General features: G+C 56.1%; 53 protein-coding genes, 3 pseudogenes and 1 riboswitch (1 of these 57 running past the window's edge). Of the genes and pseudogenes, 26 read left to right on the top strand and 30 right to left on the bottom strand.

Going from position 1 to position 56,717, the window contains the following annotated elements:
- The 4 genes in view from ubiT to A7Q00_RS08025 are tightly spaced (at most 42 nt apart) and all read right to left on the bottom strand, a layout consistent with a single transcriptional unit that may run on beyond the window.
- Positions 1–233, bottom strand: the 5' portion of a protein-coding gene (gene ubiT / locus A7Q00_RS08040; protein WP_064087074.1) for a ubiquinone anaerobic biosynthesis accessory factor UbiT. 211 nt of this gene lie to the left of the window's left edge; only the first 233 of its 444 coding nucleotides appear in the window; its start codon is at positions 231–233; the stop codon falls past the left edge of the window.
- A gap of 11 nt (positions 234–244) precedes the next feature.
- Positions 245–1,165, bottom strand: a complete 921-nt coding sequence (locus A7Q00_RS08035) for a U32 family peptidase (RefSeq protein ID WP_064090050.1) — start codon at positions 1,163–1,165, stop codon at positions 245–247.
- 42 nt (positions 1,166–1,207) lie between these two features.
- Entirely contained in the window at positions 1,208–1,459 is a 252-nt protein-coding gene (locus A7Q00_RS08030) for a hypothetical protein (protein WP_064084940.1), read from the bottom strand.
- 11 nt (positions 1,460–1,470) lie between these two features.
- A complete protein-coding gene (locus tag A7Q00_RS08025; protein WP_049251854.1) occupies positions 1,471–1,803 on the bottom strand; it encodes a hypothetical protein in 333 nt (110 codons plus the stop codon).
- Positions 1,804–1,896: 93 nt separating this feature from the next.
- On the opposite strand from A7Q00_RS08025, the gene A7Q00_RS08020 reads away from it, so the two are divergent.
- Positions 1,897–2,766 carry an acyl-CoA thioester hydrolase/BAAT C-terminal domain-containing protein gene (locus tag A7Q00_RS08020; RefSeq protein WP_064090049.1) on the top strand — a complete coding sequence of 290 codons (870 nt, stop codon included), beginning with the start codon at positions 1,897–1,899 and terminating at the stop codon, positions 2,764–2,766.
- Between the two features lie 251 nt (positions 2,767–3,017).
- Here A7Q00_RS08020 and ubiU read toward each other — a convergent pair whose 3' ends face one another.
- Positions 3,018–4,127: a ubiquinone anaerobic biosynthesis protein UbiU gene (gene ubiU / locus A7Q00_RS08015; RefSeq protein ID WP_245637548.1), complete on the bottom strand. Its 1,110-nt coding sequence runs from the start codon at positions 4,125–4,127 to the stop codon at positions 3,018–3,020.
- A 270-nt stretch (positions 4,128–4,397) separates the two neighbouring features.
- Here ubiU and alaS point away from each other — a divergent pair, with 270 nt between their 5' ends.
- Entirely contained in the window at positions 4,398–7,127 is a 2,730-nt protein-coding gene (gene alaS / locus A7Q00_RS08010; RefSeq protein ID WP_064090048.1) for an alanine--tRNA ligase, read from the top strand.
- Positions 7,128–7,166: 39 nt separating this feature from the next.
- Here alaS and A7Q00_RS08005 read toward each other — a convergent pair whose 3' ends face one another.
- Positions 7,167–8,657: an anti-phage dCTP deaminase gene (locus A7Q00_RS08005; RefSeq protein ID WP_064090047.1), complete on the bottom strand. Its 1,491-nt coding sequence runs from the start codon at positions 8,655–8,657 to the stop codon at positions 7,167–7,169.
- Between the two features lie 404 nt (positions 8,658–9,061).
- Here A7Q00_RS08005 and A7Q00_RS08000 point away from each other — a divergent pair, with 404 nt between their 5' ends.
- From A7Q00_RS08000 to A7Q00_RS07990, 3 genes and pseudogenes are all read left to right on the top strand, one after another.
- Complete coding sequence (locus tag A7Q00_RS08000; RefSeq protein WP_003742120.1) at positions 9,062–9,298, top strand: DUF6429 family protein; 237 nt, start codon at positions 9,062–9,064, stop codon at positions 9,296–9,298.
- Positions 9,299–9,568: 270 nt separating this feature from the next.
- A complete protein-coding gene (locus tag A7Q00_RS07995) occupies positions 9,569–9,889 on the top strand; it encodes an ArsR/SmtB family transcription factor (RefSeq protein ID WP_064090046.1) in 321 nt (106 codons plus the stop codon).
- 58 nt (positions 9,890–9,947) lie between these two features.
- Positions 9,948–10,512, top strand: a pseudogene (locus tag A7Q00_RS07990) (NAD(P)H-dependent oxidoreductase).
- A 186-nt stretch (positions 10,513–10,698) separates the two neighbouring features.
- On the opposite strand, the gene A7Q00_RS07985 reads toward A7Q00_RS07990, so the two are convergent.
- From A7Q00_RS07985 to A7Q00_RS07975, 3 genes are all read right to left on the bottom strand, one after another.
- The gene (locus A7Q00_RS07985; RefSeq protein WP_064090045.1) at positions 10,699–11,490 is read right to left on the bottom strand and encodes a competence/damage-inducible protein A; all 792 of its coding nucleotides are present in this window, start codon (positions 11,488–11,490) and stop codon (positions 10,699–10,701) included.
- Positions 11,491–11,631: 141 nt separating this feature from the next.
- Positions 11,632–12,228, bottom strand: a complete 597-nt coding sequence (locus tag A7Q00_RS07980) for a hypothetical protein (protein ID WP_064090044.1) — start codon at positions 12,226–12,228, stop codon at positions 11,632–11,634.
- Between the two features lie 37 nt (positions 12,229–12,265).
- Positions 12,266–12,913, bottom strand: a complete 648-nt coding sequence (locus A7Q00_RS07975; protein WP_064090043.1) for an HAD family hydrolase — start codon at positions 12,911–12,913, stop codon at positions 12,266–12,268.
- Between the two features lie 257 nt (positions 12,914–13,170).
- On the opposite strand from A7Q00_RS07975, the gene lolA reads away from it, so the two are divergent.
- Entirely contained in the window at positions 13,171–13,788 is a 618-nt protein-coding gene (gene lolA, locus A7Q00_RS07970) for an outer membrane lipoprotein periplasmic chaperone LolA (protein WP_064090042.1), read from the top strand.
- Between the two features lie 93 nt (positions 13,789–13,881).
- Here the strand turns inward: lolA and polA are convergent, their stop codons facing one another.
- The 7 genes and pseudogenes from polA to clpX all read right to left on the bottom strand — a co-directional run bounded on the left by polA (position 13,882) and on the right by clpX (position 21,504).
- The gene (polA, locus tag A7Q00_RS07965; RefSeq protein ID WP_064090041.1) at positions 13,882–16,668 is read right to left on the bottom strand and encodes a DNA polymerase I; all 2,787 of its coding nucleotides are present in this window, start codon (positions 16,666–16,668) and stop codon (positions 13,882–13,884) included.
- 341 nt (positions 16,669–17,009) lie between these two features.
- Positions 17,010–17,753, bottom strand: a complete 744-nt coding sequence (locus A7Q00_RS07960; RefSeq protein ID WP_064090040.1) for a hypothetical protein — start codon at positions 17,751–17,753, stop codon at positions 17,010–17,012.
- A 73-nt stretch (positions 17,754–17,826) separates the two neighbouring features.
- Positions 17,827–17,936, bottom strand: a pseudogene (locus A7Q00_RS13550) (IS5/IS1182 family transposase); the annotation flags it as partial.
- Positions 17,937–18,094: 158 nt separating this feature from the next.
- On the bottom strand, positions 18,095–18,949 hold the full coding sequence (gene tsf / locus A7Q00_RS07955; protein WP_064090039.1) for a translation elongation factor Ts: 855 nt from the start codon (positions 18,947–18,949) through the stop codon (positions 18,095–18,097).
- A gap of 130 nt (positions 18,950–19,079) precedes the next feature.
- Positions 19,080–19,823, bottom strand: a complete 744-nt coding sequence (gene rpsB, locus A7Q00_RS07950) for a 30S ribosomal protein S2 (protein WP_003822732.1) — start codon at positions 19,821–19,823, stop codon at positions 19,080–19,082.
- 145 nt (positions 19,824–19,968) lie between these two features.
- On the bottom strand, positions 19,969–20,172 hold the full coding sequence (locus A7Q00_RS07945) for a hypothetical protein (RefSeq protein ID WP_064090038.1): 204 nt from the start codon (positions 20,170–20,172) through the stop codon (positions 19,969–19,971).
- An 81-nt stretch (positions 20,173–20,253) separates the two neighbouring features.
- Positions 20,254–21,504: an ATP-dependent Clp protease ATP-binding subunit ClpX gene (gene clpX, locus A7Q00_RS07940; protein ID WP_064090037.1), complete on the bottom strand. Its 1,251-nt coding sequence runs from the start codon at positions 21,502–21,504 to the stop codon at positions 20,254–20,256.
- 304 nt (positions 21,505–21,808) lie between these two features.
- Here clpX and A7Q00_RS07935 point away from each other — a divergent pair, with 304 nt between their 5' ends.
- Positions 21,809–22,753: a serine hydrolase gene (locus tag A7Q00_RS07935; RefSeq protein WP_064090036.1), complete on the top strand. Its 945-nt coding sequence runs from the start codon at positions 21,809–21,811 to the stop codon at positions 22,751–22,753.
- A 254-nt stretch (positions 22,754–23,007) separates the two neighbouring features.
- Here A7Q00_RS07935 and A7Q00_RS07930 read toward each other — a convergent pair whose 3' ends face one another.
- Both A7Q00_RS07930 and bioH read right to left on the bottom strand, forming a co-directional pair.
- Positions 23,008–23,799, bottom strand: a complete 792-nt coding sequence (locus A7Q00_RS07930) for a hypothetical protein (protein ID WP_064090035.1) — start codon at positions 23,797–23,799, stop codon at positions 23,008–23,010.
- A gap of 109 nt (positions 23,800–23,908) precedes the next feature.
- On the bottom strand, positions 23,909–24,655 hold the full coding sequence (gene bioH / locus A7Q00_RS07925; RefSeq protein ID WP_064090034.1) for a pimeloyl-ACP methyl ester esterase BioH: 747 nt from the start codon (positions 24,653–24,655) through the stop codon (positions 23,909–23,911).
- On the opposite strand from bioH, the gene A7Q00_RS07920 reads away from it, so the two are divergent.
- The 10 genes from A7Q00_RS07920 to A7Q00_RS07875 all read left to right on the top strand — a co-directional run bounded on the left by A7Q00_RS07920 (position 24,656) and on the right by A7Q00_RS07875 (position 32,163).
- Positions 24,656–25,381, top strand: a complete 726-nt coding sequence (locus A7Q00_RS07920; protein WP_035580080.1) for a ComF family protein — start codon at positions 24,656–24,658, stop codon at positions 25,379–25,381.
- A 110-nt stretch (positions 25,382–25,491) separates the two neighbouring features.
- The gene (gene trmL / locus A7Q00_RS07915; protein WP_064090163.1) at positions 25,492–25,956 is read left to right on the top strand and encodes a tRNA (uridine(34)/cytosine(34)/5-carboxymethylaminomethyluridine(34)-2'-O)-methyltransferase TrmL; all 465 of its coding nucleotides are present in this window, start codon (positions 25,492–25,494) and stop codon (positions 25,954–25,956) included.
- Positions 25,957–26,061: 105 nt separating this feature from the next.
- Complete coding sequence (locus A7Q00_RS07910; RefSeq protein WP_425387506.1) at positions 26,062–26,799, top strand: septal ring lytic transglycosylase RlpA family protein; 738 nt, start codon at positions 26,062–26,064, stop codon at positions 26,797–26,799.
- A gap of 288 nt (positions 26,800–27,087) precedes the next feature.
- Positions 27,088–27,360: a type B 50S ribosomal protein L31 gene (locus A7Q00_RS07905; protein WP_064090032.1), complete on the top strand. Its 273-nt coding sequence runs from the start codon at positions 27,088–27,090 to the stop codon at positions 27,358–27,360.
- A gap of 1 nt (position 27,361) precedes the next feature.
- Positions 27,362–27,487 carry a type B 50S ribosomal protein L36 gene (gene ykgO / locus A7Q00_RS07900; protein ID WP_003822751.1) on the top strand — a complete coding sequence of 42 codons (126 nt, stop codon included), beginning with the start codon at positions 27,362–27,364 and terminating at the stop codon, positions 27,485–27,487.
- A 322-nt stretch (positions 27,488–27,809) separates the two neighbouring features.
- Complete coding sequence (locus A7Q00_RS07895; protein ID WP_064090031.1) at positions 27,810–28,478, top strand: DUF502 domain-containing protein; 669 nt, start codon at positions 27,810–27,812, stop codon at positions 28,476–28,478.
- Positions 28,479–28,496: 18 nt separating this feature from the next.
- Positions 28,497–28,703: a tautomerase family protein gene (locus tag A7Q00_RS07890; protein WP_064090030.1), complete on the top strand. Its 207-nt coding sequence runs from the start codon at positions 28,497–28,499 to the stop codon at positions 28,701–28,703.
- A gap of 281 nt (positions 28,704–28,984) precedes the next feature.
- Positions 28,985–30,793 (top strand): aspartate--tRNA ligase, encoded by a 1,809-nt coding sequence (gene aspS / locus A7Q00_RS07885; protein ID WP_064090029.1) that lies wholly within the window; start codon positions 28,985–28,987, stop codon positions 30,791–30,793.
- A 221-nt stretch (positions 30,794–31,014) separates the two neighbouring features.
- Entirely contained in the window at positions 31,015–31,476 is a 462-nt protein-coding gene (gene nrdR / locus A7Q00_RS07880) for a transcriptional regulator NrdR (RefSeq protein ID WP_064090028.1), read from the top strand.
- 90 nt (positions 31,477–31,566) lie between these two features.
- Positions 31,567–32,163, top strand: coding sequence for a hypothetical protein (locus A7Q00_RS07875; RefSeq protein WP_064090027.1), 597 nt, complete (start codon positions 31,567–31,569; stop codon positions 32,161–32,163).
- 297 nt (positions 32,164–32,460) lie between these two features.
- Here A7Q00_RS07875 and A7Q00_RS07870 read toward each other — a convergent pair whose 3' ends face one another.
- From A7Q00_RS07870 to A7Q00_RS07860, 3 genes are all read right to left on the bottom strand, one after another.
- Entirely contained in the window at positions 32,461–32,661 is a 201-nt protein-coding gene (locus A7Q00_RS07870; RefSeq protein ID WP_064090026.1) for a DUF2788 domain-containing protein, read from the bottom strand.
- A 251-nt stretch (positions 32,662–32,912) separates the two neighbouring features.
- On the bottom strand, positions 32,913–34,304 hold the full coding sequence (gene argH / locus A7Q00_RS07865) for an argininosuccinate lyase (RefSeq protein WP_070542554.1): 1,392 nt from the start codon (positions 34,302–34,304) through the stop codon (positions 32,913–32,915).
- Positions 34,305–34,389: 85 nt separating this feature from the next.
- Entirely contained in the window at positions 34,390–35,040 is a 651-nt protein-coding gene (locus tag A7Q00_RS07860; RefSeq protein WP_064090024.1) for a hypothetical protein, read from the bottom strand.
- Between the two features lie 166 nt (positions 35,041–35,206).
- Between A7Q00_RS07860 and A7Q00_RS07855 the strand changes: the two genes are divergently transcribed.
- Entirely contained in the window at positions 35,207–36,337 is a 1,131-nt protein-coding gene (locus A7Q00_RS07855; protein ID WP_064090023.1) for an anhydro-N-acetylmuramic acid kinase, read from the top strand.
- Between the two features lie 253 nt (positions 36,338–36,590).
- A complete protein-coding gene (locus tag A7Q00_RS07850; RefSeq protein ID WP_179946220.1) occupies positions 36,591–38,387 on the top strand; it encodes a bifunctional chorismate-binding protein/class IV aminotransferase in 1,797 nt (598 codons plus the stop codon).
- Positions 38,388–38,900: 513 nt separating this feature from the next.
- Here the strand turns inward: A7Q00_RS07850 and thiD are convergent.
- The 3 genes from thiD to gap form a co-directional block, all read right to left on the bottom strand.
- Positions 38,901–39,716, bottom strand: a complete 816-nt coding sequence (thiD, locus tag A7Q00_RS07845; RefSeq protein WP_064090021.1) for a bifunctional hydroxymethylpyrimidine kinase/phosphomethylpyrimidine kinase — start codon at positions 39,714–39,716, stop codon at positions 38,901–38,903.
- A 22-nt stretch (positions 39,717–39,738) separates the two neighbouring features.
- On the bottom strand, positions 39,739–40,539 hold the full coding sequence (gene thiM / locus A7Q00_RS07840; protein ID WP_064090020.1) for a hydroxyethylthiazole kinase: 801 nt from the start codon (positions 40,537–40,539) through the stop codon (positions 39,739–39,741).
- Positions 40,540–40,671: 132 nt separating this feature from the next.
- A riboswitch (TPP riboswitch) is annotated at positions 40,672–40,765 on the bottom strand.
- A 188-nt stretch (positions 40,766–40,953) separates the two neighbouring features.
- On the bottom strand, positions 40,954–41,982 hold the full coding sequence (gene gap, locus A7Q00_RS07835; protein WP_064090019.1) for a type I glyceraldehyde-3-phosphate dehydrogenase: 1,029 nt from the start codon (positions 41,980–41,982) through the stop codon (positions 40,954–40,956).
- Between the two features lie 222 nt (positions 41,983–42,204).
- On the opposite strand from gap, the gene asd reads away from it, so the two are divergent.
- The 6 genes and pseudogenes from asd to A7Q00_RS07810 all read left to right on the top strand — a co-directional run bounded on the left by asd (position 42,205) and on the right by A7Q00_RS07810 (position 50,125).
- Positions 42,205–43,323 (top strand): aspartate-semialdehyde dehydrogenase, encoded by a 1,119-nt coding sequence (gene asd, locus A7Q00_RS07830; RefSeq protein ID WP_064090018.1) that lies wholly within the window; start codon positions 42,205–42,207, stop codon positions 43,321–43,323.
- Between the two features lie 247 nt (positions 43,324–43,570).
- The gene (locus tag A7Q00_RS07825; RefSeq protein ID WP_064090017.1) at positions 43,571–43,936 is read left to right on the top strand and encodes a CZB domain-containing protein; all 366 of its coding nucleotides are present in this window, start codon (positions 43,571–43,573) and stop codon (positions 43,934–43,936) included.
- A gap of 243 nt (positions 43,937–44,179) precedes the next feature.
- Positions 44,180–46,876 carry an aminopeptidase N gene (gene pepN, locus A7Q00_RS07820; RefSeq protein ID WP_064090016.1) on the top strand — a complete coding sequence of 899 codons (2,697 nt, stop codon included), beginning with the start codon at positions 44,180–44,182 and terminating at the stop codon, positions 46,874–46,876.
- 287 nt (positions 46,877–47,163) lie between these two features.
- Positions 47,164–48,426, top strand: a complete 1,263-nt coding sequence (locus A7Q00_RS07815; RefSeq protein ID WP_064090015.1) for a hypothetical protein — start codon at positions 47,164–47,166, stop codon at positions 48,424–48,426.
- Between the two features lie 325 nt (positions 48,427–48,751).
- A pseudogene (locus A7Q00_RS14305) lies at positions 48,752–48,870 on the top strand (IS5/IS1182 family transposase); the annotation flags it as partial.
- A gap of 268 nt (positions 48,871–49,138) precedes the next feature.
- A complete protein-coding gene (locus tag A7Q00_RS07810) occupies positions 49,139–50,125 on the top strand; it encodes a putative transporter (protein WP_064090014.1) in 987 nt (328 codons plus the stop codon).
- 42 nt (positions 50,126–50,167) lie between these two features.
- Here the strand turns inward: A7Q00_RS07810 and A7Q00_RS14185 are convergent, their stop codons facing one another.
- The 3 genes from A7Q00_RS14185 to A7Q00_RS07800 form a co-directional block, all read right to left on the bottom strand.
- A complete protein-coding gene (locus A7Q00_RS14185; protein ID WP_281179009.1) occupies positions 50,168–50,290 on the bottom strand; it encodes a hypothetical protein in 123 nt (40 codons plus the stop codon).
- 14 nt (positions 50,291–50,304) lie between these two features.
- Positions 50,305–50,946: an NAD(P)H-hydrate epimerase gene (locus A7Q00_RS07805; protein WP_064090013.1), complete on the bottom strand. Its 642-nt coding sequence runs from the start codon at positions 50,944–50,946 to the stop codon at positions 50,305–50,307.
- A gap of 94 nt (positions 50,947–51,040) precedes the next feature.
- Complete coding sequence (locus tag A7Q00_RS07800; protein ID WP_064090012.1) at positions 51,041–51,781, bottom strand: hypothetical protein; 741 nt, start codon at positions 51,779–51,781, stop codon at positions 51,041–51,043.
- 122 nt (positions 51,782–51,903) lie between these two features.
- Here A7Q00_RS07800 and A7Q00_RS07795 point away from each other — a divergent pair, with 122 nt between their 5' ends.
- A complete protein-coding gene (locus tag A7Q00_RS07795) occupies positions 51,904–52,503 on the top strand; it encodes a hypothetical protein (RefSeq protein ID WP_156503779.1) in 600 nt (199 codons plus the stop codon).
- 123 nt (positions 52,504–52,626) lie between these two features.
- Here A7Q00_RS07795 and A7Q00_RS12925 read toward each other — a convergent pair whose 3' ends face one another.
- The 3 genes from A7Q00_RS12925 to A7Q00_RS13880 all read right to left on the bottom strand — a co-directional run.
- The gene (locus A7Q00_RS12925; RefSeq protein WP_082887795.1) at positions 52,627–52,911 is read right to left on the bottom strand and encodes a toxin-antitoxin system YwqK family antitoxin; all 285 of its coding nucleotides are present in this window, start codon (positions 52,909–52,911) and stop codon (positions 52,627–52,629) included.
- A gap of 351 nt (positions 52,912–53,262) precedes the next feature.
- Entirely contained in the window at positions 53,263–55,743 is a 2,481-nt protein-coding gene (locus A7Q00_RS07790; RefSeq protein ID WP_082887794.1) for a heavy metal translocating P-type ATPase, read from the bottom strand.
- 549 nt (positions 55,744–56,292) lie between these two features.
- A partial coding sequence (locus tag A7Q00_RS13880; protein WP_179946219.1) for a hypothetical protein occupies positions 56,293–56,717 on the bottom strand: 425 nt, incomplete at its 5' end.

The following is a 56,717-nucleotide window of genomic DNA, read 5'->3' as shown; positions in this document are numbered from 1 at the left end:
AAGCGGCGGTCGAGGAAGCGTTCGCTATCGGCAGTAAATCGCACGGTGATGCCCGCGTCGAGTACGTCGATTTCGAAGGTGCGGCCGTCGAACAGGCTCATGTCGGCAGGCAAGAGGCCGCGCTTGAGCATGAGGTTGAGGGTTTTAACCAGCGCGAAACGCGGCGGCAGGGCAGGCAGGCGGCGGCCGATTTGGGCGCACCATTGCGGCAGGGTGATGTCGGGCAGGGGCATTTTGTTTCCTTTCAGGCGGCGTTGGTGCCGTAGGCTTTGCGGTGGGCTTCCACGGCTTCGATGCCGGGTTTGCCCAGCCAGTAGCCGTCCACGGGCGTGCCGGTGGCGAGGCGGGCGAGTTCGGGCAGGGCTTCGTCTAGGGTGGTTTGGCCGTCGAGCACGGCGCGGTGCAGTTCGATGATGCGCGGCATGTCGGTGAGCTGGGGCGAGAGGCGCAGGATGTTTACGCCGATGGCGACCATGTCGGCGTGGTGCGGCAGCAGGCATTGGCTGCCGTAGGACATGGTTTGGATGCCGTTGATGGTGAGGAACGGCTGGCCTTCGCGGGTGTTCATGGTGAGGCCGTGTTCGTGGTCGAGGCAGCGGAATTCGCAGCTGTCTTTGTTCAGGTTGTAGTGCCGCGCGGTGAAGCAGCGGGACGAATAGGCTAAGGGGATTTTGCCCCAGGCGAAGATTTCCGTTTCGAGGCCGTCTGAAAGGCGGGCGATGTCGGCCACTTTGTCGCGGGCGAGTTCGGCGGGGGCGACCCAGCGGTATGCACCGAGGTTTTGGAAGAGTTGCAGGGTGGCTTCGTTGTAGATGTTGAGGCTGGCGCCGGCCACGAAGGGGATGCCGTGTTCGCGGGCGAGTTTGACCGCGCCCATGTCGTTGGCTTCGATTTTGAATTGGGTTTGGCCGGTGATTTTGCGCAGGCGTTTGAGGTCGGATTCGCTTTCGAGCAGCACTTGGGAGGAAAGGATGATTTCCTTGCCGCTGTCGGCGAGGTCTTGGGCAAGGCCGAACCAGTCATCGAAACGCATTTTCTGGCGGCGGGAGCAGACGGTTTCGCCCAGATAGATGGTGTCGAGCGGGCTGTCGAGCATTTGGACGTAGAATTCGAGCAGGGTTTCTTTCTGCCAGAAGAATTGGATGGGGGCGAGGGAGAGTTTCATGGGTGTTCCTTTGTTTTTCTGTCTTTTCAGACGGCCTGGAGGCTACCTGAAAATCGTTTGGGCAAAGCGGGCAATGTTTTTCCGGTTTACGGCCTGCAATACAACGACGGCTTCGTTCTCTAAAAAATCGGCGGCGGAATCATCGGCATAGGTTTGATTGAGGCGGCACAAATCGTAGAAGGTAAAAACAAACTCTTGTCCGTTGATATGCAATGGAAAATCCAACAGGCAACCTTTGCTCTCGGCTTCAAATTCAGCCAGGTCATCAAACCATTCCGGGAAGGTGATGTGCATAGGATTCCTTTTCAGACGGCCTTATTGTGTTCGGTTTCGGCGGCGTAGATATATTGCATCAGCGTTTCGATAAAAGCGGCCAAATCGCGCTGCCACGAGTGGCGGTTGGTTTTGGTGAAATACAGCGATATTTCAGGCTTTTCCATTAAGTAGCAGCCGAAGCTGGCATACAGCGGTACGAGGCCGGTGTCGTGGGCGTTGTGGAAGGCGATGGTCAGCGGCAGCGTGAAATAAGGGTGCGCAAGCGTCCACACGGCGGGGAAGGCAGGGGTATCTTCTTCGACGGCCACGGTCAGGTCGCGTTTGTATAGGGCGTTGCGCAGGCCTTCGATGTGTTTTTTCATGCTCTTATTTTTCGCACTGTTTTTCAGGTAGCCCCTACCGCAAAACGGTGGGACAATGCTTTAACTTTAACGCTTTGTTTTTAGGAGCAAGCCATGCAGCCCGACCGGATATTGTCTTACGCTTCAGACGGCCTGACCGCCGCGCTGTACCGCGGCCGGTACGCGCCGCCTTCCAACCGCATCGTCATCATGCTCGGCGGCAGCGACGGCAGTTACGCGCTCACGCAAACCTATGCCGCCGTGTTCGCCGAAAACGGTCTGACTGCGCTGGCCGTGCCTTACTGGGGGCAGCCACACCTGGCGCAGGGGCTGGCGCAAATTGCCGTGGAGACAGTGGAAACCGCCGTGCGGCGGGCGCAGAAAATGGGTTTTTGCCAAACCGGCGTGTGGGGTATTTCCATGGGTGCGCAACTGGCCCTGCTGGCCGCCTCCCTGATTCCAGACATCGGCCGCGTGGCCGCCGTCAGCCCGCTGGACGTGTGCGTGCAGGGTTTGCAAACCGCGCCGCGCAGGAAGCTGCTTGACTGTTCCGCCTTCACCTGGCGGGGGTGCGACCTGCCATATTGCCCGCTCCACATGAACCGCCTGCGCGTATTGCGGGATTGCGTGAAAACCCGCAGCCTTTGCCTGCGCTCCTGCTACCGCGATGCGGTCGGTGCAGCGGAGGAAACACGCATCCGGGTGGAAAACATCCAAGGCGCGGTGCTGCTGCTTTCCGCCGAAGACGACACCATGTGGCCTTCATACGAAGCCGCGCGGCGCATCATCCGCCGTTTGGAAGACGGCGGCTTCCAGTATCCCGTCATCGAACGCACCTACCACCGCGCGGGGCATTACCTGTTTCCGGTGGAAAGCCGCTGGCACAAACTGTTTGCCAACGCCCGCCGTTACCCGCAGGACTACATGGCCGCCGCTCGCGACGCTCTGGCGCAGGCACTTGACTTTTTCCACGGCTGGCAATAGGGCAAAGGCCGTCTGAAAGCCTTCAAAGCAGCCTGCACTTTTCAGACGGCCTTCGGGCTGCTTGAAATTTATTCACGCCGCCAAACCCAATCAGCGTTCGATTTGGCCCGCATCCGCACCGAACCTTTGTCGGCGGAAGCGGTCGGATACTTGTATCCGACATTTATATTGATCGAAGTGCCGGATTCGAGAATCTGACCTAAGGCTGCTTTTTCAGGTAGCCTTTCAGACGGCCTTGAGGCCGTCTGAAACTACTTCCAAGGCCGGTTATATGCGCCCAGCGTGCTTTGGCTGCCTTCGGACACCTTGCCCAAAGCCGCATCCCATGCGGGGGTTACGCGGTAGTGCGCGGGATCGGAAGCAGCCGCGTCCAAAGCCTGCCGCAGCGTGCGCGTAACCTGTGCCGTGTACATCGGGCTGCGCTGGCGGCCTTCCACCTTCACCGCCGCTACGCCGATTTTGATAAGCTGCGGCAGCACTTCCAGCACGTTCAGGCTGGTCGGCTCTTCCAGCGCGTAATACGTTTCGTCGTTCACTTCGAAACGGCCTTTGCACAGCGTGGGGTAGCCTGCCGGTTCGTCTTTGTTGAACTGATCGATCATCACCTGGTTGAGCCGCACATTCATCTTGTCGGGCAACTGCTCCCAACGTACGGCTTTGGCGGGCGAGCACACGCCCTGCATATTCGGCGATTCGCCCGTAGCATAGCTCGACAAAATACAGCGGCCTTCCACCATCACGCACAGGCTGCCGAAGCCGAACACTTCGATTTCCACATCCGTGTTTTCAATCACATGCTGTACTTGGTCTATCGTCAGCACGCGCGGCAGCACGGCGCGGCGGATGCCGAACAAGTCCTTCATTAAATTGATGGCTTCGTAATTGGTGGCCGACCCCTGCACCGACATATGCAGCCGCAGGTTCGGATGTTTTTCGCAGGCGTAGGCCATCACGGCGGGGTCGGCCACAATCACCGCGTCCGCGCCCAAATCGGCAGCGGTGTCGATGGCGCGCCGCCAGCGTTCCACCTGCCCGGCCTGCGCGTAGGTGTTGATGGCCATCAGCACCTGCCGCCCGCGGTCGTGGGCGTAGCGTATGCCTTCGATGATGGATTTTTGGTCGAAATTCAGGCCGGGGAAATTGCGCGCGTTGGTCGCGTCTTTCAGCCCCATGTAAACCGTGTCCGCGCCGTTGTCCACGGCGGTTTTCAGGGCGGGCAGGTTGCCGGCGGGGCAGACGAGTTCGGGGATGCGGCCGCGCTCGGCCGGCTGCGGCTGGGCGGCGGGTTGGGTTTGGTGGGTGGGCTGGAAGTCGTCAAACAGCATGGCGTGTCCGTTTGTCTGTGGGGAAATATTGGGCATTCTACGGGCAAGGCGGCGGTTTGGTGCTGATTTAAATCAACATCGTTGGGCAGGTATTTTTCAGGTAGCCTGCGCCCCCGCAAATAAGGCTACCTGAAAAGTGTATTTCCAATTTTCAGGTAGCCTGCAAGCAAAAGGCTACCTGAAAATCCTGCCCTTTCATCCACCGCGCAAGTAGGCAGCCGCCTGCAATATGCAGTAAAATCACGCCCAATTTTTGTTAAGCGCGCCAGCCGCCCGAATCATTATTTTGAAAGACACCGAAACGCCATGAAAACCTCCGAACTACGCCAAAAATTCCTAAAATTCTTCGAATCCAAAGGCCACACCATCGTCCGCTCTTCCTCGCTCGTGCCGCACGACGACCCGACGCTGCTGTTTACCAACGCCGGTATGAACCAGTTTAAAGACGTGTTCCTCGGCTTCGACAAACGCGCCTACAACCGCGCCACCACCGCGCAAAAATGCGTACGCGCAGGCGGCAAGCACAACGACTTGGAAAACGTCGGCTACACCGCCCGCCACCACACCTTCTTTGAAATGATGGGCAACTTCTCCTTCGGCGACTACTTCAAACGCGACGCCATCCACTTCGCCTGGGAGTTCCTCACTTCCCCCGAATGGCTGAACATCCCCAAAGACAAACTCTTGGCGACTGTCTATGCCGAAGACGACGAAGCCTACAACATCTGGCTGAACGAAATCGGTATGCCTGCCGAGCGCATCGTCCGCATCGGCGACAACAAAGGCGCGAAATACGCGTCCGACAACTTCTGGCAGATGGGCGACACCGGCCCTTGCGGTCCGTGTTCCGAAATTTTCTACGACCACGGCGAAGAAATCTGGGGCGGCATTCCCGGCAGCCCTGAAGAAGACGGCGACCGCTGGATTGAAATTTGGAACTGCGTGTTCATGCAGTTCAACCGCGACGAACAAGGCAATATGAACCCGCTGCCCAAGCCGTCCGTCGATACCGGCATGGGCTTGGAGCGCATGGCGGCCGTAATGCAGCACGTCCACAGCAACTACGAAATCGACCTGTTCCAAGACCTGCTCAAAGCCGTTGCCCGCGAAACCGGCGCGCCGTTCAGCATGAACGAACCGAGCTTGAAAGTCGTTGCCGACCACATCCGCTCCTGCTCCTTCCTGATCGCCGACGGTGTGATGCCGTCCAACGAAGGCCGCGGCTATGTCCTGCGCCGCATCATCCGCCGCGCCGTGCGCCACGGTTACAAACTCGGCCAGAAACAAGCGTTTTTCTACAAGCTCGTGCGTGATTTGGTGAAAGCGATGGGCGACGCGTATCCCGAGTTGAAAGAGAAACAAACTCAGATTATGGAAGCCCTGCGCGCGGAAGAAAGCCGCTTCGGCGAAACGCTGGAAAAAGGTATGGGCTTGTTTAATAAAGTGTTGGAGCAAATGAACAAAGAATCTTCTGCACAAGCAACAGAAGCGATAATTAGAGCAGAGAAGGAAGGTATATCAGGGCACTTGTATGACAAGATGTTGGTCGGCGGATATGAGTATAAACGAATCATTCCAGGTGAAATCATCTTCAAACTCTACGACACCTACGGCTTCCCCTACGATTTAACCGCCGACATGGCGCGCGAACTCGGCATCGATTTGGACGAAGAAGGCTTCAACCGCGAAATGGAAGCCCAACGCGCCCGCGCCCGTGCCGCACAAAACTTCAAAGCCAACGCCCAGCTTGACTACACCGGCGCGGACACCGAGTTCACCGGCTACGAAAAACGCAGCCAAGAAACCAAAATCATCGCCTTATACAAAGGCAGCGAAGCCGTGGACGAACTCCAAGCCGGAGAAGCAGGCGTGGTCGTTTTGGAACAAACTCCGTTCTACGCCGAAAGCGGCGGCCAAGTCGGCGATGTGGGCTTTATCTTCGCAGGCGAAAACCGTTTCCGCGTGGAAGACACGCAGAAAATCAAAGCCGCCGTACACGGACAATTCGGCGCGGTCGTATCAGGCCGTCTGAAAGTGGGCGATGCCGTATCCGCCGAAATCGACAACGACATCCGCAACAGCATCATGCGCAACCACAGTGTTACCCACCTGATGCACAAAGCCCTGCGCGACGTTTTGGGCGCACACGTCGAACAAAAAGGCAGCCTGCAAAACGCCGAGCTGACCCGCTTCGACATCTCCCACCCGCAAGGCATCAGCGCGGAAGAAATCGCCGAAGTCGAACGCCGCGTCAACGCCGCGATTATCGCCAACGTGCCCGTCAAAGTGGAAACCATGTCTATTGAAGACGCGCAAAAATCCGGCGCAGTCATGCTCTTCGGCGAAAAATACGGCGACTTCGTCCGCGTCATCACCATGGGCGACTACTCCATCGAACTCTGCGGCGGCACTCACGTCGCCCGCACAGGCGACATCGGCTTCTTCAAAATTATCAGCGAAGGCGGCATCGCCGCAGGCATCCGCCGTGTAGAAGCCATCACAGGCCTTGCCGCGCTGGCATGGGCACAAAACCAAGAAAGTTTGGTGAAAAACATCATCGCCGAAGTCAAAGCCCAAACCGAAAAAGACGTACTCGCCAAAATCCAAGCCAACGCCGCAAACGCCAAAGCCTTGGAAAAAGAGTTGGCAAAAGCCAAAGCCGAACTCGCCGTCCACGCAGGCGCAAAACTCTTGGACAACGCCCACACCGTCGGCGAAGCCAAACTCGTCGCCGCCCAAATCGAAGCCGACGCAGGCGCATTGCGCGACATCGTTACCGACCTCACCGGCAAAGGCGACAACATCATCGTCCTGCTCGCCGCCGTGAACGACGGCAAAATTGCCTTGTGCGCAGGCGTATCTAAAGCCATGACTGCCAAAGTGAAGGCCGGCGATTTGGTCAAACACGCTGCCGAGCAGGTTGGCGGCAAAGGCGGCGGCCGCCCCGATTTGGCACAAGCCGGCGGCAGCGATGTCGAGAAACTGCCCGCCGTGTTGGATGGTGTGAAAGATTGGGTCGGCGCGAAGCTGGCTTGATGTAAGGAAGGCAGCCTGAAAGGTTTTCAGGCTGCCTTTTTATTTTTCTTCTAATTCTTTTAATTTTTTTTGTATATCTTTCTCTATTTCCGATAAAGAGTATATGTTTGATTTTAGTCTTAATACTGCATTTTTAGGCTTCCATTCAATAACTTTTCCCTTGTCTTTTCTAATGATTTCACTACCATAACCTTGTGATATAGAGAATAAATCAAGAAAACTACGAGGTCCAACTCCAACAAATGGATTAAAGTTTAATTTATTTGGTTCCGTTTTATGGTTTTTTAATGTCATTGAATCTTTCCATAATTCTAGAGCTTTACTCTTAGGATAAGGTTCTATAAAAAATACTTCCTTGATTCCTGCTGCTACAATATGTTTTGCACAATTATGACATGGAAAAGTAGTAACAAAAATTGATGTTCCTACAGTAGAGTTATTTGTTCTCCCACAAGATAAAATTGCATCCATTTCAGCATGAACCACTCTTCCATACTCAGTAATATCTTTCAATGAACTCTTAGATACGATATCCCTAAGTTTTATCTTATTTTCCTTGTGTTGTTTATTTTCCTCATTAAAAAATGAATTAAATTCATGAATTATTTTTTCTGATATTTCGTTTATAATTTTCTGTTTTTCAATTTGATTGGAATCAAATCCAATTTGATAGTCTCTACCATATTCTATATCATATATTTCACCATTTTTTTCATTGTATTCAGGCCAGTACTGGCCACCACCAAATTTAGGAATATCGTTTGCACCTGTAGCTATGATATTTCTATCCTTGCTAATTACAGCACCAACTTGTCGAGATAAGTCAGCAGATCTCAAACTTGAAATATATGCCATATACATTGAGAACTCATTAGCTGTTGGAGTAATATAAGGATGTCCAAATATCAAATTTAAAAACCTTTTGCATGAATTTTTTATATGTTCATTTGTTTTATTATCAAATTTTATAAAATAATCAGCTAAATGAAAGGCATCTCGCGTGTGTTGACCATAATCATTATTTTCCCCTTCATCTCTTTCCATTAGTTTTATTGCCTGTTCTGATGTCATACCTATTCCATTTATTAAAACATCTTCACGAATTTCTTTTGATTCATATAGTGATATTTGATAGAAATTTTTATTGTATATTTCTCTAAGGAATTTTATTTCTTCATCATGCTTTAGTGAGTTTATAATAAAAGCTATTCTTTTTATTCCTGAGCTTTCTTTTCTTTTTTGAGCAATTAAATTAACTACCTTAAGAGCTAAATAATTATTATTAAATTCTCTTCTTAATTCATTACCATGATCCATCAAAGTTTTATATCTATCAAATTGATTTTCATAGATCTCATTGTTTCTCTCTAAAAACTCTTTTGATATGTGAATTTCTTCTACTTTGTAATTAAATTCATCTATTAGTATTGAGTTTAATATATTTGATAATGGCTTTAACCTACTACCTACAGCTCCAACTAATCCAATAACTAAAAACTCATTTTTTTCGTTTAGGGAATCTGGTTTCATTATTTATCCTCGCAATAATTTTGGAAAAATTTAATTATAAAGTATATTTGTAAGTTCCCCAATAGTAAGGAGTTGTATTTTCCGCCAAAACGGCGAATGTACCGACCGTTACGGCAAGCGCGGCAGCCAGCAAGCGTAGGTTGGGTTGATAAACCCAACACTTTTCAGGTAACCCTCTTAAAGGCTACCTGAAAAAATACATCGACAAGGCAAGCCGTAGCCTGCATTCCCACAAACCGCGTGCGTTGCCATGTCGCACACCCTACCTGCGGGCGACGTAAACCTTAAGATTAAGGTGTAGGGTGTGTGCGGTACGCACGCACGCGATTGCTGCCGTTATCGAATCGATACTGCATCCTTCCACATCCCAACCCCATCAATCCAAATCAAGAAAGCTCCAATCTATGTCCTATAACCGCCAAAAAATGGAAAACGCCCTGCTTGCCCTAATCGGCGCATTGGAATTTGAAGACGGCCGTTTTTGGAAAGGCTACGATTTTGATCTGCTCAATAGCCTGCACGAACAAGGCCTAATCAGCCAGCCTTGGGGCAAAGCCAAATCCGCCTATCTCACCCCCGAAGGTTTGGAAAAAGCAAAAGCCTTGGCAGAGGAGATGTTTGGCGGGGAATCGGATTTGTAGTAAACCGTAGCCTGCTCCCGCTAACTGCGTGCCCAGCTATTCCGCCCTAACCATAAATCATAAAAAACCAAAACCAATGAATAGGGTATGTGCAATACACACACGCGGTTGTGATTACCGAATCAACAAACGTAGATTTGGACACGATCCTGCAAAGCCTCTAAGCCGAACAATATGTTGGATTTATCAATCTGCCTGCCGATTTAAACGATTGGCTACCTGAAAGCATACATATTCAAAAATCCAAATATATCTGTATAATCCGCTCCCATGAACGCAAACGTCATTTTCAAAGCACTCTCCAACGAGCACCGCCTGCAAATCCTGCTGTGGCTGAAAACGCCGGAGCAGCATTTCGCCGCCGAACGTCTCTCCACCGCCGAAGAAACAGGCGTGGCAGGCGGTGTGTGCGTGAATGCCATTGTGGAAAAAACGGGGCTGACGCAATCCGTTGTCTCCACCTATCTGACCGTTTTGAAAGACGCGGGGCTGATTCGCACCGAGCGTGCCGGAAAATGGACGTATTGCTTCTACCGGCCTGAAACCATGGCAGAATTTTCGGCTTATTTGCACGGTAGCTTTTTGCCGTGAGCTGTTTTTTAACCCATTATATCTATAAAATTAGATATATAAATTTAAAGGTATCCATATGAAAAAGACCCTCGTCATCGTCGCCCATCCCGATATCGCCCGCTCCACCGTGAACCGCACTTGGGCACGCGCCCTCGCCGCGCAGGAGAGCCGCTACACCGTACACGAACTTTATACTGCCTATCCCGACGGCAAAATCAACGTAGCGGCTGAACAGGCCTTGATTGAAGCGCACGGCAGCGTGATTTTGCAGTTTCCCGTGTATTGGTTTTCCTGCCCGCCGCTGCTGAAACAGTGGTTTGACAGCGTATTCACGCACGGCTGGGCGTTCGGTTCGTCCGGCCACCGCGTTCCAAGGCCGCAAACTTGGCTTGGCCGTATCGCACGGCACGCCGCCGCAAGATTATTTGCATACGGGCAAAACCCGCCACACGCTGGCCGAAACGCTGGTTCCGTTTGAAATCATTGCCCACTATATCGGCGCGGAATATCTGCCGCCGTTCACTTTCCACGCGCTGGAATTTTTCACGGAAGAAGAGATACAGGCCAATCACGATAAAATGGTGTCGCAAGCGGAGCAGGCCGCGAAGGATTTGCTGGCACATTTGGAGAAATTTGCCTAATCTGCAGCGTGCCAATTAACTTGCTACACAAGGCAGTGAGCCACTGGCAGTGCGGCAGTGCGGCGAATCAGGCCAACGCATTAGCGAAAGCTGAGTTGGTTTGCTGCAGTTTTGGTGCTAATTATTAGGCACGAATATTTTCAGGTAGCCTCCGCAAAGGCTACCTGAAAATATATCGCCTCCACTTCAAACCTCGTCTTCCGCCGCAGGCTCAATCTGCGTGGCGCCCAGTTCCCTCAACCGGGCTTCGGCTTCCTGCCAGGCCTGATTTAGCCGGGCGCAGGCTTCGCCTTCGGCTTTGAGGCCGAACAGCAGGCGGTAGCGCTGTTCGGCGGTGGGGGTGGCAGGCAGGCTGAAACTGCGGATGCCGGGGTAGCGCTGTTCGATGTCGGCCATCAGGGTGGTGATGCGGGATTCAGGCAAACCGATCCAGGCGCTGATGCTGCGGCGTTCGGTTTGGTGTTGGAGATGGGCGTAGTATTCATCAAGCACCCAGGCGGCCATGGGGTGCGCCATCACGGGAAAACCGGGCAGAAAGTAGTGTTCGCGGATGGAAAATCCGGCGATATTGTTGTAGGGATTGGGAATCAGGCTGCAGCCTTGGGGAAACTCGGCCATGCGCAGGCGGATTTGGTGGCCGTGGCTTTCAAGGCTGTCGCCGTGTTTGAGGGATACGGCTTCGATGTTGGCGGCGGCCTGCGGATGCAGCGCCAGCGGCAGGCCGAGGGCTTCGGCAGCGGCCTGGCGGGTGTGGTCATCGGGCGTACTGCCGATGCCGCCGGTAACAAAGGTGGGCAGGCCTTCGGCAAAGCTTTGGTGCAGGCGGCGGACGAGAATTTGGCGGTTGTCGGGCAGGTATTGCGCGGAATCGAGCAGCAGGCCGCGATCTTTTAGCAGCTGTTTGAAAAAGTCAAAGTGTTTGTCTTGGCGGCTGCCGTGCAGGATTTCGTCGCCGATGATGATGAGGGAAAATGACATGAGTTTTCCTTAGGCAGGAAGGCTACCTGAAACTGTGGTTGATGCTTTCAGGTAGCCTCTATGCAAATAACAGGTTACCTGAAAACTGGATTGATGCTTGAGCTTCTATAGAAGCCTATGCTTTCAGCCAGCCTTTGTTGCTTAATAGCTGGTGGCCGGCATCGGGCAATACTGGATGGATGCGGGACGCGTGGGATGTACTTCGCCATTGGTCTGCGGCAGGATTTCCACCACGGCCACATCGCAGCCTTCACCATCGCGAGAGTATTGCACTTCATAATCTTTGCCGGGCTGCGGGGTGAGGCTGGCGGCAAGTCGGCAGCGATCCACCCGTCCGAGGGTTTCACTGGAAAACGCACCATCGAGCACCAGCGGTTTGCCAGCAGGCACCACAAATTCTTTATACGACTCGCGGAACACCACGCCGGTATCGGCATTCACGGTGTTGCTGCGTTGAGTAGCGGGCATGCCCACGGAAAGGTTGCGGATGCGGCGCGGCAGGCCGCCGGTGAAACGGGTATGACGGCGGCGGCCTTGTTTTTCTGCCCATTGCTCGCAGGTGCTGTTTGGAATCATGCGTACCACATCGCGGCCGTATTGGCCGTAGATGCGTAGTCGTGCCTGGTTTTGCTCGTTATACGGCACGTCGCGGTGCACGATTTGCGATTTCTGCGACATAAAACAGCCGCTCAAAGCCAGTGCGGCACAAATCGGCAGCAATAAACTGATTTTCTTCATAAGACGTTCTCCGTTGGGTAAAAGTCAAGCGATTCGGCTAGAGCAAATCCAAAATCTGCCCGGGCGCATCCAGCCGCTCATCAGCCGGCCATTCGTGCACCGGGTCGCTCTCGGCAATGTAGCCCCAGTTGGCCAAGGCAGTGGCCATCCCGGCGTTTTTGCCCGCCACCATATCGCGCTCGGCATCGCCTACATATAGGCAGTGCTCCGGCGCAATACCGATTTGCCGGCAGGCATGATGCATCGGTAGTGTGCTGGGCTTGGATTCGGCACAAGTATCACCGCTCACCACCACCGCAGGCGGGGCAATGAAGCCCAATTCTGGCACGAGCAGGCTGGTGAAACGGTGCGGCTTGTTGGTGATGATGCCCCAGGCAATCCTGCGGCGGGCGAGCTGCTCGAGCATGGGGTTGATGCCTTCAAACAGCACGGTTTCATCGCAAAAACCGTGCTCGTATTCGGCCAAATATTCCTGCCGCCAGCGCGGGTGGTCGGGATGGTCTTTTTCAATGCCCGTGCCCAATTTAATCAGATAATTGGCGCCGTGGCTGGCCACCGGCCGGATTTGCGCCATCGGCACGGCAGGCAGCCCGTTTCTGGCCAAGAGACGGTTGAGTGCCCCGCCCAAATCCAGCGCCGTGTCGGCCAATGTGCCGTCTAAATCGAATAATACCGCTTGAATCATAAGGTTCTCCAAAGAAGGCGGTTGAGGCTACCTGAAAAGTATCTATCGCAACCTTTACCGCCGCTTACCACAGCCGCGAATTATAGCGCAGGAATAAAATCCGGTTAAAAATTTGCCGCCCTACTCCGCCTAATGCCTTGCTGTAGCGGAAAAATCCATTTGCTACACCGTCTTTACAATTCCAACCGCCCTGCCCCGCCGCACCCAAGCTGGTACAATGCGCCGCATTCCGTTTTGATTCGCACAAAGGAAAAACGATGAAAACCCAAACCTTCCGCCTGGCCGCCGCAGCCGTTTTAGCTATGGCCATCGGCAGCGCCCAAGCCGGCGGCATCGAAGCCCTGCAAAAATTCAACGCCGACACCGACGGTATCAGCGGCAGCTTCAGCCAAAGCGTGCAAAGCCGTAATAAAACCCGCAATGCCCAAGGCCGCTTCAGCATCCTGCGCCCTGGTCTCTTCAAATGGGAATATACCAGCCCCTACAAACAAACCATCGTAGGCGACGGCAGCCACATTTGGCTCTACGACATTGATTTGGCGCAAATCACCAAAACCGCGCAAAACCAAGCTATCGGCGACAGCCCAGCCGCCATCCTTTCTAATAAAGACGCCCTCTCCGCCAGCTACTCCCTGAAAGAAGACGGCTCCGCAGGCGGTATCGACTACGTCTTGGCCACGCCCAAACGCTCCAACGCGGGCTACCAATACATCCGCCTCGGCTTCAAAGGCGACGACCTGGCTGAAATGCGTCTGAAAGACAGTTTCGGCAACCAAACTACCATCAAATTCAATAACCTGAACACCCGCCCCAACCTCTCCCGCGGCCAATTCCGCTTCACCCCGCCGCAAGGCGTGGATGTACTAACGCAGTAAGAGCGGTTGAGTTTATCGGTATGAAAAGGAAAGGCTACCCGAAGGTTTCAGGTAGCCTTTATTGGGTTAGTCGACAATGTATAACTAACCTTTTTAATGCGCCTCTTCCCAATTCATTCCCACGCCCACCTCCGCCACCAGCGGTACGTTCAACATCCCTTCATCTACTTTCGCCATAATCTGCGGCAGTTTTTCTTTGACCAAATCCAGTTCGGCTTCGGGTACTTCCAACACCAGTTCGTCATGCACCTGCATAATCAGTTTGCTCTTCAGGTCGTCTGAAACCAGCCAGCGGGACACGTCTATCATGGCGCGTTTGATGAGGTCGGAGGCGGTGCCTTGCATGGGGGCGTTGATGGCGGCGCGTTCGGCTCCGGCGCGGGCGTTGGCGTTTTTGTTGCGGATGTCGGGCAGGTAGAGGCGGCGGCCGAACAGAGTTTCGACGAAGCCTTGGGCGGCGGCTTGTTCTTTGGTGCGCTGCATGTATTCGGCGACGCCGGGGTAGCGGGCGAAGTAGCGGTCGATGAAGGTTTTGGCGGACAGGTTGTCTATGCCCAGCGATTTGGCGAGGCCGTATTGGCCCATGCCGTAAATGAGACCGAAGTTGATGGTTTTGGCGTAGCGGCGTTGTTCGGGCGAGACGTTTTCAGGGGCGATGCCGAATACTTCGGCGGCGGTGCGGCGGTGTACGTCTTCGCCGTTTTGGAACGCGGCGATGAGGGTTTTGTCGCCGGAGAGGTGCGCCATGATGCGCAGCTCGATTTGGGAATAGTCGGCGGAAACGATGACGCTGCCTTGCGGTGCGGTGAAGGCACGGCGTACGCGGCGGCCTTCGGCGGTGCGGATGGGGATGTTTTGCAGGTTGGGGTTGTTGCTGGCAAGGCGGCCGGTAATGGCGACGGCTTGGGCGTAGGTGGTGTGCACGCGGCCGTCTTTGGGCGAAATCATTTCGGGCAGTTTGTCGGTGTAGGTGGATTTGAGTTTCGCTAGGCTGCGGTTTTGCAGGATGATTTTGGGCAGAGGGTAGTCGGGTGCGAGCTGTTCGAGCACGGCTTCGTTGGTGGAAATGCCGCCTTTGGCGGTTTTTTTCAGGCCTTTGGTGGGGATGCCCATTTTATCAAACAGGATTTCTTGCAGCTGTTTCGGCGAGTTGAGGTTGAACGGCTGGCCTGCGGCGGCGTAGGCTTCTTGTTCGAGCTTCATCAGCTCGGCGCCGAGCTCCGCGCTTTGGCGGGCGAGTTCGGCACGGTCGATTTGCACGCCGTTGCGTTCCATTTCAAACAATACCTGCGCGACGGGAAGCTCCATTTTTTCATACATTTCAAGCTGTTTGGCGTCCATTTGCGCGCGCAGGTGCGCTTCGAGGCGCAGGGCGAAATCGGCGTCTTGGGCGGCGTATTCGGTCGCCTGCTCAATGGCAACGTCGGCAAAACCGATTTGCTTCGCGCCTTTGCCGCACAGCGATTCGTAGGTAATGGTTTCCAAGCCCAGCCAGCGTTCGGACAATTCGTCCAAGCCGTGTCCGAGATGGCTCTCGATGATGTAGGAAGCGAGCATGGCGTCGCCGGCAATGCCGTTCAGGGCGATGCCGTAGTTGGCGAAAACGTGTTGGTCGTATTTGAGGTTTTGCCCGATTTTTTTCAGGGCGGGATTTTCCAAATGCGGTTTCAGACGACCTAATACGTCCTGCAAGTCAAGCTGTTCGGGCGCGGCGGTCAGGCTGTGTCCTACGGGGATGTAAACCGCTTCGCCTGCTTGGAATGCGATGCTGATGCCGACCAGCGAGGCGTTCATCGCGTCTAATGACGTGGTTTCCGTATCGATGCCGATTGTGTCCGCTTGCGACAGTTTGTCTAACAAAGCGGCAAACTGCGCTTCGGTGGTAACGGCTTGATAATCCAGCTTTTCAGGCGCGGGGGCATGTTCTCTGATTTTTTCAGACGACGTTTCCATGTCCAACGCAGCCTGTTCGCCTATCGTATCGCTGCCGAACAAATCGCCGTCTGCCGCTTCGTGCATACGGCTTTCCGCTTCTTTCAGCCAAGTGCGGAAACCCCAGCGTTTGAAATCGACCGCAAGCTGCGACCATTTCGGCGAAGTGCGGCGCAGGCTTTCGAGGCCGTCTGAAAGCTCCGAGTGCAAGTCCACATCGGTTTTAATCGTCACCAAATCATACGAAAGCGGCAGTTGGGGCAGCGCGGCTTGCAGGTTTTCGCCGACCTTGCCCTTGATTTCCGCAGCGTGCTCCATCACACCAGCCAGCGAACCGTAGGCTTCCAGCCACTTCACCGCCGTTTTCGGTCCACACTTCTCCACGCCCGGCACATTGTCCACCTTGTCGCCCATCAGCGCGAGATAATCGCGGATTTGGTCGGGGCGCACACCGAATTTTTCCTTCACGCCTTCAATGTCCAGCGTTTCGCCGCTCATCGTGTTCACCAGCGTAACGCGCTCGTTCACCAGCTGCGCCATGTCCTTATCGCCGGTGGACACCACCACATTCCAACCCGCTTCACCGGCCATCGCCGCCAGCGTGCCGATGACGTCGTCTGCTTCCACTTGCGGAATGACCAACACCGGCCAGCCCATCAGCCGCACCAAATCCGGCAAGGCTTCCGCCTGCGGACGCAAATCGTCCGGCATCGGCGGGCGCGTCGCCTTGTAGTCGGGGAACATCTCGTGGCGGAAATTCTTGCCCTTCGCATCAAACACCACCGCGCAATAATCGTGCACATAATCCGCCCGCAGCCGGCGCAGCATGTTCAACACGCCGTAAAGCGCACCCGTCGGCGCACCGTCAGGCGCAGACAATTGCGCCATCGCGTGATAAGCGCGGTAAAGATAAGAAGAGCCGTCAACGAGGAGGAGGGTTTTGCGCATTTGGGCAACCGTTTGTGTGAAATAAAAACAGCGGGATTATAGCGCACAATAAGCAGGCTACCTGAAAGCCAGCCAAAACCGAGCGACAAATTGCTGCTAGCCTTTGGCAGGTGGAAGAAAGGCTACCTGAAAACAGCGGCGACGGGGTTTCAGGTAGCCTTTTAGAGGATGGATAATGGATTTGCTTTTATTGAGAAAATGCTTTTTATTGGTAAGCAAAGTGGCCATGCCGCCCTGCTCTGGAGCAAGCTCAAGGTTGGTTGCAAGCGGTACAGTAGTGAAGCTCAAACGACATGAGTTGCTATATGGCTCAAATTGCTCGGCCGGTTTTCAGGTAGCCTTCAAGCCAGCCAGTCGTAGCATTGCTCCCAAAGCAGGGTTTCTTCCGGCTTTTCGCGGCCGACCAGCAAGGCTTGCTCGAAGGCTTGGCGAAAGGTGGCACGGGTATGCGGGGAATAAAACCAGGCAGAGAGTTTATTAGCAAACTGGTCGCGGTTGAAGCGCCCCCTGGGCAGATAACAGACTTTGCTCCAATCCATATCGGCACCATACGGCACATGCAAATAAACTGCGGCAAATTCGCGTAAGGCACTGGTTTCGGAGGCAGACTGCGCCCATAGGGCGAGCAGCTTGTCGGTTACATCGAGGCCTGCAAAGTGGAACATGGCCAGCCACACAAGCAAGCAGCCTTCGTAGCGCGGAGCGGCGATTTGGTATGCAAACCAGGCGGCTGCAAAGCGGTGCAGCCAGCGGATTTCATCTTCTGGCCAGCATTCGGGCAGGTCGCAGCGTAGTTTGTCGAGCAACCCTTCATCGGTGGGACGCACATCTTCATTGTTTACCAAGGCCTGCAAAATGCGCGGCAGGAAATGCTTCATATCGCGCGCGGTAGCGGCTTCGTCTGCCAGCGGCACGCTGCCCAGATAGCCGGCCAGGTTGTCGGCGGGAATATCGCGCAGCCGATAACTCAACAGCTCGTGCTGGCAATCTTCGGGCATGCAGCATTCGCAGGTGCAGATGTTGAGTGGAAAATGAACCGTATAGGGTGCAAACAGCCGGTAGGCTTCTTTGATGAGGTCTTGCATTCGGTGGTCCTTAGCCGGGTTTCAGGTAGCCTAGATCGGTTTGAGGCAGGGCTGCGGTGATTTGAAGTATCTAGTATAGTGAATTAAATTTAAACCAGTACAGCGTTGCCTCACCTTGCCGTACTATCTGTACTGTCTGCGGCTCGTCGCCTTGTCCTGATTTAAATTTAATCCACTATATCGCCACAATGCCGGTTCATCTCGCCGCACTGGCTACGTCTGCACTTCACTTCCTTGTATTGGCCGTCCAGTCCAGGCTACCTGAAAACCCGATATCTTTCTCACGCGATATAAAACAGCCCCTATCCCAACGGAACAGAGGCTGTTAAATATAAGCAAAATTACACTTTGGCAGCAGCAGCTACTTCAGCGGCGTAATCCACTTCTTTTTTCTCGATACCGTCGCCCACTTTGAAGCGAACGAAGTTCACGATATCTGTATCCTGTTGTTTCAGGAACTGCTCAACAGTCTGATCAGGGTTCATCACGAAGGGTTGGCCCAGCAGCGTTACTTCGGCCAAGAATTTCTTCACACGGCCTTCCACCATTTTGGCAGCGATTTCGGCGGGCTTGCCGGAAGCAATCGCCTGCTCGGTGTAGATGTGGCGCTCTTTAGCCACCACTTCGGGATCAACCTGCTCGGCAGAAATGCATTGCGGTTTGGAGGCCACGATGTGCATGCCAACTTGGCGGGCAGTGGTTTCATCACCTTTGTATTCCACCAACACGCCTTCAGTGGCGGCAGCGCCGTGGATGTAGGTGGTGAGGTTATTGGCAGCTTCGATGATTTCAAAGCGGCGTACAGAAATGTTTTCACCCAATTTGGCAATCACGGCTTTGCGCTCGCCTTCTACCAATTCGGCCAAGGCTTCAACGGTGGCCGGTTTTTTCTCGGCAGCGGTTTTGGCTACGGATTGGGCAAAAGCGATGAAGCCGGCGTCTTTAGCCACGAAGTCGGTTTCGCAGTTTACTTCCACCAAAGCGCCCACATTGCCTTCGATGGCATAAGCCAACACGCCTTCGGCAGCGGTACGGCCGGCCAGTTTGCTGGCTTTGGCGCCGGATTTAATACGCAGGATTTCTTCAGCTTTGGCCATGTCGCCATCAGCTTCCACCAGGGCTTTTTTGCATTCCATCATGCCCAAACCAGTGGCGGCGCGCAGATCGGCAACCATTTTTGCGGTAATTGCAGACATTATTTACTCCTATTTTATTGAGAAACGCGGCCGGATGCCGCGCTTTGGATAAATTGAAGGCTACCTGAAAGGCCGGGTTGGGCGCCCGCTTGTTGAAGCGGTGTGTTCAGGTAGCCTCATGCGGATCGGCTTAGGCAGATTCGGCTTCGTCGGCAGCAGCCTGCTGTGCGGCGGCTACGGTTTCGGCCAAGGCTTGGTTTTTGCCTTCCAATACGGCATCGGCGATACCGCGACAGTACAGGCGGATGGCTTTGGCAGAGTCGTCGTTACCAGGGATAACGTGTTTCACGCCTTCCGGATCGTTATTGGTATCCACCACGCCGATTACCGGAATACCCAGTTTGCCGGCTTCGGTCAGCGTACCTTTTTGGTAGCCGGTATCAATCACGAAAATGGCGTCTGGCAGGCCTTTCATGTTTTTGATGCCGCCGAGTGAGCGTTCCAGCTTTTCCACTTCGCGTTGAATGGTGAGCAGTTCTTTCTTGTTGTAACCGCTGGCTTCGGCATTTTCCAAAATGGCAGCTTTTTCTTCCAAGCGTTTGATAGACTGCTTAACGGTTTTGTAGTTGGTCAGCATGCCGCCCAACCAGCGGTGGTCCACATAGGGCATACCGGCACGAGTGGCTTCTTCGCGCACGATGTCGCGGGCTTGGCGCTTGGTGCCGACAAACAGGATGGTGCCTTTGTTGGCAGCCAAACGGCGAACGGCGTCTTGCGCTTCTTGGAACAAGGGCAGGGTTTTTTCCAAGTTTATGATATGGATTTTGTTGCGGGCGCCGAAAATGTATTGTTCCATTTTCGGGTTCCAATAACGGGTCTGATGACCGAAGTGAACACCTGCTTCCAACATCTGGCGCATAGTAATTTGAGACATTTATTTTCCTTACAAAGGGTTATAGCAAACATCAATGCACACAGAATCTCAAAACTGAGACACCCTTTGGTGCAAGATGCGAGCGTTAAGATAAAAAAAGAAACAGCTTTCAAAATGAAAGCTGCGGGATTATAGGGAAAAAGTGTTATTTTGGCAAGGTTTCCCCACCCTGTTTTTCTTCCTGCTTGAGGCGTTTGTTGCGCAAACGGATATAAACCACCCAAAACGCAAACAGCGTGGGCAAAATCGTCCACACCACCAAATAAATCAGCATCCGCGCCAACGATGGCTGCGCGAGGGCAAACATCAGGGTAACAAAGATATAGCCGATAAAAACAATGTGCCACATGGCGTCTTCCCAATAGGGCTACCTGAAAACCGAGGCTACCTGAAACCGGATTGGCATTTTCAGGTAGCCTCAAGCCTATTGCTACGGCAGTTGATATTCCTGCCCGTCTGCAGTGAGGAGTTTGGGCTGGCAGTTATCGTTAATCACCGTTTCGTCGATCACCACGGTTTTCACTTGCTCTTTAATATCCGGCAGTCGGAACATGGTTTCCAACAGCGCGCGCTCCACAATCGAGCGCAGGCCGCGCGCACCGGTTTTGCGCTGCATGGCAAGTTTGGCGATGCTGCGCAAGGCAGACGGCTGCACCTTCAGCTCCACTCCTTCCATTTCAAACAGCGTTTGATATTGTTTTACCAAAGCATTTTTGGGTTCAATCAGGATGTTGATCAGTGCTTCTTCATCCAACTCGGCCAATGTGGCAATCACCGGCAAACGGCCGATCAGCTCGGGAATCAGGCCGAATTTAATCAAATCTTCCGGCTCGACAATTTCAAACAGCTCAGTAACGTCGGCATCTTCGTCTTTGCTGTGCACCGAAGCGCCAAATCCGATACCGCCCTTTTCCGTACGCTGGCGGATAACCTTTTCCAAGCCGGCAAATGCACCGCCGCAGATAAACAGGATGTTGGTGGTATCCACCTGAATAAAATCCTGATTCGGGTGTTTACGCCCGCCCTGCGGCGGCACGGATGCCACCGTGCCTTCAATCAGTTTGAGCAAAGCCTGTTGCACACCCTCGCCGGACACATCGCGGGTAATTGAGGGGTTGTCGCTCTTACGGGAAATCTTGTCGATTTCGTCAATATAAACAATCCCTTTTTGCGCCTTTTCCACATTAAAATCGCAATTACCCAAAAGCTTGGTAATAATCTGCTCCACGTCTTCGCCCACATAGCCAGCTTCGGTAAGCGTGGTGGCATCGGCCATAACAAACGGCACATCCAAACGCCGTGCCAAACTTTGCGCCAGCAGGGTTTTGCCCGAGCCGGTGGGACCGATGAGCAAAATGTTGGATTTGGCCAACTCCACATTATCTCCTTCTTTCGGATGGCGCAGGCGTTTGTAGTGGTTGTACACCGCTACCGCCAGCACCTTTTTGGCCTGTTCTTGGCCGATAACGTGCTGGTTCAAATTGCTGACGATTTCAGCCGGCGTAGGCAGCCGGTCTTCGCCGGAGTGCGTTTCGCCTGCTGCTGCACCCTCGCTGTGGATCATGTGGCTGCAGGTGTCGATACACTCGTTGCAAATCAAGGCATTATCGCCTTCAATCAGGTTTTTTACTTCATTTTCCGATTTGCCGCAGAAAGAACAGTATCGGGTTTCGTTGCTCATTTGATGTGATTCCGCAATGTAATGTGTTGTGCCGTAAGAAGATGGCAAAGCGTGGAAGTATATAGGGGAATTCCGCGCATATCAACGCGGATACCGCCGCCATCAGCGCTGGAATCCAATCATTACCTTCATAGCAAAATCTGCCCTTTACAAAAATTCTTTTACACTATCTAGGGTTTACAAAACTGCATTTTTTATCGAAAATAAGCGGGTTTTCATTTTTATCGTTAAAACAAATATTTGCCCACTGCAACAGCAAGCCGCCTAACGGCATTGCCGCACAACAAACTGATAGGTAACGAAATTGTTTGCAATTAGAAAGACTTGGATTATTTTAGCCACCGGATTGAGCCTGGCCTTAGCCAGCCTGCCCGCCGCTGCGCAAGATGATATCGATGTGCTCGGCCAGTTCCTCGAACAAAACCTGCCCGTACAAGACGATCCGCTCGGCACTTTCCTCAGCAGCCGCCCTGCCGAACGGGTGGAAGCCCAAGCCGCCGTAGCCGGACCTCTGCTCAGTTCGCAATCCGCACTGATTATGAATGGCCGCAGCGGCGAGATCCTGTATCAAAAAGGTATCGACCAAGTCCGCCCCATCGCTTCCATTTCCAAGCTGATGGCTGCCATGGTGGTGCTGGATGCCCAGCAGAATCTGAATGAAATCCTGGAAATTACCGAAGCCGAAATCGACCGCCTCAAAGGCACCGGCAGCCGTCTTTCCGTGGGCACCACCCTCACCCGCCGCGAAATGCTGCACCTGGGCCTGATGAGCAGTGAAAACCGCGCCATCCACGCCCTTGCCCGCAACTATCCCGGCGGCCTGCCTGCCTTTATGAGCGCCATGAACCGCAAAGCACAGAGCCTCGGCATGCAGCAAACCCGTTTCTACGACCCCACCGGCCTTGATTTCCGCAATGTATCCACCGCGCGCGATTTAAGCCTGATGGTGCGTGCCGCCCACGAATACCCGCTTATCCGCCAATTCTCCACTTCCAATTCCGGCTCCGCCCAAACCAGCAACGGCCGAGTGCAGCAATACCGCAACTCCAACGCCCTAGTGCGCGAAGGCACTTGGAACATCTCCCTGCAGAAAACCGGCTACATCCGCGAAAGCGGCCGCTCCATGGTGCTGTATGCCAACGTGCAGCGCCAGCCGCTGATTATCGTGCTGCTCAATTCTCCTTCGCCCACCACCCGCGTAAACGATGCGCGTGCGATTCAAAACTGGGTAAACGGCCGAGAAATTTAAGCCTAAACGGCTTTTTGCATACGCCAAATAAAGGCTACCTGAAAAATAGATGCTTTCTTTTTTCAGGTAGCCTTTTGCTAGCTGCATATCTGACATTACCTGGCTGGCTTTAAAACTGAATGTATAAAAGGCTACCTGAAACCGTAATGGCACCGAAGTTAAATGTTTCATCAACCCTTTAGCTCTATCAGCCATAACAAAGGCTACCTGAAAAACCATTTTCAGGTAGCCTTTAATCCAAGCAACAAATCAAGCTATCTCTGCCTCGGATAAAACTGCACCACATTTTCATTCTCCGGCAGTTGCAGTTTTTTCACTGCGTGGCCGTACACGGTTTCCAGCGTTACCGTATGCAGCAGCCCTTGCGCAAAACCTTCGTTCACGGCGGCGCGGGCGGCGGCTTCGTCGGCAAACTGCAAGGCCGCCCGGATGCCGAGCGTGTCCATATCCTGCCAGAAGGTTTCGGCGCGGGTGTAGGACAGCTCCAGCTTGGCGGTGTCCATCACCGGATCGTAGAAGCCGTGGTGGAACAGCATATCGCCCAAGTCGTGCATATCGGCGAACGGGCTTTCCACGGCGATGTTGCGCGTTTTCAGGTAGCCTGTGATTTCGGCCAGCGTGTCGAGGCCGAAGTGGGTGAGGAACAGCAGGCCGTCGGTTTTCAGCGCGTGCGCCCAGTTTTCGATCACCGGCACGGGCCGGGCGGCCGAGGGAACCAGGCCGAGGTTGCACCACAGCCAGTCGGCCTGCGCCTCGGGCAACGGGGTTTCGGGCGTTTGGCAGTGTTGCGGTACGGTTTTGCCTTTGCCGGCAAGGCGCTGCCAGAAGCCGGTTTGGCGGGCGGCTGCGGCGGCCTGCAGATAATCGGCACGGCTGTCGTATTCGCTGAACGCGGCTTGCGGGTAACGCGCGGCCAGCAGGCGGCGGCTGCAATCGCCGTCGGCGCCGAACAGCAAAATATGCTGCGGCGCGGCGGCAATCAGCGGCAGGCGTTGGTCGGTGTCTTCGGCGAGGCGGCGGTGGATCAGCCAGCGGTCGGTAGTCATTTTTCAGGTAGCCTGTGGTGTGTGTCGGCTTTCGGGCAGCCTGCCTGAGGCTACCTGAAAGCATCCGTTTCAATGATGGTAAAATGGTTTTTTTATGTTTTTCAGCCTGCTATGTTTTTTCAGGTAGCCCGATAAATGTTCGGTAGGCGGCAGAAAATTCATCGGCATGGCTCAAAAACGGAATATGCGCCGCCTTTTCAATCATCAGCAGGCGGCTGTTGGGCAGACTGCGGTGCAGGTATTCGCCCATGCGCGGCGGGGTGATGCCGTCTTTGCCGCCGAACACGAGCAATACGGGACACTGCACTTGCGGCAGCAAGGCGCGGGCATCGGTGCGCACCACGGCATCCAGCGCGGCTTGCAGGCCGGGCGGTACGCCGTAGCGGATGATTTCCGGCAGCACTTCGTCGGCCAGATGGGCGCGTTCGGGGATGTGCAGAAATTGCAGCTGCAAAAACTGGCGCATATATTTGGCAAAATCTTGGGTAAACAGCGGTATCATCTTGCCCAGCGCGGGTTTGGCCAAACCTTCGGGATAATCCGGCGCGGCGGTGAGGCGGGCAAAGCTGGCGGTCAGGCACAGGCTGCGTACTTTTTCGGGATGGCGCGCAGCCATATGCAGCGCCACCAACCCGCCGAGCGACCAGCCAAGCAGGTGTGCGGGCTCATTTAATTGAGCCGCCAGCGAGTCGGCCACAGCAACCACGTCGAACGCGCTATCGAACTCAGCCGCACCGTGGCCGGGCAAATCGGGTGCGGCGATGCGGCATTCGGGCAAATTGGTAACCAGCAGGTCAAAAATATGATGGTTGGCCGCCCAACCGTGCAACAGCATAATATTTACGGAATCAGACATATGGCGCTTTCAACTTGGTTAGCCGGGCAGTGGCGGCTATTTCAGCTAGCCTCCAGCCGGAGCAAACGCTGCATATTATGCCATGAATTATCCGGCAGCCAGTCATTGTGCGGCGGCTGCACGGCGGATTTGCACTGCCTGCGGCTGGATGCGCGCCGCCGCTGCCCATTGTGTGCCGGCATTTCTGCTTCCGGCCTACCATGCGGCCACTGCCAACGAAAACCGCCGCCGCAAACCCAGCTCAACGCCGCCTTCGCCTACCGACCGCCGCTGAGCAACCTGCTGTATGCCTACAAATTCCTCGGCCGCAACGATTTATATGCCGCCTTAGCCGAACTGATGCTGGCCGAGCCGCCCGTGTGGCCGACTCCGCCGGATTTGGTGATGGCGATGCCTTTGAGCGTGCGGCGGCTGCACAAACGCGGGTTCAACCAAAGCCTGCTGCTGGCCGAGACTATAGCTAAGCACCTGAATCTGCCGCTGTTGCCGCCGTTTGCGGTAACCCGCCCCCACCGACCGGCACAAAGCACCCTGCCCCGAAATGAGCGTGCCAAAAACGTGCACGGTATTTTTCAGGTAGCCTCAGCGGCGGATGTAAAGAACCGTCATGTGCTGTTAATCGACGACGTTGTTACCAGCGGTGCAACAATTGGCGAACTTGCCCGAACTTTGCAGCGGGCGGGGGCTGCAGCGGTTTATGGCTGGGTGTTCGCCCGCGCCGAATGAAAAGATAATTGACGTAGTTACCCTGCTGCGGCATCATGCCGCGCATCGTCCTAACGGCTGGTTTGTTGCAAATCAGCCTTATTTGTTTGAATTTCGCTGCATATCGCTTCATGTTCAGCATTGTTTTATACCAACCCGAAATCCCGCCCAACACCGGCAACATCATCCGCCTGTGCGCCAACAGCGGTGCCGAGCTGCATTTGGTGAAGCCGCTGGGTTTCCCTTTGGATTCGGCCAAAATGAAGCGCGCCGGGCTCGATTATCACGAATTCGCCCGCATCAGCCTGCACGAAACCTTTGAAGATTGCCTTGCCGCCTTGCAAGGGCGCCGCATTTTCGCGCTCACCACCAAAGGCCGCACCCGCCCCGACCAAGCCGAGTTCCGGCCGGGCGATGTTTTCCTGTTTGGCCCCGAAACCCGCGGCCTGCCGGCGGCAATCCTCGAGGAGCTACCTGAAAACCAAAAACTGCGCCTGCCCATGATGCCCGGTAGCCGCAGCATGAACCTTTCCAACACGGTGGCCGTGATGCTGTATGAAGCATGGCGGCAAAACGGCTACCAAGGCGGTATCTAACCGCCACCAACCCCATCCACTCAAGAAACGGAGTTTGTTTTGGCTAAATTGAAAAACGCCTTCTTTATCGGCATCACTGCCGCCATCGGTCTGTGTACCGCCCTAATCAACACCGCCGCCGCCGAGCCCAAAGCCGCGCCGGCCAAACCTGCCCCGCAGCAATACCACAGCCAGGGCAGTATTCATTTAGACGCCGTCGCCAAACCCGAACGGCTGCACCAATCTGCCAACCGCAGCTACCGAGTACGCGGCGTGCGCTACACCCCGATGACCGATGTGCGCCAATTCACTCAAACCGGCCGCGCATCCTGGTATGGCCGCCAATTCCACGGCCGCCTCACCGCCTCCGGCGAGCGTTACGACATGAACCTCATGACCGCCGCCCACAAAACCCTGCCCATCCCCAGCTATGCCCGCGTAACTAACTTATCCAACGGCAAAAGCGTGGTGGTGCGCATCAACGACCGCGGCCCCTTCCACAGCAGCCGCGTCATCGACGTATCCCAATCTGCCGCCCGCCAGCTCGGCTTCATCAACGCTGGTACCGCCAACGTGCGCATCGAACAAATCCTGCCCGGCCAGGCACGTGCCGAAGCCGAAAACCAACAGCCCGCCGCCAAACCGGCCGGCAATATTTATGTGGACTTGCGCCGCTTCGACCAGCGCAAAGCCGCCTACGACTATGTCGTGCAAACCACCACCCGCCTGCGCCATGCCAACAACACCAGCCAACAGGTATTCATGGTGCCGCAGCGTAACGGCAGCTTCCTCGTCCGCATGGGCCCGTTCACCCACCAAGACAAGGCAGAACAAACCAAGGCTGCGGTTACTACCGAACTGTAATCGCCAACTATCGGCAAACAGGCTACCTGAAAACGCAACGCAGAGGAGCTTCTGCGAAGCTAAACTTTCAGGTAGCCTGTTCCTTATCTTCTCCCATTCAAAATATAGTGGATTAACAAAAATCAGGACAAGGCGGCGAGCCGAAGACAGTACACACGTTACGGCAAGGCGAGCCAACGCTGTACTGGTTTTTGTTAATTCACTATAACCCAACAAGAACAATTCTTGCCTTGCCAAACCATCCGGCTTATGGTTAAATGTTACGGTATAACATTTGAAAGGTTGTTTATGAAACCCAATATCCACCCCGAAAACTACCGCACCGTCCTATTCTTCGACAGCAGTGCCAACGAAGGCTGGCTCATCCGCTCCTGCGCCCCCACCAGCAACACCATGCAATGGAAAGACGGCAAAGAATACCCCGTATTCATGCTCGACACCTCTGCCGCCTCCCACCCCGTTTACACCGGCCAGCAACGTGAGCACAGCAAACAAGGCCGTGCCAGCGCATTCAACCAACGCTACGGCAGCATGATTTCCGCTCTGAAAAAGGATAACTGAAATGCAAGTCCTCTCCTCCCTCAAAACCGCCAAAACCCGCCATCGCGACTGCCAAGTGGTGCGCCGTCGGGGCAAAGTGTACGTAATCTGCAAAAGCAATCCCCGCTTCAAGGCTAGGCAGCGTTAGGCTGGGTTTCAACTAAACAATAGGCTACCTGAAAGCCATTTCCGCGAAGCCAACACCTCTTTCGACAACGCCCATTTTCCGATTCCGATTCAACACGCATAGACCGTTGTCGAATCTAAGGTTTCTTGCAAACCAGGCGTTGGCTTCGCGGAAATGGCTTTCAGGTAGCCTTTCTGTTCCACTGTAAAACTCAATCATGCCGTAGCATCAAACCAGCCCTATCCCGTCAATAAGTTCAACTCCTTCCCGCAAAGCCCTCGTTTATTCCACCGCAAACGCGTATAATGCGCCACTTTTACTAAGTCATTCCTACGGGATAGACATGAGCGAGCAAACACCGTCAGAAAGCAGCGGCATCGGCAAAGCCATCAAGCGCTACCTGATTACCGGCCTCCTGGTCTGGCTGCCCATCACCATCACCCTGTGGGTGGTAACCTACATCGTTTCCACCACCGACCACCTCTTCAACCTGCTGCCCACCCAATGGCAGCCGGAGAGCTACCTCGGCTTCAACATCCCCGGCCTCGGCTTCATCCTGGCCATCGTTGTGCTGTTCGTAACCGGCGTGCTCGGCGCCAACGTGCTCGGACGCAAAGTGATTGAAGGCTGGGATTCACTCCTGGGGCGCATCCCCGTGGTGAAATCCATCTATTCCAGCGTGAAAAAAGTGTCCGAGAGCCTGCTCTCCGACAACAGCCGCTCGTTCAAAACCCCCGTGCTGGTGCCCTTCCCGCAGCCCGATATTTGGACGATTGCTTTTGTGTCCGGCGATGTGCCGCAAGCCTTGCGCGAAGCCCTACCGGAAGGCAACGAATATATCGCCGTATATGTACCCACCACGCCCAACCCCACCGGCGGCTACTACATCTTCGTGCGTAAACAAGACATCCGCCCCTTGGATATGAGCGTGGACGAGGCATTGAAATATGTGATTTCGCTGGGCATGGTCATGCCCGACGACGCACTTGTGCAAAAGCAGCCTGCCCCTTAACACCCAACAGGAAACCCTATGCCTTATGTAAACATTAAAGTGACTGGCGGCCGAGAAGCTCCAAGTGCAGAACAAAAAGCCGAACTCATCGCCGGTGTAACCGATTTACTGGCGCGCGTGCTGAACAAAAATCCCGAAACCACCGTGGTCGTGATTGACGAAGTGGACATGGACAACTGGGGCATCGGCGGCAAAAGCGTTACCGAGCAACGAAAACAAAGTTGACGTGCAGGCTGCTTTTCAAGCCAAGCAAACTTTATGAACCGACATCGAACCGATAATAGATACCCAATAAAACCCTTCAAATATCGTCTTATTCGTAGTATTGAAATATTTGATTTCGCTTGGCATAGTGGCGCTAGATGAGCACAAAATGGCAAAGCCCCTGCCCGAGCCGACCGAATGATTTTTCAGGTAGCCCTTCCAATTCCAAAGGCTACCTGAAAACCCCGCAAACCTTTACAATTACCCCTTATCGTTTAACAAAACACTTTTCAGGAAACACCATGCGTACCAACTACTGCGGCCTAATCAGCGAGCAATACTTAGACCAAACCGTAACTGTCAAAGGCTGGGTACACCGCCGGCGCGACCACGGCGGCGTAATCTTTATCGACCTGCGCGACCGCGAAGGTATCGTCCAAGTCGTCATCGACCCCGACACGCCCGAAGCGTTTGCCACTGCCGATTCCGCCCGCAACGAATATGTTTTGAGCATCACCGGGCGCGTGCGCAACCGCCCCGAAGGCACCACCAACGACAAAATGGTGTCCGGCAAAATCGAGATTTTGGCCAAAGAAATCGAAATCCTGAACCCCGCCGCCACGCCGCCGTTCATGATTGACGATGAAAACATCAGCGAAACCGTACGCCTGCAAAACCGCGTCATCGACCTGCGCCGCCCCGTGATGCAGCGCAACCTGCGCCTGCGTTATCAGGTAGCCATGGGCGTGCGCCGCTATTTGGACGCACAGGGCTTCATCGACATCGAAACGCCGATGCTGACCCGCTCCACCCCCGAAGGCGCGCGCGACTACCTCGTGCCCAGCCGCGTGCATCCGGGCGAATTTTTCGCACTGCCGCAATCGCCGCAATTGTTTAAACAATTGCTGATGGTGGCAGGTTTCGACCGCTACTACCAAATCACCAAGTGCTTCCGCGACGAAGACTTACGCGCCGATAGGCAACCTGAATTCACCCAAATCGACTTGGAAACCTCGTTCCTGAACGAGGATGAAATCATGGACATCACCGAAGGCATGGCGAAACAGGTATTCAAAGACGCGCTGGGCGTGGAACTGGGCGACTTCCCGCGCATGCCCTATTCCGAAGCCATGTTCTACTACGGCTCTGACAAGCCCGATATGCGCATCAGCCTGAAATTTACCGAGCTGACCGATTTGATGAAAACGGAAGAATTCAAAGTGTTCCGCGCCGCCGCCGATATGAAAGGCGGCCGCGTGGTGGCTCTGCGCGTGCCGAACGGCGCGAAACTCAGCCGCAAGGAAATCGACGAATACACCCAGTTTGTCGGCATCTACGGCGCGAAAGGCTTGGCCTACATCAAAGTGAACGATGTAACCAATTTGAGCAACGGCGAAAACAGCGGTTTGCAGTCGCCCATCGTCAAATTCCTGTCCGGAAGCAGCCTGCACGAAATTATCAAACGCACCGGTGCGCAAAACGGCGACATCATCTTTTTCGGCGCGGACAAAGCCAAAGTGGTGAACGAAGCCATCGGCGCATTGCGGATTAAAATCGGCAAAGAACACGGCGCGGAAAACGGCTATTTCGTGGACGAGTGGAAACCGCTGTGGGTGGTGGATTTCCCGATGTTCGAATACGACGAGGAAAACGACCGCTGGGCCGCCATGCACCATCCGTTCACCTCGCCCAAACCCGGCCACGAAGACCTGATGGAATCCGACCCTGAAAACTGCCTGGCCCGCGCCTACGACATGGTACTCAACGGCTGGGAAATCGGTGGCGGCTCGATCCGTATCCACCGCGCAGACATTCAGGAAAAAGTGTTCGCCGCGCTGAAAATCACGCCCGAAGAGCAGCAAAACAAATTCGGCTTCTTGCTGGATAACCTGAAATTCGGTGCGCCGCCGCATGGCGGTTTGGCATTCGGTCTCGACCGTTTGGTGGCCTTGATGGCTCAAGCCGAATCCATCCGCGATGTGATTGCCTTCCCGAAAACGCAACGCGCACAAGACCTGCTGGTGGATGCCCCCAACCATGTGGACGAACTCCAACTGCGCGAACTGCACCTACGCTTGCGCCAGAAGCAGACCGAACAGAAAGAAGCGTAAAATGCCAAACACACAGCCTGAAAACACCGCAGTTTTCAGGCTGTGTTGTATCCTGAACCATAGTGCTTGCCGCTACACTTTCAGGATAGCCAAAGCAATGATGGCTGCATACCAAGCAAACCAACACCACAGGAAAAATTAATACTTTGGTTATGGTGCTCGCTTAGAGTACAATACCCACAGCAAACTACTGTTATATAAAATATTAAACCATCCCTCTTATGAAATGCCCCTTCTGCCACCATAACAACACCCAAGTCATCGACTCCCGGCTGATGGAAGAACAAAACAGCATCCGCCGCCGCCGCCGCTGCGCCGCCTGCGACCGCCGCTTCAGCACCTACGAAACCGTAGAGCTGCGGATGCCGCAGATTATCAAGAACAATGGCGAGCGCGTTATGTTTGATCCGCTCAAACTGCAAACCAGCCTGCAGCGCGCCCTGCACAAACGCCCTATTTCCGCCGAAGCCATCGAACACACCGTGCACGAAATCGAAGAGTGCCTGTATAAAACCGGCAGCAAAGAAGTGCCCTCCCGCCTGATCGGCGAATTGGTGATGGAGCGGCTTGCCAAGCTCGACCAAGTGGCCTATGTGCGCTTTGCCTCCGTGTATAAAAGCTTTAAAGACGTGGCCGAATTCACCCGTACCGTAGCCGGGCTGGAACGCACCGACCCTTCCTAGGCCGCGCAAAATCCTGCAAACCCGCTGCGCCATGCAGCCCGTTTTGCTATACTGCGCTCCGTTTACGTTTACTGACTCCAAGGAAAACCCATGAACCACTCCCGCACATCCCTCCTCCTGCTAGCCCTTTCAGGTAGCCTCTTGTTAGCCGGCTGCAACCAGCAGGCAGAAACCTCCGTAGTTGCCCCCAGCGCCAGCGAAGTAGCCGCTGCCTCCGCAACCGCCGCCGCATCTGCCGCCGCACAAAACCCCAGCCAAACCCTGGCTACCGAAGACGGCGTCATCAGCCTCACCGTAAACGGCCATTTTGAAGACAAACTAGCCGAAGCCGCCCAATATGTCGACGGCGCCGACAGCAACAAACCCAGCCTGCTGCAATACGACGCCGACCAAGACATCACCATCACCGTCAGCAACTTCGGTGCGACCAAGCAGCCAGCCGAAGCCTACTTCGCCAAACTGAGCGAAAGCCTGAAAGCCGACCAAAGCCTGAAAGACACCTTCGTGGATACGTCTGCCGATCAGCGCATGGGTTACCGCTTCAGCCACGGCCAAGACGATAACGTGCTCAACGAAAGCTGCGTGGCCGTGTATGCCAAAAACCTCTACACCGTCTGCGCCGCCAGCAGCACCGCCTCCCTTCCCGAGCTGGACGCCCTGCTGAAAAACCTCACGGTAAAACAATAAACCTCATACCAAACAATCCGCCGAGCTGCCCAAGCCCGGCGGATTTTGTTTGTCTGCCCATATTGCCGTTTTGTTTATTGCCATATAACTATAGTGAATTAATAAAAACCAGTACAGCGTTGCCTCGCCTTGCCGTACTATCTGTACTGTCTGCGGCTCGCCGCCTTGCCCTGATTTTTGTTAATCCACTATATAAGTAAGCCAGCTTAGTTTCCGCCACAGCGGCGGCCTACCCTGCCGCACCTGCTGAGGCTACCTGAAAACCCAGAACCATGTTTTTCAGGTAGCCTGAATCTGCTATTTCAAAATCAGATTCACCAACACTTCCTTCATCAAAAAGCCCATCACACCCAGGCCAAGCACAAAAAACAGCACGGCCATGCCGAATTTGCTGGCGCCGGATTTCTTGCCCAAGTCCCAAATAATGAAGCCGATAAAGATAACCAGCACGCTGAGGCCGATTTTCATACCCCAGGCGGAAAGTTGGGCTTCGGTCATGATGTTTCCTTTTCATTGAGATGGTGCGAAGGGCGCATTATATCGCTAAAGTTTGTGCGAGACAGCGGGAACGGCAACAGGCTACCTGAAAGATGCGTTTATGGTTTGGCAGTTCCCGCATTGACTTTTAAATTCAGTAAACAACGGTTGGGCAAGGCAATGTTCGGGCGGCGGAAAAATACGGGCTACCTGAAAACCCGAAAAGCAGCCTGCACTTCCAAATCCAAAGTGCAGGCTGCCTGAAACCGCTGTTACGCGTCTGCCGCCAGCAGCTTCCGCCAGCGGGCTACCTGAAACTTCACCTGCTCCGGCGCGGTGCCGCCCAAGTGGTTGCGGGCGTTCAGGCTGCCTTCGGGGGTGAGCACTTGGTAAACGTCGTTTTCAATCAATGCGCTGAATCCTTGCAGCACGGTGAGCGGCAGGTCTTCCAGACCGCAGCCTGCCTGTTCGGCGTGGCGCACGGCTTGGGCGACGGCTTCGTGGCTGTCGCGGAAGGGCAGGCCTTTTTTGACCAGATAATCCGCCAAATCGGTGGCGGTGGCGAAGCCTTGCAACACGGCGGCGCGCATGGCTTCGGGCTTCACGGTGATGCCGCGCATCATGTCGGCGTAAATCCGCAGGGTGTCGATGAGCGTGTCCACGGTGTCGAAGAGCGGTTCTTTGTCTTCCTGATTGTCTTTGTTATACGCCAGCGGCTGGGATTTCATCAGCATTATCAAGCCGGTGAGATGGCCGATGACGCGGCCGGATTTGCCGCGCACGAGTTCTGGCACGTCGGGGTTTTTCTTCTGCGGCATGATGCTGGAACCGGTGCAGAAACGATCGGCGATGTCGATGAAGCCGAAGCGGGGCGACATCCACAAAATCAGCTCTTCGGACAGGCGGCTCAAATGCACCATGACGAGCGAGGCGGCGGCGGTGAATTCGATGGCGAAATCTCGGTCGGACACCGCATCGAGCGAGTTTTGGCAGATTTGCTCGAAGCCCAACAGCGCGGCGGTGGTTTCGCGGCGGACGGGGAAGGTGGTACCGGCCAGTGCGGCGGCGCCCAGCGGCATACGGTTGGTGCGGCGGCGGCAGTCGGCCATGCGTTCGTCGTCGCGGCCGAACATTTCCACATAGGCGAGCAGGTGGTGGCCGAAGCTGACGGGTTGGGCTACCTGAAGGTGGGTGAAGCCGGGCATGACGGTGGCGGCGTTTTGTTCGGCCAAATCGAGCAGGGCAGCCTGCAGGTCTTTAATCAGGCGGCGGATGGTGGAGATTTCGTCGCGCAGCCACAGGCGGATGTCGGTGGCGACTTGGTCGTTGCGGCTGCGGCCGGTGTGCAGGCGTTTGCCGGCGTCGCCGATTTTGTCGGTGAGGCGGCGTTCGATGTTCATGTGCACGTCTTCCAAATCGAGCGACCATTGCAGGCTGCCTGCTTCGATTTCGGCTTGGATTTCGGCCATGCCGCGACGGATGTCGGCCAAATCTTGCGCGGAGAGCACGCCGGCTTCGTGCAGCATCTGCGCGTGCGCGAGCGAGCCTTGGATGTCGTGGCGGGCGAGGCGTTGGTCGAAATTGATGGAGGCGGTGTATTGTTTGACGAGTTCGGACACGGGCTCGTTGAAGCGGCCGGACCAGGTTTTGTTGTCGGTGGTCATGATGGGGTTCCTTTGCATGAAGTTGGGGGATGGGATGGGGTGCAGGCTGCTTTTGGCGGCGTGGATTGCCTGAACTGCGGCTATCTCACGATTTATATTGCAGCTTTTGGATAATGGCAAGCCGTTCGGCTTCATTTTCCGCATCTATCAGGCTTTGCAGGATTTTCGGCAGGCGTTTGCCATGCGGCAGGGCGAAAATGGGGAGGGACAGTGAGTAGTATTTGGCATTATTGATGATTTCAGTCTGCTTATCCAAGTCGGCAAGGGCTTGCTCCATTTCGGCCAATATAGCTTCCACTTGTTCGTCTGTAGCATTGTCGGGCAGTGGTGTGAGCACGGTTTCGGTAAGCTCGGGCATGTCATTGGCCTGTATGGTGAGGTAGGCGGACATGAATTCGATACTTGGGTAGCCTAAGTTATGCCAAGCATAAAATACTTCTTTACGGTAACGCGGCTTGTTCGTACCATTGTGCGGAGTTTCGCTGAATTTGGTTAGGATAAACAATCCTTTGGGGCTGAGAGTGAGCTTGGGGCGGCGGTCAATCAGGGTGGAGAGGAACGGGATGAGGAAAGCTGTCAGAAAGATGATGCCCAGTACGACAAAAGCAGAAGGAATACTGTCGAGCGGCAGCAAAAGCAGCGTGATGGCAATGGTGGTACAAGTGGAAAGCGGCAGAGCTAGGCGGCGTAAAACGGCCAAGGGGCTGTTGTATAAGGTGTATTCGTTGGCGGGCATAGCAGTCTCTTTTTTATGGAAATAAATAGCGTTTCAGGTAGCCTTATCGCGGCAGAGGCTACCTGAAAGCCGTACGGGCATTATAGTCCAATCCTCCAATGGGGCTACCTGAAAACAGCTGCCGTTCGCTATATAATGCCGCCGTCTTTCCCACATAGTCCGCACCATGACCCAATACTATATCGGCCTGATGTCCGGCACCAGCATGGACGGCGTAGATGCCGTGCTGGCGGCTTTTGATGGCACACGCTGGCAGGGCGCGCTCGGCCATTTTGCCGTGCCCTACAGCGATGATTTGCGCCGCCGCCTGCTGGATTTGCAAAACCCCGGCGGCAACGAAATCCACCGCAGCGAAGTGCTCGCGCAAGAGTTGGCCGCGCTCAACGCTCAAGCCGTGCACGGCCTGCTGGCGCAGCAAAAGCTTGCCCCGCGCGATATCGCCGCCATCGGCGCGCACGGCCAAACCGTGCGCCATGCCCCCGAACACGGCTACACCGTGCAGCTCATCAACCTGCCGCTCTTGGCCGAGCTTACCGGCATCGATACCGTGGGCGACTTCCGCCGCCGCGACATGGCCGGCGGCGGCCAAGGCGCGCCGCTCGTGCCCGCTTTCCATCAGGCCGTGTTCGGCAGCCCGGAGTATGGCCGCGTGGTGCTCAATATCGGCGGCATCGCCAACATCAGCGTACTGCAACCGCATGCCGATGCCGCCGGCTTCGACACCGGCCCCGGCAATATGCTGGCCGATGCCTATATGCAGCACCGTTTCGACCAAGCCTGCGACCGGGACGGCGCCCTTGCCCGCAGCGGCCACGTGATCCCCGAGCTGCTGCAAACCCTGCTGGCACACCCTTATTTCCACCGCACCCCGCCGAAAAGCACCGGCCGCGATTTGTTTTCCCTCGATTGGCTGCAAGGCTACCTGAAAAACAGCGAAACCAATTCACTATTGCCGGAAAGTGGTTACATTCCCGCCGATATCGTGCGCACCCTCAACGCCCTCACCGCACAAAGCATCGCCGACGCCATTGCCGCCCATGCCCCGGGCGTGCGCGAAGTGTTTGCCTGCGGTGGCGGCGTGTTCAACCCCGTGCTGATGGACGAGCTCTCCGATAGGCTCGCCCCGCTCGGCATCCGCACCGCCACCACCGACGAGCTCAACCTGCCGCCGCAATGGGTGGAAGCCGCCGCCTTTGCCTGGCTCGCCGCCTGCCGCGTGTGCCGCGAGCCGGGCAACCCCTACGCCGCCACCGGCGCGAAACAGCCCTATATCCTCGGCGCTTGGCATTGCGCGTGAGCTGGTTTGATATACGAAATGGCTACCTGAAAATAGGCGCCGCCTATTTCCAGACAGCCTCCCTGATGCGCTATGGCGGATTGAACAATCGGCATTAAAACAGCCGATCGCAAGCAGCATACAGACATAGCAAAGCGCCCCTGTGCCATAAGAAGCCCAATCTCGGCACAGCCGCCCACAGCATTTTCAGGTAGCCCGACCCCCGCCGCAAAGCGCGTATAATCCGCCCGTTCACATCTTGCCGATTTTAGCCATGCCCTATTTCGCCCTGTTTGACGATGCCGTGAGCGGCCGCGCAAAACTCTATCAAAATCATGTGGAAAGCCGCCTTTTCCATCATAACGAACTGGATTCGCTGGACGATACGCTGCAAAAGGGCTGGCAAAAAGGGCTGCATTCGGTGTTGTTTGCAGACTACGAATTCGGTTTGCCGCTGATGGGGATGGAGTCCGAACGTGGCGGCAATCTTGCCCTGCACTGGTTTGCCGACTGCGCCGACATCGATGCCGAAAGCTGGCTTGCCCAAAATTCAGACGACCTCCCCGCCGGCATTTCCACGCCGCAATCCCCCGTATCCGAAGCCGATTACCTCGACCACATCCGCCAAATCCACGAAGCCATCCGGCGCGGCGATACCTATCAAATCAACTACACCACCCGCCTGCATCTGCAAGCCTACGGCAACCCCGTCAGCCTCTACCGCCGCCTGCGCCAACCCGTCCCCTATGCCGTTTTGTCCCACCTGCCCGATGCGGCAGGGAAATCCGCGTGGACGCTGTGTTTCTCGCCCGAACTCTTCCTCAAAATCGGTTCGGACGGCACCATCAGTACCGAACCGATGAAAGGCACTGCGCCGATTTTGGGCGACGGACAAGACGAACGCCGCGCCGCCGAGTTGCAAGCCGACCCGAAAAACCGCGCCGAAAACGTGATGATTGTCGATTTGCTGCGCAACGACCTCGGCAAAATCGCCCAAACCGGCAAAGTGAGCGTACCCGAGCCGTTTAAAGTATCCCGTTTCGGCAGCGTCTGGCAGATGACCAGCACCATCCAAGCCCAAGCCCTGCCGCACATTACCGCCGCCGACATCCTCCACGCCGCCTTCCCCTGCGGCAGCATCACCGGCGCGCCCAAACGCATGAGCATGCAGATTATCGAATCGCTCGAAGCCGAACCGCGCGGCCTGTACACCGGCAGCATCGGCTACCTGAAACCCTGCGCGGGCGGGCTGGGATTTGAAGGCATATTCAACGTCGTCATCCGCACCCTGTCGCTCAAACCCGTTTCAGACCCGATTTCAGACGACCTCTATCACGGAGTGTACGGCGTTGGTTCGGGCATCGTCATCGACAGCGACCCCGCCGCCGAATATCGCGAATGCGGCTGGAAAGCCCGTTTCCTCAACGAACTGCGCCCAGCCTTCGGCATCTTCGAAACTATGCGCGTGGAAAACAGGCAATGCCGCCTGCTCGACCTGCATTTAGGCCGTCTGAAAACCTCAGCCCAAGCCCTCAACCTGCCCCTGCCCGACGACTGCGAAACCCGAATCCGGCAATATATCGCCAAACTGCCCGACGGCCTCTTCCGCCTGAAAGCCGAACTCGTTTCAGACGGCCTCATCCTCAGCCATGCCGCCACCGCCGAGCTGTCCGCCCCGCAGCGCGTCATCCCCGCCCCGCAACCCCTCCCGCGCCGCGACTACCTGCGCCGCTTCAAAACCACCCGCCGCGCCCTGTACGACCAAGCATGGCAAACCGCCGAAACACAAGGCGCGTTTGACAGCCTGTTTTTCAATTCAGACGGCCTCCTGCTCGAAGGCGGCAGAAGCAACGTGTTCGTCAAATACCAAGGACAATGGCTCACCCCCTCTCTGGATTTGGACATCCTCAACGGCGTCATGCGCCAAGCCGTATTGCAGCAGCCGCAAACCTACTTGGGCGCGGACGTCGTCATCGAAACGCACATCACCCGCGACATGCTGGAACACGCCGAAGAAATCAGCCTCTCCAACGCCTTAAGGGGCGTGTTTCGGGCGGAATGGGCACAATAAGCAAACGGCTTGGCATCTTGTTCCAAGCCGTTTGTTCCGGCACATCGGGTTTCAGGTAGCCCTTCGTTCATACAGGCAAAGGCTACCTGAAAATCAGAAACCCGTTTTCAGGTAGCCTGAAGCAGGATGCGAGCAGGTATGATTTCTTCATACTAGGCAGCGAAATGCCGAGCTACAGGCCAATGCTTAGACGACGTAGGGTGCGTGCCTGCAGCACGCACGCTGTTGCCCACTATTTCAGCCGCGTGCGTGCCCGTGGCACGCACCCTACACACGAAACAAGCAGGCGGCCTGCGGGGCAGCATAGGCTACCTGAAAAATGAAAATACAGGTTTTCAGGTAGCCTTTGCAGGCTATGCAGGGTTTGTGCGGTACGCGCGGTTTGGAATGGCAAACAACAGCATGCGTTCCGTACATGCCCTACGCCTACAACGAGAAAGGCTACCTGAAAACACGGTTTCAACGAAGCCGAAACTTTTCAGGTAGCCTTTTGCCTACAGCCAAGCTGTCTGCTTACTTCCCACACTCTGCGCGCATCGCCCAATGGTTTACCGGCCCGTGGCCGTGGCCGATGTTGATCGGCTGCGAGATGGCGGCGGTGATGCACTGTTTGGCGGTGCGGATGGCCGCTTCTACGCTTTCGCCTTTGGCCAGCTCGGCGGTGAGGCAGGCGGAGAAGGTGCAGCCAGTGCCGTGGGTGTGCGGCGTAGGGAAGCGCGGGCTTTCCAAAGTGAACTGCCCGTCGGGCATAAACACCCAGTCGCGACAGGTTTCGCTTTGTGATCCGCCGCTGTGGCCGCCTTTAATCACCACGGTTTGCACACCGGCTTCCTGCAAGATGCGGGCGGCGCGTTCAGCGTCGGCATCGGTTTGGATGTCGATGCCGGTGAGCGCTTCGGCTTCGGGCAGGTTGGGCGTGAGCACGTCGGCCAGCGGCAGCAAATGCCGTTTGAGCGCGGAGACGGCGTTTTGCTGCAACAGCGTCGCACCGCCCTTGGCCACCATCACCGGATCGAGCACCAGCCGGCCAAACGGTTTGCCTGAGATTTTTTCCGCCATGCATTCAATCACTTCGGCCGTGCCGAGCATGCCGATTTTAAAAGCGGCTACCTGAAAGTCCTCAGCGATGGAATCGATTTGCGCGCGGATAATATCGAGCGGCACGCCGTGGATGGCCTGCACGCCGAGCGTGTTTTGCGCGGTGACCGCCGCCAGCACGCTCATGCCGTACACTCCGCGCATCTGAAAGGTTTTTAAATCGGCCTGAATACCGGCACCGCCGCCGCTGTCTGAACCGGCGATGGTGAGGGCTTGTGCAATTTGCGTCATCTGTTTTCTCCTGATTAAACCGTTAAATCCATTCCACTTTCGCACGTGCGGCCACTTCCTGTGCCGATACGGCGGCCAGGCTGTCGATCAGCTTCCAGGCGAACGAGCCGCTCTGCGCAGGCTGCAAGCCCTGCGCCGCCAATTCGCCCGCCACGGCATACACGGTGCAGGCTTCGGCCACGGCGTGCAGATAGTCTTCCTGCGCGGCCACGGCGGCAAATGCGCCCACCACCGTGCTCAACAGGCAGCCGGACGCGGTGACTTTGGGGAACAGCGGCGTGCCGTTATTCAATTTGGCGGTGCGGCTGCCGTTGGAAACGTAGTCGGTTTCGCCGCTGATGGCGGCAACACAGCCGTATTGCTGCGCAATGCGTTGAGCGATGCTGTGTAAATCAGCCGAGCCGCTGCCCGCGTCCACGCCTTTGGCCTGCCATTCCACCCCGGCAATATGCGCCATTTCGCCCGCATTGCCGCGTACGGCGGCAAACCGGATTTCTGCCAGCAGCCGCGCCGTGGTTTCGCGCCGCAGTTGGGTAAAGCCTGCGCCCACCGGATCAAGCACCACCGGCACGCCCGCGCGGTTGGCCGATTTGCCCGCCACCAGCATGGCTTCCACCTTTTGCTTATTCAGCGTGCCGATGTTCAATACTACTGCCGAGCTAACCGCTGCCAGCTCCGCCATTTCATCCACGCTATCGGCCATAATCGGCGACGCGCCGATGGCGAGCAGGCCGTTGGCCGAGAAATTGGCCGCTACGATGTTGGTGATGTTGTGCACCAGCGGGTTGCGGGCACGGACCTGATCCAGATATTTGATTTCCATATTACTTTCTCCTTGTTATGGCGGAAGGCGGGCAAGAAAAAACGCCCGTTGCAAAGCCGGGCGAGATGCGTTGTATCGACATGCGGGGCGGGCTGTTTCCAGCTGCGCTTTCAGGTAGCCCGCAACGGCTGTGCAGACCCCTGCATAGTTTCCTACGCCAGTATTAACTGTATCAGGTACAACGGGTATTTTCTCAGCCGCCTCTGCGGCACCCCGACTAATGGCCGCGGATTATAGCCCGCCGCTCGGGGAAAGGCTACCCGACGGCTATATCGTGGATAAAAAAACCGTACAGCCTTGGCTCGCCGTCTTGCCCTGATTGTTGTGAAGCCACAATACCAGGCATCGGGCCGATGCTGTAGGAAAAGGCTACCTGAAACTTTTCAGGTAGCCTTTTCAGATCACGCAGCAGCCTTATTCAAACGGGCGCACCGGCAGGCCGAACATGGCGCGGGCGGTGTTGAGCATCTGGCAGGAGAATCCCCATTCGTTGTCATACCAAGACAATACTTTCACCATATTGCCGTTGGAAACTTTGGTCAGCGTGCTGTCGAACACGGAAGCTTCGCTGGTGTGGTTGAAATCAGAAGACACCAAGGGCAGGCTGTTGTAGCCCAGCACGCCTTTCAGGTAGCCCTCGCTGGCGGCTTTCAGGAGCGAGTTGATTTCTTCCACGCTGGTATCGCGGCCGGCTTCGAAAGTTAAATCCACCAGCGAAACGTTGATGGTGGGCACGCGCACGGCGAAGCCGTCGAGCTTGCCTTTGAGCTCGGGCAACACTAGGCCCACGGCTTTGGCGGCGCCGGTTTTGGTGGGAATCATGTTTTCCACCGCACTGCGGGCGCGGCGCAGGTCTTTGTGGCGCACGTCGGTGAGCACTTGGTCGTTGGTGAAGGCGTGGATGGTGGTCATCAGGCCTTTGGTGATGCCCACGCTCTCCGATAGCACTTTGGCCACGGGCGAGAGGCAGTTGGTGGTGCAGGAGGCGTTGGAGACCACGGTCATCTCGGGGGTGATTACCTGGTGGTTCACGCCGTATACGACGGTGGCGTCCACATCGTCGCCGCCGGGGGCGGAAATCAGCACTTTCTTCGCGCCGGCCTGAAGGTGTGCCGAGCTTTTCTCTTTGCTGGTGAATTTGCCGGTGCATTCCATCACCAAGTCCACGCCCAATTCTTTCCACGGCAGCTCGGCCGGATTGCGGTTGGACACCAGGCGGATTTTGTCGCCGTTGATAATCAGGTGCTGTTCGTCATGCGACACTTCGGCGGCAAAGCGGCCGTGCACGGTGTCGAATTTGGTGAGGTGCGCCTCGGCCTCGGGGCTGCCGCTGGTATTGACGGCAACCACTTCAAACTGGTCGCGCAGGCCGTATTCGTAAATCGCGCGCAATACCTGGCGGCCGATGCGGCCATAGCCATTGATGGCAATCTTCAAGCTCATGTTTACACCTTTCTTACATTCTGAAAACACCCGCGCAAGCAGCCGGGCAGAAAAAAATCAACGGGCGGATTATAGCGGATTTGCCCCGCAAACTACAGCCGCCAAGCCCTAAGAGGCTACCTGAAAACATAATTCTGCCGTTTCCCCCTTTACTTTTCCCCGCCGCAGGGTTAAAAAGGCAGTCTTATCTCATTCACACTTCTTTACCATCAAGGAGCAGTTATGCAAAAAGTAGGATTTGTCGGCTGGCGCGGCATGGTCGGCTCGGTTTTGATGCAGCGTATGCGCGAAGAAAACGATTTCGCCCACATCCCCGAAGCCTATTTCTTCACCACCTCCAACGTAGGCGGCAACGCCCCCGATTTCGGCCAGGCCGCCAAAACCCTGCTTGATGCCAACAATCCCGCCGAACTGGCCGAAATGGACATCATCGTTACCTGCCAGGGCGGCGACTACACCAAATCCGTGTATCCCAAGCTGCGCGAATCCGGCTGGAACGGCTATTGGATCGACGCCGCATCCGCCCTGCGTATGAACGACGATGCCGTCATCGTGCTCGACCCGGTTAACCGCAACGTAATCGATGCCGCCCTGCAAAACGGCGTGAAAAACTACATCGGCGGCAACTGCACCGTTTCCCTCATGCTCATGGGTTTGGGCGGCCTGTTCCAAAACGGCCTGGTGGAATGGGCTTCCTGCATGACCTACCAAGCCGCCTCCGGCGCGGGCGCGAAAAACATGCGCGAACTCATCAGCGGCATGGGCGCCATCCACAGCCAAGTGGCCGCCGAACTGGCCAACCCCGCCAGCGCCATCCTCGATATCGACCGCAAAGTATCCGACTTCCTGCGCTCGCCCGACTACCCCAAAGCCAACTTCGGCGTGCCGCTGGCCGGCAGCCTGATTCCGTGGATCGACGTAGACTTGGGCAACGGCCAATCCAAAGAAGAATGGAAAGGCGACGCTGAAACCAACAAAATCCTCGGCGGCAGCCGCCCCACCATCGTGGAAGGCCTGTGCGTACGCATCGGCGCCATGCGCTGCCACAGCCAGGCCATCACCCTGAAGCTGAAACAGGATCTGCCCGTATCCGAAATCGAAAGCCTGCTCGCCGGCGCCAACGATTGGGTGAAAGTCGTGCCCAACACCAAAGAAGCCAGCATGCACGAGCTCACCCCCGCCGCCGTTACCGGCACGCTCACCGTGCCCGTAGGCCGTATCCGCAAGCTCGCCATGGGCGGCGAATACATCAGCGCCTTCACCGTGGGCGACCAACTGCTCTGGGGCGCGGCCGAACCCATCCGCCGCATCCTGCGCATCGTATTGGGCACTTTGGATTAATGCCTGTTGGCACGTCCTAATGCTTTTTTGACCTGAATCAAACCAAACACAGGCTACCTGAAAATTTTCAGGTAGCCTGTTTACCATTCTAACTGCTTCAATCGCAAAGAGTAAACCCGCCGGGTACATCTTCCGCCTTAACATTATCCGCGCCATGCTTCACAAAATCCGGCATTTTCAGCACTTTTGGCCATTGCTAAAATCAATCTTCAGCAATTTTATTGCCTTATAAACGGAGAATCGGAAAATGGCCAACTCAGTAGACCTGCACGGCGCAATCGAAGCGCACAAAGCCTGGATTGAAAAACTCGAACTCACCCTGCGCAACCAAAACCCCGAAGAATACGACCCCGCCATAGTGGGGGTGGACAACCTGTGCATCCTCGGCAAATGGCTGCACGGCGAGGGCAAAAAATACGCCCACCTCAACGAATACGCCAACGTATTGCTCGCCCACCAACGCTTCCACGAATGCGCCGGCCGCATCCTCGATGCCCACAAACACGGCTACTTCGCCGAAGCCATCAGCCTGCTGCGCCGCGAACTGCCCGGCCTTTCCAACACCGTACAAAACGGCCTCTTGGAGTTGAACGACAAAATCAACGGCAAATAAACCGCCCGGCCGGATCAAAGGCTACCTGAAAATGCCATGTCTGCTTTCAGGTAGCCTTATCCTTTTCGGCGCCTCCCGCACTGAGGCTACCTGAAAACGACGTTTCGGCGTAGCCGAAGCTGAGTTTCTGCGAAGCTAAAACGATGTTTCGGCGCAGCTGGAGCCGAGTTTCTGCGAAGCTAAAACCCGTCCCCGTTTTGCGCTAAAATATCCGCTCTCCATTCTTCCACAAGGCCGCCCGCCATGCCCCAGCAAACCGCACACTACCTCAAAGACTACCGCGCCCCCGAATACCTCGTGCCGCACATCCGTCTGAATTTCGACGTGTATGACGACCATACCGCCGTTACCGCCGAACTTTCCATCCAGCCCCAGCCCGATGCCGGCGGCACATTGGTGCTGCAAGGCTCGGCCGAGCTGGTTTCCCTCGAGCTCAACGGCCAAAGGCTACCTGAAACCGCCTACACTTTAGAAAACAACACCCTATCCATCCCAAACGTTCCCGCCCGGCCCTTCAAGCTAAGCGTAGCCACCCGCCTTTATCCGCACCAAAACAAATCCCTGATGGGGCTCTACGCCAGCGGCGGCAACCTCTACACCCAATGCGAACCGGAAGGCTTCCGCAAAATCACCTACCACCCCGACCGCCCCGACGTGATGGGCATCTACACCACCCGAATCAGCGCCGACCGCGCCCGCTTCCCCGTGCTGCTGTCCAACGGCAACCGCACCGGCCACGGCACGCTGCCCGACAACCGCCACTGGGCCGAATGGCACGACCCCTTCGCCAAACCCAGCTACCTGTTCGCCCTCGTGGCCGGCGATTTGGTGTGCACCCGCGACAGCTTCACCACAAAAAGCGGCCGCCAAGTGGCGCTCGAATTCTTCACCCGCGCCGAAGATGCGAGCAAAGTGCGCTTCGGCATCGAATCGCTCAAACACGCCATGCGCTGGGACGAAACCCGTTTCGGCCTCGAATACGACTTAGATATTTTCATGGTGGTGGCCGTGGGTGACTTCAACATGGGCGCGATGGAAAACAAAGGCCTGAACATTTTCAACACTGCCTGCGTGCTGGCCGACAGCCGCACCGCCACCGATGCCGATTTCGAGCGCGTAGAAGGCGTAATCGCCCACGAATACTTCCACAACTGGACCGGCAACCGCGTTACCTGCCGCGACTGGTTCCAGCTCTCGCTCAAAGAAGGCCTCACCGTATTCCGCGACCAAGAATTCTCCGCCGACCGCGCCAGCCGCGAAGTGCGCCGGATTGAAAACGTATCCTTCCTGCGCGCCCACCAATTCCCCGAAGACGCCGGTCCCACCGCCCACCCCGTGCGCCCCGCCAGCTATGTGGAAATGAACAATTTCTACACCCTCACCGTGTATGAAAAAGGCGCGGAAGTGGTGCGCATGTATCACACCTTCCTCGGCGAAGAGGGCTTCCAAAAAGGCATGAAGCTTTATTTCCAGCGCCACGACGGCCAAGCCGTTACCTGCGACGACTTCCGCACCGCCATGGCCGATGCCAACGGCTTCGATTTCGAGCAATTCGCCCTGTGGTACAGCCAGGCCGGCACGCCCGTGCTGGATATTTCAGGTAGCCTGCAAGCCGGCAACCGCTTTGTGCTGAATATCCGCCAAAGCATCCCGCCCACCCCCGATATGGCCGCCAAACAGCCGATGATGATTCCGCTCAAAATTGCCCTGTTCAGTGCCGACGAAGACACCTTCGGCCAGCCCGTCCCCTTCAGGCTACCTGAAAACGGACACACCCAAACCGAAGCCGTGCTCACCCTGCGCCGGGCCGAAGAAAGCGTTGCCCTGCAATTTGAAGGCGACTATCGGCAAGTCGTGCCCTCCCTGTTGCGCGGCTTCTCCGCCCCGGTAAACCTGAACTACGCCTACAGCGAGCACGAGCTCTCCGTGCTGCTCGCCTGCGACAGCGATCCCTTCGCCCGCTGGGAAGCCGCGCAAACCCTCTACCGCCGCGCTATCGCCGCCAACGAAGCCGCCCTGCTTTCAGGTAGCCCCCTGCCCGAACACCGCGCCCTGCTGCAAGCCATCGACTACGTTTTGCGTGCCGACATCAGCGCCGCCTTCCAAGCCGCCCTGCTCGCCATTCCCAACGAAGCCGAACTCTGGGTCGGCCGCCAAAACATCGATCCGCTCATCGTCCACCGCGCCCGCGAAGCCCTGCTCGATTTGATTGCCGCACACTTCACCGACCAATTCGCCGCACTCAACGCCGAAGCACGCCGCATGGAAGAAGAGCAATCCGGCCTGGCCGAGCCCTACGAATACCATCCGCAGCAGGCCAGCTGGCGCGCCCTGCGCAACGCCTGCCGCGCCTTCATCCTGCGCGCCCGCCCCGAGCACATCGAACAAGTGGCCGCCAACTACAATCAAATGGCACGCAACATGACCCACGAATGGGGCATCCTCAGCGCCGTCAACCACAACGAGCGCCCCGAGCGCAACCACCTGCTCGAACAGTTCGCTGCCAAATTCCACAGCGACGACCTCGTGATGTGCAAATACTTCAGCCTGATTGCCGCCAGCCACCGCGCCGACACCCCCGCGCAAGTGGCCGCCGCGCTCGAACACCCCGCCTTCAGCCTGGAAAACCCCAACAAAGCCCGCGCCCTGCTCGGCAGCTTCAGCCGCAACGTGCCGCACTTCCACGCCGCAGACGGCAGCGGCTACGCCTTCCTCGCCGACCAAATCGGGCACATCGACCGCTTCAACCCCCAAATCGCCGCCCGCCTCGCCCAAGCCTTCAGCATCTGCGCCCAGCTCGAACCGCAGCGCCGCAGCCTGATGCGCGCCGAGCTGCAAAAACTCGCCGCAAACCCCGCCCTCTCCAAAGACAGCGGCGAAATCATCGGCAAGATTTTGCAGGCTTCCGCAGTACTTGGCATTGCGCGTGAGCAAATGTAAACGGCAGGCTGAGTACCTAATCCCCGCTCGGTTGTATGTATAGTGGATTAACATGTATGTATAGTGGATTAACAAAAATCAGGACAAGGCGGCGAGCCGCAGACAGTACACACGTTACGGCAAGGCGAGCCAACGCTGTACTGGTTTTTGTTAATTCACTATAAAACCTATTTGAAGACTTATTGGATAATATGCTGTTTCCGAATCAGGCTACCTGAACATAATAAGGCCAAGTATTTTTACCGAAATGTTCCAAAGTTTTCTATGCCAAAAAGAGGAATACCATCATGAGAAAGTCTCGTCCGAAGAAACTACACTCCAAGCAACATAAGCTTGCAATCCTGGCTATCGCTCTTGGCCTTATGATGCTGGTTGGGTTACTGATTGTCAGCCACCACCGGCGGCAGGCTATACGGCAACAGCGGGAAGCAGCTGCCGAACAAGCCCGTGCTCGTTTGCTGCTCAAACAAACCATAGCCGACATCCAAGCCAAACTGCCTCCCCCCGATAGCCCGGATTTACTCGAGCATATGCCCACCGATATCAATATCTATATCAAAGACGGCTTTCGCTACTACCAAGAACGTGATATCTATAAATATACGTTTCTACAATATCAGCCTGTTAAAAACGGTAATTCACACCACCGCAATGAAATGAAATCCCTCTCCGAGCACAACAATACCCTTAATATCGTTGCCAGCCATATGCCAGCCATTCTCAGAGAGCGCACTATTTGGCTGCGTTCGGATGGCAAACGCTGGCATTGCTATGCGGCGGTAGATCGCAGCCTGCAAATGAATGGATGCAACGATGCCAACATCGTTGCCAATATGGAAGCAGACGAAGAAGCCGTTGCCTACCGTGCAAAAGGGGAATACGGATACATTGAATGCGGTTGGCATTTCCGTAGCGGCCTAGAAATGATCGACATATATGATCATCGGAAACCATATTATCGAAAACCGCAAGCCATATTGGTAGAGAACAGGGGAGCCGAAAAAGTACTTATCCTGTTGGGAAGCAGTGATGGCAGCGATTATGTCGAACCTTTGTATCTGCTGCTTAAAAACGATTCGCCCAAGCCCACCGTTTGGCAAATCGCCACTAGGGATGGTGCTACTCTCTATGAAATCACCCTAATTGGAAACGGCCCGGCCAGCGTAGAAGGATTACAGCGCAAAAGCAGCAGTATCTATAATTACGAATATGCATTGCAAAATTGCCAGGAACGTTTCCCGACAGACCCAAAATACTACCGCCTCAAACACTGGAATGCCTTGGCCGAACGCTTTATCGCCAACTTGCCGCCTTCCTCTTTGCATACCTATATAACCACTCCGCAGCGCAATACCGTTCGATACGGCAGCGGCACAGTCAGCCTCTATCCGACCGCCAGCTACTGGGACTCAGAAAATAAACGATTCAGCTTTGAGTTTGATGAATCTTTGTTTGCCAGAGGCCGCTTTACTTGCCCGGAAAGGGCTCGTTGGGTTAGATCAGGAATCATTACTTTATGTCGGCAAGACAATCCGACACACCCGCAATAAGCTGCAAGCAACACACCAGAACACATGAGGCGAGTATTGGCTGCTCCCCTTTAATTTAAGCATTCCTCGTAGCTTATACAGAACATCAAGCGGTAAACCCATCAATACAGATGGATTGTCAGGTATCCCTTGCCTCATACGAAGGCTACCTGAAAAATAACGAAACCGAAGCACAGTTGGCAGGAAATGGCTACGTTCCTAACAACATCGTGAGCATCATTACTGTTTCCGCTGCATAAAACATCTTCGATGCCATTACTTCGGATCAGTGGCCATTTCCTTGTATGCTTCAAAGGGGAGTGGTTTTTCTGCAAAATGATGTTTGTATAGTGGATTAAATTTAAATCAGGACAAGGCAGCGAGCCGCAGACAGTACAAATAGTACGGCAAGGCGAGCCAACGCTGTACTGGTTTAAATTTAATTCACTATATATTATCCATGAGATGGAAATGAAAAAGGCTACCTATAAAAGGGAACACAACAAAAGGCTACCTGAAAATTTTCAGGTAGCCTTTTCCAATCAGCCCGGCCCGGCCAAAATCGCTTCGTTATCATCCAAACAAGGCTATAGTGGATTAAAATTGCAATGATACGGCGTTGCCAACGCCCTTATGTACTACCCGTACACGGCGGGCGTTGCCGCCTTGTCTCATTTTTATTTTAATCCAATATATAATCGCGGCTTTGTTTGCGAATAAAGGGAGGCGGGTAATGTTCCGCAGTTTTTTCCTCAGCCGGCGCTGGCTGCGCTGGTCTTTGGCCGGTTCGCTGCTGATTTTGGCGGCCACTTGGTATCGGGTGCAGCTGAATGTGCAGATTAACGATTGGTTCGGCACGTTTTACGATTCGGTGCAAAAAATGCTGGAAAAGCCGGGTTCGGTGAGCCTGGACGAGTTCAACCGCCAAGTGTTCACCTTCGCCCGCATTGCGGCGGTGTATATTCTGGTGGTGGTGATCAGCGGTTTCGTGAACAAGCATTATGTGTTCCGCTGGCGTTCGGCGATGACGGAATACTATATGCGGCACTGGCCGCTGCTGCGCGGGATTGAGGGCGCGGCGCAGCGGATTCAGGAAGACACCATGCGCTTTGCCACGATTATGGAATCTCTGGGCGAGAGCGGCCTGCGGGCGGTGCTCACGCTGGTGGCGTTCCTACCGATTTTGTGGAAGCTGAGCGAGCCGATTACCGAATTGCCGCTGGTGGGGCATGTAGATCATTCGCTGGTGTATGTGGCCATTTTGGCGGCACTCTTGGGCACGGTGGTGCTGATGGGGGTGGGCTGCAAGCTGCCGGGGCTGGAGTTCGACAACCAAAAGGTGGAGGCGGCCTACCGCAAGGAATTGGTGCTGGGCGAAGACGATGCGGCACGGGCGGATTCGTTTACGCTCACCGGGCTGTTCAAAAATGTGCGCCGCAATTATTTCCGCCTGTATTGGCATTATCTTTATTTCGATGTGGCGCGCTATTCGTATTTGCAGTTTTCGGTGGTGCTGCCTTATCTGGCCATGGGGCCGGCCTTGGTGGCCGGAGCGGTGGCGCTGGGCGTGATGCAGCAGATTGTGCGGGCGTTCGGGCAGGTGCTGGAGGCTTTTCAATTTCTGGTGCGCTCATGGCCGACGATTGTGGAGCTGATGTCGATTTATAAGCGCCTGAAAGGCTTTGAACACCATATAGTGGCGGCGCAGGTGGAAAATTGACGCCGTACGCGGCAAACGGAGAAAGGCTACCTGAAACCGTTTTCAGGTAGCCTTTGCTATATCTTCGATGCCGCGCAACGGATTGCGGGCAAGGCAAAAGTGCGGCGGGGCAAAGCAGCGTTGTCGCGCGGGGTTGCGCCAGTCGAAGTGCGCGGCCTCAGCCATATCCGGCCGACTGCCTAATCGATCCCGATGTCCAAACACACTATCTCTCCGCACCACTGCCGCGCAGCGGGGCTGGCGTGGGCGGGTTTGAGGGCGGCGAAGGCGTAGGTGAGGTTGGCGCGAAAGGTGTCGGCGGCGGCTTCCCCGGTGTCGCCGTTGAGGCCGGTGGGGATGTCGAGCGCCACTTTGCAGCCCGCTGCGCGGTTGAGCAGGCGGCAGCATTCGGCGGCCTCGGGCGGCAGACTACCTGAAAAACCGGTGCCGAAAATGCCGTCGATAATCAGGCCGTAACCCTGCTCCAGCGCGGCAGGCAATGCCTCAACCGGCAGGAAGCGGATGTCCTCCAAACCCCGGAGGCGTTGGCGGTTGGCTTCGGCCAAATCCGACAGTACCGTACCCAAGAGCAGCACAATATCAGCCTGCCAGCCGTGCTGCTGCAACACGCGGGCAATCACCAGCGCATCGCCGCCGTTATTGCCTTTGCCGCACACCAAGAGGGCGCGGCCGGGCTCGGGCAGGCGGCGCAGCAAATCGGCAGCAGCGGCCTGCCCGGCGTTTTCCATCAGCTGCAAAAAGCTGGTGCCGGCCGCCACGGCAGCCTGTTCGCGCTCGCGCATCTGGGCGGCGGTGTAGATTTTCGGGGGATTCTGCGGCATGGTGTTCTCCTGGGTTGGGGTATTCAAAATTCTATGCCCTTCTCAGCAAACAGGCTATCTGAAGATTTTCAGGTAGCCTGTTTGGCATGCAATTTTAATGCCGATGCCGCTTAGGCATGCGCTGCAAACGGCTCGGATACACCGTGCGCGTTTCCACCCGGCCTTGTTCCACCGCATTGAGGATGGCCCGGCCTTTTTGGTCTTGCGGGAAGTTGCGCACATATTCGCGCAGCAGCGCCAGAGCTTCGCTGCGTTTGTTTTGCGTTAACAGGGCGGTGGCCAAATCCCGGCCGCTTTCTTGATGACCGGCTTGGTAGGCGGCGCGCAGCATGGGGATGGCGCGTTCCATGCGGGCGCTGGAAGCGAGGAAGTTGCCGAATTCGCCCTGCACGGCGGGTTTGGCGGCGGCCGGAGCGAGGGCAAGCAGGCGGGCGTAGTCGGCTTCGGCGCGTTCGGCATAGCCTGCCTGGTCGAGGTTGTGCCCCATCCAGTTGAGGCGGGCGCGCATTTGCAGGAGCGCCAAATACCCTTGGCTGGGCGCGGCACCGGCACGCGGCGTGTTGTTTTGCACGAGGCTGTCGAGCAGCACGCCCAAAGGCTGTAAATCGGCGATGGCGCGGCGGCGGTCGGCATCGTTGTCGAACTGCACAGGGTATTCCGCCGCGTGTGCGGCCAAATTGTCGAACGCACGCTGCACGGCAGGCATGTTTACATTAATCGGCGGATGCTCGGGGCTGCCGCTCACCAAACTTTGTGGGTTCAGCGGCGGATAGGGCGCGGCCAAGGCGGCGGGCGCGGCCAGCGCCAATAGAATGGCGAACAGGTGTTTTTTCATGATGTTCCTTATATGTGAATTGAGTTCAATCCGGCAGCCAAGGCTACTTGAAAATATTTCGAATAACACAGCAGCAATATACCGAAACTCACATTTGCGGCAAAGGGCGCGCTTTCGCTTGCTTGAAGCAGGGTTTTCAGGTAGCCCGAGCCCTGCCTGCCAAACTGTGGCACAATCCGAAGCCCGCAACCCCTCCCGCCCGCACCATGCTCACCCTCCAAATCGTCTCCGTGAAATGGCACACGCCCGAAAGCCGCCCCGCCGAACACGCCGCCCGCCGCAACAGCCTGCCGCGCGTGCTGCCCCTGCCCGATGCCTGGCTGGACGCATCCGGTTTCGCCGTCCACACCCAGGCCTACACCGAACATCCTCGGCACAGCGGCCGTTTCGAGCCCGAAGAGAGCCGGTTTCAAACCTTCGACAGCCTGCCCGAACACTTCCAAAGCCTGCATTTTTGCCAAGAAAGCCAAGCCCTGCAAATCCGGTTGGACGACAACGGCTTCTACGGCGAGCCCCCGCGCCGCAAGCGCAGCCTGTTTACCCTCTCGCCCGGCCAAACCGCCCAACTGCGCCTCAACGGCCGGCACGCACGTTTTTACAGCGACTACCACTACTACACCCAGCACACGCTGAACTTCGCCTACCGCCCCAAAGGCGACCGCCGCCTGTTTGCCGGCAAACCGTTTGACCACAGCGTATCGCTGGAAGCGGTGTTGTTTTAAAAAACAGGCCGTGCAGCCCAATCTGCAAGCTGGCGGGCTACCTGAAAAGGCAGTTCGATACAGGCAAGATTATCCGCAATGGCAACGAGTGCCCAGCCTACGGATATTCTGCCCACACTACACTTATTTATCCCAATATTCCCAACCATCTAGCTGTTCTCCATTTTTATAGTATCCTTTGGCTGCTAATTGTCCGTTATCGTAATAGTCAATCCAAAGGCCATCTTCTAACCCGTTTGTATACATACCTTCTGAAGCAATCACACCATTCTCATGATACGCTGTGAATAGGCCATGCCTTACCCAATGCGTTCCATCTTCTGATAAAAATCTAGTGTATCTATATCTAATATTCCCATTATCATATGGAATTTCAGCAATATATAAATTTTCTAATTTTCTATCCATGAGGCAATCTCTTTTGATTTGTGAATCTCTGTATAAACTGGTTTTCCTGTTTCTAGATCATATCTCTGAATAGCTATTATTCTTGGAAGTGAATTATTTCTTTGTTGAAAGTCGACCGCCGCCTGTTTACCGGCAAACCGTTTGACCACAGCGTATCGCTGGAAGCGGTGTTGTTTTAAAAAACAGGCCGTGCAGCCCAATCTGCAGGCTGGCGGGCTACCTGAAAATCCAGTTCGGGCTACCTGAAACCCCAAAAGCAACATCGGTTCGGCAACGCCGCCCCAGCACCAAACAAAAAGGCTACCTGAAAAGTTTCGGCTTCGTGAAACCGCACTTTCAGGTAGCCTTCCCCTATTTCGCCCGCCGCAGCAGGCGCAAGGCGTTGGCGGAAACCAGGAGCGAGCTCAGGCTCATGCCCAGCGCGGCCACCCACGGCGTTACGCAGCCCGCTGCTGCCAGCGGCACCATAATCAGGTTGTAGCCTGCCGCCCACCATAGGTTTTCGCGCACAATCCACGCAGTGCGCTTGGCTTGGGTGGTGAGGTAGGGCAGCGTGCGCATATTGCCGTTGAGCAGCAACACATCCGCCCCTTCGCGCGCCACATCGGCGCCCTCGGCCACGGCCACCGACACATCGGCCTGCGCCAGCACGGGGGCATCATTGATGCCGTCGCCCACCATCAGCACTTTATGCCCTTTCGCCTGCAAATCCTGCACATAGGCCAGCTTGTCTTCCGGCGTGGCTTCGGCGCGCACCGCATCCAGCGGCAAAGCGGCGGCCACGGCATCGGCGGCGGCCTGCCTGTCGCCGCTGAGCAGGTGCAGGCTCAAGCCCTGGCGTTTCCATTCGGCCAGCATGGCCGGCACTTCGGGTTTGGCTTGGTCTTGCAGCAGGAACACGGCGGCAAAGCCGGCCGCGCTGCCCAAATACACTGCGCCACCCGCATGCTCGGCCTGCAAACTTTCAGGTAGCCTGCCCGAGAGTTCGGCCACGTAATCCAAACGGCCGATGCGCCATTGTTCCAGCCGCCCTTCATGCCGCACTTGCGCGCTGATGCCATGCCCGGCGCGGTTTAAATAGTTTTCTGCTTCCAGCGCCAGCGTGGCGGGCGGCAGGTTGGCAATGGCGCGGGCGGCGGGGTGTTCGCTCTGCCGCTCGAGAAGCTGCGCCAGCGCCACGGCTAAATCTTGGCTGATGCCTTCGGCGGTGTGCACGGCGCACACGGCCAGCTGGCCGGTGGTGAGCGTGCCGGTTTTATCCAGCACCACGGTGTCGATGCGCGCCAAGGTTTCCAAGCTGTGCCCGCGGCTGATGAGCACGCCCTCGCCCGCCAAGTGGCCAGTGGAAGCCGCCAGCGCGGCAGGCGTGGCCAGCGATAAGGCGCACGGGCAGGTGGCCACCAAGAGCGACACGGTAATCCACAGCGCGGTTTGCACATCGGCATACCAAGCCCAGCCGGCAAACACCAGCACGCCCAGCAGCAAAAGCGCGCCCACAAACCAGGCCGCATAGCGGTCGGCCAGCTCCACCATGCGCGGCTTTTCCGCCAGCGCCCGGTCCAGCAGGCGCACAATATGCGACAGCCGCGTTTGGCTGCCCGCCTGTTCCACGCGGATAACCAGCGGGCTGCCGCCGTTGAGCGTACCGGCGGTTACCGCATCGCCTACTGCTTTCGGCACGGGCAGGCTCTCGCCGCTGAGCATGGCCTCGTTCGCCTCGCTCTCGCCTTCCAGCACCACCCCGTCGGCCGGCAGCACCTCGCCCGGCTTCACCAGCAGCACTTCGCCGCCCGACAGCCGCGCCACCACTGCTTCTTCCACCCGCGCCGTATCCGGATAATCCGGCAGCCGGTGGCAAAATGCCGGCACCAGCTTCACCAGCCGCTCGGCCGCATCGCCCGCCTTGCGCCGCGCCAGCTGTTCCAAATAACGCCCGCCCAACAGCAGGAACACAAACATCGACACCGAATCGAAATAAATCCCCTCTTCCCGCCCCTGCAACAGCGCCCACAGGCTACCTGAAAACGCCGCCGCAATCGAAACCGCCACCGGCGTATCCATGCCCGCGCGGCGGTTTTTCCAATCGCGCCACGCCCCTTTGAAAAACGGCACCGCCGAATACAGCAGCACCGGCAGCGTGAGAATCATGCTCGCCCAATGCAGCATCCACAAAAAACGCGGCTCGATTTCGCCCGCATACAGATAAGTGGGCACCACATACATCATCACCTGCATCATCGAAAGCCCGGCCACCCACAAGCGCGTGAGCGCCTGCTTGCGCTCCGCCGCCGCCTGCGTTTCCATCCGCCGCGCGTCATAAGGCGAAGCCTCGTAGCCGCTCTGGCGCACCCGCAGCAAAATGTCCGACAGCGCCACCTGCGAGCAGTCCCACGCCACCCGCGCGCGCAGCGTGCTGTAGTTGATTTCCGCACGCAATACGCCGGGGAGCCGCAGAAGCTGCTGCTCAATCAGCCACACGCAGGCCGCACAGGTTACCCCGCCCAGCATCAGCACCGCCTCGCGCTCGTTTTCCGCCTTCACTTCCACAAATTCCGCCTGCACGTCCGGCAGGTCGTACAGCTTCAGCTGCTCCAACACTTCCGGCGGCGGCAACACCGCCTGCTCCGCCTGCTCCGTGCGGCGGTGGTAGTAGCTGCCCAGCCCGGCAGCAATAATGCTCTGCGCCACCGCCTGGCAGCCCGCGCAACAGGCCGGATGGCGCGCGCCTTCAAATTCAATCGGCAAATCCAAACCGCGCGGCACGGGCAGGCCGCAGTGGAAACAGGTTTCGGCTTGGGTTTGGGTTTCAGATGGGGACTCGGTGTGGCTCATGATGGTTGTGTTTAATAGGCGGCAACGGCGCGGATTATAGGCTACCTGAAAGCCTGGTGCAGCGAAGTTTCGGTTTTCAGGTAGCCTTTGCGGTACAGCAGGCTGCCTGAAAATTTAGAACAGCCGTGTATGGTGCGTGCGGTATGCACGCACGCGGCTGGAATAACACGGGCAACTTGGAACGGCGTGCGCGCCTGCGGCGCACACCCTACAAGCCCCCAAAAAACAGTGAGTAGGTTGGGTTAGCCGCAGGCGTAACCCAACAAATAAAAAGTGTGCAATGTTGGGTTTATCAACCCAACCTACACCCTGCCTTATCAACAGGCTACCTGAAAAATGAATTTCAGGTAGCCTGCCCATTTGCGGGGTGTAGGGTGCGTGCAGAATGCACGCACGCGGTTGGAATAACACGGGCAACTTGGAATAACAGCAACAGCGTGCGCGCCTGCGGCGCACACCCTACACGCCCCCAACGGCAGCCGATAAATCGGATGAAGAAAGGCTACCTGAATTTCAGGTAGCCTTTGTGTTGCAGACAAATGCGGCGGTTTAAAAGCGCAGGCCGGCGCGGATGCCGAAGCTGTGCGCGTGGCTGGTGGATGAATCGAAATGGACGCCGGCATGGTCGTAGGCAGGAGTTTTGGAATGGTCGTAGCGGTAGTAGGGGCCGAAGGTCAGCGCCAGATTCGGGGTGAATTGTTTCTGCGCGTCCACGCCTAAACTAATGGCGTAGCTGCTGTCCTTGTGCGTTTCATCCGGCACATGGGGATAAGCCTGTGACCATTTGGTTTCAGTTCTTTCACGCAGGCTGACCTGCGCTTCGCCCCACGGGGTGATGCTCCAGCCGCCGCCCAAATCCTGCTCATATTCCACCTGCGCTTTCAGGTATAGGCCGCTTGAATCGTTGTCCACGATATTCGGGGCGTGGACGGTGCGGTGTGCGCGGGCGTTGCTATTGTTGGAAAAGTAACCCA

The organism is Eikenella halliae, from assembly GCF_001648475.1.
Classification (GTDB): Bacteria; Pseudomonadota; Gammaproteobacteria; order Burkholderiales; family Neisseriaceae; genus Eikenella; species Eikenella halliae.
This window is presented reverse-complemented; position numbering and strand designations above follow the sequence as displayed.

Bases quoted from the DNA above. Each gene is read 5' to 3' on its own strand.
- bioH (WP_064090034.1), bottom strand. From the start codon at position 24,655: ATGTCTGATTCCGTAAATATTATGCTGTTGCACGGTTGGGCGGCCAAC.
- A7Q00_RS07860 (WP_064090024.1), bottom strand. From the start codon at position 35,040: ATGCCCGCCAACGAATACACCTTATACAACAGCCCCTTGGCCGTTTTA.
- thiD (WP_064090021.1), bottom strand. From the start codon at position 39,716: ATGACGCAAATTGCACAAGCCCTCACCATCGCCGGTTCAGACAGCGGC.
- A7Q00_RS07985 (WP_064090045.1), bottom strand. From the start codon at position 11,490: ATGTCATTTTCCCTCATCATCATCGGCGACGAAATCCTGCACGGCAGC.
- A7Q00_RS08035 (WP_064090050.1), bottom strand. From the start codon at position 1,165: ATGAAACTCTCCCTCGCCCCCATCCAATTCTTCTGGCAGAAAGAAACC.
- A7Q00_RS14185 (WP_281179009.1), bottom strand. From the start codon at position 50,290: ATGGCTGAGGCCGCGCACTTCGACTGGCGCAACCCCGCGCGACAACGC.
- pepN (WP_064090016.1), top strand. From the start codon at position 44,180: ATGCCCCAGCAAACCGCACACTACCTCAAAGACTACCGCGCCCCCGAA.
- A7Q00_RS07815 (WP_064090015.1), top strand. From the start codon at position 47,164: ATGAGAAAGTCTCGTCCGAAGAAACTACACTCCAAGCAACATAAGCTT.
- A7Q00_RS07895 (WP_064090031.1), top strand. From the start codon at position 27,810: ATGAGCGAGCAAACACCGTCAGAAAGCAGCGGCATCGGCAAAGCCATC.
- A7Q00_RS07825 (WP_064090017.1), top strand. From the start codon at position 43,571: ATGGCCAACTCAGTAGACCTGCACGGCGCAATCGAAGCGCACAAAGCC.
- A7Q00_RS07905 (WP_064090032.1), top strand. From the start codon at position 27,088: ATGAAACCCAATATCCACCCCGAAAACTACCGCACCGTCCTATTCTTC.
- A7Q00_RS08005 (WP_064090047.1), bottom strand. From the start codon at position 8,657: ATGAAACCAGATTCCCTAAACGAAAAAAATGAGTTTTTAGTTATTGGA.
- A7Q00_RS08020 (WP_064090049.1), top strand. From the start codon at position 1,897: ATGCAGCCCGACCGGATATTGTCTTACGCTTCAGACGGCCTGACCGCC.
- ykgO (WP_003822751.1), top strand. From the start codon at position 27,362: ATGCAAGTCCTCTCCTCCCTCAAAACCGCCAAAACCCGCCATCGCGAC.
- A7Q00_RS07870 (WP_064090026.1), bottom strand. From the start codon at position 32,661: ATGACCGAAGCCCAACTTTCCGCCTGGGGTATGAAAATCGGCCTCAGC.
- A7Q00_RS07960 (WP_064090040.1), bottom strand. From the start codon at position 17,753: ATGCAAGACCTCATCAAAGAAGCCTACCGGCTGTTTGCACCCTATACG.
- nrdR (WP_064090028.1), top strand. From the start codon at position 31,015: ATGAAATGCCCCTTCTGCCACCATAACAACACCCAAGTCATCGACTCC.
- A7Q00_RS07930 (WP_064090035.1), bottom strand. From the start codon at position 23,799: ATGACTACCGACCGCTGGCTGATCCACCGCCGCCTCGCCGAAGACACC.
- A7Q00_RS07790 (WP_082887794.1), bottom strand. From the start codon at position 55,743: ATGAGCCACACCGAGTCCCCATCTGAAACCCAAACCCAAGCCGAAACC.
- A7Q00_RS07920 (WP_035580080.1), top strand. From the start codon at position 24,656: ATGGCGCTTTCAACTTGGTTAGCCGGGCAGTGGCGGCTATTTCAGCTA.
- A7Q00_RS07890 (WP_064090030.1), top strand. From the start codon at position 28,497: ATGCCTTATGTAAACATTAAAGTGACTGGCGGCCGAGAAGCTCCAAGT.
- A7Q00_RS07855 (WP_064090023.1), top strand. From the start codon at position 35,207: ATGACCCAATACTATATCGGCCTGATGTCCGGCACCAGCATGGACGGC.
- trmL (WP_064090163.1), top strand. From the start codon at position 25,492: ATGTTCAGCATTGTTTTATACCAACCCGAAATCCCGCCCAACACCGGC.
- A7Q00_RS07850 (WP_179946220.1), top strand. From the start codon at position 36,591: ATGCCCTATTTCGCCCTGTTTGACGATGCCGTGAGCGGCCGCGCAAAA.
- thiM (WP_064090020.1), bottom strand. From the start codon at position 40,539: ATGGAAATCAAATATCTGGATCAGGTCCGTGCCCGCAACCCGCTGGTG.
- A7Q00_RS08030 (WP_064084940.1), bottom strand. From the start codon at position 1,459: ATGCACATCACCTTCCCGGAATGGTTTGATGACCTGGCTGAATTTGAA.
- A7Q00_RS07800 (WP_064090012.1), bottom strand. From the start codon at position 51,781: ATGAAAAAACACCTGTTCGCCATTCTATTGGCGCTGGCCGCGCCCGCC.
- lolA (WP_064090042.1), top strand. From the start codon at position 13,171: ATGAAAACCCAAACCTTCCGCCTGGCCGCCGCAGCCGTTTTAGCTATG.
- aspS (WP_064090029.1), top strand. From the start codon at position 28,985: ATGCGTACCAACTACTGCGGCCTAATCAGCGAGCAATACTTAGACCAA.
- clpX (WP_064090037.1), bottom strand. From the start codon at position 21,504: ATGAGCAACGAAACCCGATACTGTTCTTTCTGCGGCAAATCGGAAAAT.
- A7Q00_RS07875 (WP_064090027.1), top strand. From the start codon at position 31,567: ATGAACCACTCCCGCACATCCCTCCTCCTGCTAGCCCTTTCAGGTAGC.
- gap (WP_064090019.1), bottom strand. From the start codon at position 41,982: ATGAGCTTGAAGATTGCCATCAATGGCTATGGCCGCATCGGCCGCCAG.
- polA (WP_064090041.1), bottom strand. From the start codon at position 16,668: ATGCGCAAAACCCTCCTCCTCGTTGACGGCTCTTCTTATCTTTACCGC.
- A7Q00_RS07805 (WP_064090013.1), bottom strand. From the start codon at position 50,946: ATGCCGCAGAATCCCCCGAAAATCTACACCGCCGCCCAGATGCGCGAG.
- rpsB (WP_003822732.1), bottom strand. From the start codon at position 19,823: ATGTCTCAAATTACTATGCGCCAGATGTTGGAAGCAGGTGTTCACTTC.
- A7Q00_RS07975 (WP_064090043.1), bottom strand. From the start codon at position 12,913: ATGATTCAAGCGGTATTATTCGATTTAGACGGCACATTGGCCGACACG.
- A7Q00_RS08025 (WP_049251854.1), bottom strand. From the start codon at position 1,803: ATGAAAAAACACATCGAAGGCCTGCGCAACGCCCTATACAAACGCGAC.
- asd (WP_064090018.1), top strand. From the start codon at position 42,205: ATGCAAAAAGTAGGATTTGTCGGCTGGCGCGGCATGGTCGGCTCGGTT.
- tsf (WP_064090039.1), bottom strand. From the start codon at position 18,949: ATGTCTGCAATTACCGCAAAAATGGTTGCCGATCTGCGCGCCGCCACT.
- A7Q00_RS07980 (WP_064090044.1), bottom strand. From the start codon at position 12,228: ATGAAGAAAATCAGTTTATTGCTGCCGATTTGTGCCGCACTGGCTTTG.
- A7Q00_RS08000 (WP_003742120.1), top strand. From the start codon at position 9,062: ATGTCCTATAACCGCCAAAAAATGGAAAACGCCCTGCTTGCCCTAATC.
- A7Q00_RS07810 (WP_064090014.1), top strand. From the start codon at position 49,139: ATGTTCCGCAGTTTTTTCCTCAGCCGGCGCTGGCTGCGCTGGTCTTTG.
- ubiU (WP_245637548.1), bottom strand. From the start codon at position 4,127: ATGCCCAATATTTCCCCACAGACAAACGGACACGCCATGCTGTTTGAC.
- alaS (WP_064090048.1), top strand. From the start codon at position 4,398: ATGAAAACCTCCGAACTACGCCAAAAATTCCTAAAATTCTTCGAATCC.
- argH (WP_070542554.1), bottom strand. From the start codon at position 34,304: ATGACCACCGACAACAAAACCTGGTCCGGCCGCTTCAACGAGCCCGTG.
- A7Q00_RS07945 (WP_064090038.1), bottom strand. From the start codon at position 20,172: ATGTGGCACATTGTTTTTATCGGCTATATCTTTGTTACCCTGATGTTT.
- A7Q00_RS07995 (WP_064090046.1), top strand. From the start codon at position 9,569: ATGAACGCAAACGTCATTTTCAAAGCACTCTCCAACGAGCACCGCCTG.
- A7Q00_RS12925 (WP_082887795.1), bottom strand. From the start codon at position 52,911: ATGGATAGAAAATTAGAAAATTTATATATTGCTGAAATTCCATATGAT.